The sequence below is a fragment of the Sphingobium sp. BYY-5 genome (assembly GCF_022758885.1).
In the GTDB taxonomy this organism is placed as follows: Bacteria; Pseudomonadota; Alphaproteobacteria; order Sphingomonadales; family Sphingomonadaceae; genus Sphingobium.
Genome location: NZ_JALEBH010000002.1, coordinates 115,343 through 173,013 on the forward strand (window position 1 = coordinate 115,343; position 57,671 = coordinate 173,013).

The following is a 57,671-nucleotide window of genomic DNA, read 5'->3' on the forward strand; positions in this document are numbered from 1 at the left end:
AGTCCGCGGTGCGTGTTCGTTATCATAGCCTCTCCTTAACGATGCTCAAGCGGCCTGATGCCCGTAAAATCGGCATGGATAAGCTCTTCGTGATGCATATCTCATATATTGAGACGTTATCGTATTATTTGAAAATACACTTGTCAACGCTGTCATTTGGACGTAGATGCCCTTTCCACGTCAGCAGAATTGCGACGAGTCTCGATCGAGACGGGAGAGGAATGTTGGGCCATGTCTACTGACTGAAATGGCGCGCGAAGCGCATTGAATCTGACAATCTTGAAAATATCGAAGCCGTTCGCAGTAACTGCGGCGCGGTGCCGTGTCGTCGATGCGACACGATGCCAGAGGGAGGAAATCAATGAAAAAAATTCATGTCTTTGCATTGTTGTTGACGGGATCAGCTCTGTCGTCCGCACAACCGTTGCTGGCGCAAGCGACGTCCCCCAACACGGATGCCGGAAGCGTTGCACAAACCGCCGACCAGGATGGGGAGGGCGCCAGCAACGCCACGGCGGATATCATCGTTACCGGCAGTAACATTCGCGGCGTCGCCCCCACGGGGTCAGCCCTTACGACGGTTTCCCAGGCGGATATCGTTTCCACCGGCGCATCGACAACCACCGAACTGCTTCGTTCGGTTCCGCAACTGGGCAGCTTTGGCGCGACCGGCGGCAACACGGGCGGCAACAGCGCGAACATCGTCGACCAGCCTGCCATTCACGGGATCGGGGTGGGCAATGGCGGTGGCGGCTTGACGCTGGTCCTTGTCGATGGATTGCGCCTGCCAGGCGCCGGCATCAACCAGACAGCGCCAGACCCTAGCGCGATTCCGCCATCAGCGATCGAACGGATCGAGGTGGTGGCGGATGGCGCTTCGTCTACCTATGGTTCGGATGCCATCGCCGGCGTTATCAACTTCATTCTGCGCAAGGATGTGAACGGTGTCGAAACCAACGCAAAGGTCGGTTTCGGTGATGGCTACAGAACGTATAATGCCAGCATTCTAGCGGGAAAACGTTGGGATACCGGTTCCATTCTTTTCGACTATGAATATTCCGAAAACACAGCGGTAAACGGTCGCGAACGCGATTATTGGAAAACGAATAGCCTGTCGACGCTTTGCAACCCGGCCAATGTTACGGTCGGTGGCACGAACTATGCGTTGTCGTCCACTGGTGCGACGGCCGGTGCGACCAACCAGTGCGATGTTAACAAGGCGAATGACCTGTTCCCCGCTCAGCACCGGCATCAGGGGCTGATCTCGCTGCGTCAGGATATTGGCGATAATTTCACCCTTCGGGCTCGCACCATCTACTCGCGGCGCAGTGTGGATTCGCTCCAGGCCATTTCCGGCAACAACGTGTCGAGCGGCGGCCTCAGCGTTACGGTCGATAGCGGTCCATTCTATGACGCTGTCGTCGGCATGGGCGTGCCGGCGGGCTTTCATGCGGTGACCTACAATCCTTCAGGCGACCTGGGCGAAACCGTGCGGAATCGGATTCGCACCGAAACCTGGTCGACAAGCGCCGGACTGGACGCGAACCTGTTTGCGGATTGGAAGGGGTCGATCGATCTCAACTATGGCCGCGAGCGTGACAAGATTTGGCAGCCGGGGATCAATCAGGCTCTGCTGACCACGCTGGTGAGCAGCGGTGAATATAATCCCTATGGTGTAGGGGCTGCGAATGATCCTGCGCTGGTGTCGCAGGTCGGTGACTATCGCACCCATTATTTCGGTGAGCAGACGGTCAAGCAGGCGCTGTTCAAGGCCGATGGCTCCCTGTTCGACTTGCCTGGCGGCGCGGTCAAGGCCGCGGTCGGCACCGATCTTCAGCGTCAGCGCTTCTATTCGACCGTCAGCGTCGGGCCGGAAGGTACTCCGGTGCAGAATGAATCGCTCGGCAAGCGCAGCAGCTATTCCTTCTACGGCGAATTGTTCATTCCGGTTTTCGGATCCGCAAACGCCCGTCCGGGTCTTGAGAAGTTGGATATCTCGGTTTCGGGCCGCTACGACCATTATAACGATGTCGGAGGCACCACCAATCCGAAATTTGGCGTCAACTGGACACCTCTTCACGGTCTCAATCTGCACGGCAGCTACGGCACCTCCTTCCACGCGCCCAGCCTTGCAGACGCAGGGACGGCGATCGACACCCGCGTGATCCGGTTCGCCGACTTCACTGGCGCCGGTTCCTCAGCCTATTCGATCATCCTCGCGGGCGGTAACAAGCTGAAGCCCGAAACGGCCACGACATGGTCGCTGGGTGGCGAGTTCAAACCGGACTTCCTGCCGGGAGCCAGACTGAGCGTAAGCTACTTCAATATCGACTATAAGAACGTCATCACCTTCCCCGGATTCGACGTCGTGACGCAGCCGAACAATCCGATCTATGACGCATACCGCGTCTATAGCCCGTCGGCGGCGCAGGTTCTCGCGGCAACGGCAGGGATGCGGCATGATGGCCTTTCCTATCCGGATGTGACCGCCTTGCCGACCGCCATCTACGATCTGCGACGCCAGAATTTCGCCCGCCAGAAGATCGACGGCATCGATTTCGATCTGTCCTACGGCTTCCAGGAATCCATCGGCCGGTTCGATGTCGGGGTCGCCGGCACATGGCTGTGGAAATTCGATCAGGTCATCAATGGCGATACGGCTGTCATCAGCCGCCTGAACACGAACTATGCCGTGAATCTGAAGATGCGCGGCCATCTCAGCTGGTCGAGCGGTCCCGTCGATGCGGCGCTGTTCGTCAACTATATCAACCATTATCGGAACGAGATCGACAATAGCCGGATCAAGCCGTTCACGACGGTCGATATGCATGTGGGCTGGACATTGCCGCTCACCGGTGTCTTGCACGATACGCAGCTAACGTTGGACGTCTCCAACCTCTTCGACAAAGATCCGCCCTATTTCTACGATGCGGGCAATGGACGATATGGCTATGATTCCTCCGTCGCATCGCCGCTGGGCCGGGTTGTCCAGATCGGCTTGCGCAAGAAATTCTGACCTCAATCATGGGGCGGCGCCATGCGCCGCTCCATGATGTTTCAGAAGATTGCGCCCATGGCGCTCTCTCTCTCAAGTTCCGCTTCACGCTGATCGCCTACTTCGCCCAGATCGATCTTGCTGCACATGAGGGACACTTGATCCATTACAAAAATCCTTATTTTGCAATGGAGTAAAAGTCGGGCGTAGAATCGATTCGCAATTCGGGCTTTTAGCGACGGGTGAAGATTCGGAAGGTGACCGGCCCTCCAGCAGTGGGAATAGACGTTGGCTGAAGTGAAAAATATCGTTCTGACGGGTGCGGCTGGCGCGCTTGGCATATCCATTGCCGAGGAGCTGCAAAATAACGGATGGAACGTCATCGGTATCGATCTGAAGCGCAGTCCAGCTTGCGAAACGCTTCTAATCGATCTGTCAGATCGGGACGCGATCCGCGACGGTTTCAAGGCCATTTCACACAGCTATCCCGAACTCCATGGGCTCGTGAATAATGCGGGCGTTTTCCTTGGCAAGGGATGGGATGACATCACAGATGACGAGGCAAGCGAAACGCTGAACGTCAACCTGCGCGCGCCGTTATTGCTGTCCACCTTGTTCGCCAAGCAGGCTATTGCCAAGGCAATCCCGGCGGCTATCGTCAATGTAGCGTCGGTTGCGGGCCGAGAACCCGGTTATGACATCGTTTATGCCGCCTCCAAGGCAGCCCTCATCCAGATGACACGCGGTCTCGGGCGGCAGCTAGCAGGCAACGGCATAAGGGTGAATGCCGTTGCGCCCGGGGTGATTGAGGGACCAATGGCCGATCGGATTTCCGAACCGGGGCGCACTCTCTACATGCAACGCACACCGATGAAGCGTTTTGCCGAACCGGCCGAAATCGCCAATGTGATAGCGTTCCTCCTGTCCCCGAAGGCAAGTTACCTTACCGGCGCCGTTATCGATGCGAATGGCGGCCTGTTTTGAGGCCGCCAATATTTGGACATCCTTGCGAGAGGATTGGTTGGCAGGCGATGCGGCGATTCGGTTGAAACGCCGCTTCATCCTGTTCAAATCACCAGGCGCAAAGGGATCGTGACGTCGGGGTCAAATATGCCACCTCGATTTTACGCCAGCACAGGCCGTCCATGTGCGGATGGATTTCGTCCGTCCAATCGGTGTTTTGACGCAATTGTTCCTGATAGCGCGACACGCTTGCCTCGTCCTGATGGCATTCGAACCAAACGAAAACAGTCTCCCCCTCACGAACCGGGAGCCTGCGAAAACCGTTCGCGCTTGGCTCCGTGACGAAGGTGGCATCAACCCGTGCGCCGGCCTCCTGAATGACCGGGAGCGTGCGGTCGAGAAAATAACGCGCGAAATCATCTGCTTTCCCGGGCGCCAGTGAGCAGCTATTCGCGATCACGATGCCTCCCGCTTCGGGCCGCTGCATCTCCTGTTCTCTGCGAAGATTGCGGGAAAAGGGCTGGATGGTGCTTGCCGATTTCAGCAGCAGTACATTGTCAGAGTTGAGCATGGTTGCATTTGCATCCGACCCATATTTTCCCCAGACTGGTCCCGAATAAAAGGATTGGAGCGCTTCCGTCCGCGCCTCCATGTCCCGGAAGGAGCGCACCCAGACGAACGCATCGGGATCTTCAAGGTCACGAAATTCGCCCTCGACGCGCATAGCCAGGGCTTCCTGCGGTTCGACAAATTCCCTGTCGAACAGGCGGATCAATGGTTCCCGGCCTCCGGGGCGCAGCCGGTAGCGGCGGAGTTCGAATATCAAGTGGGGTTCCATGTTTTTTCCTAACAGGTCAATCATCCTGTTTTTAACACAGGATGATTGACCTGTTTTGTCAAGAACCTATTATGACCCAAGCTGCATGGGAGCCGCATGATCGGAAACAGAAGAACCAATGACCCCTTGGGCGTGCGTCGCCGGATCGTCGACACCGCCTATGATGCATTCGTCAGGCAGGGCTATGTCGCAACCGGGATGCTGGAGATCCGCGAAAAGGCTTCGGTGTCCGGCGGTGCGATGGCGCATCATTTCCCGGCAAAACGCGAGCTGGGACTGGCGGTCATCCGCGATCGCGTGAGCCATGCCGTTCGGCAGGCATGGATTGAGCCGCTGGACATATGTGCCGACGCACCTGCCGCCATCGATCTGATTTTCGAGAATATCATCAGCGAACTGGCGGACAAGGGCGCGGTTTCCGGCTGTCCGCTCAACAACATGGCGATGGAAGTCTCTGCCCACGATCCGGAAATGCGCGTTGCTCTCGGCGAAATCTTCGCCGCCTGGCACGATGCATTGTCTGCAAAATTTCAGGCGGACCTGACGTCGGGACGCGCGGGCAATATCGACCCAGGTCGTCTTGCGACACTGGTTATCGCCACCTATTCCGGCGCGATGGCGATGGCAAAGGCACGTCAGGATGTTCGGGCGCTCATCGAGTCCCAGACGGAACTCGCGGCGCTTCTGGCACTGAAATATCGCGCAGCGCCTCTTGTCTGATGCGAGGGTGTGCCGGAAATTGCGGCAGCCATATCGAGCGTCAAGTTGATTGCGACAAAGGCCATGAACTGGCGGCTGGATGGCGCGATCCTTCAGGCAAGGGCGTGCATCAGCAGTGACGCCGCAAGGGACAGCATGGTGATGCCGACAATGGCGTCCAGCACGCGCCAGGCCATCGGACGAGCAAATAATGGTACCAGCAGGCGGGCACCATAGCCGAGCGCTGCGAACCAGGTAAAACTGGCGGCAGCAGCGCCTGCGACGAAGAAAGGACGCAGGGCGGCGGGCTGAGCTGATCCTGCGGCGCCCATCAGCAGGACGGTATCCAGATAGACATGGGGGTTGAGAAAGGTGAACCCGGCCGTCGCGGCAATCGCGCTGCCCAGGCTGATGTCGCCATTCGACGCCACTGTCATGGCGTCCGGCGAAGCCATGCGTCGCAGGGCTTTGACACCATAGCATCCCAGGAAGGCGGCCCCGCCGATTGTCAGAAAAATGGTTAACTGCGGGATTGCCGACAGGAAAGCGCCGACCCCGGCAACGCCGGCGGCTATCAACAGCGCATCCGCGCTGCCGCAAAACAGGACCACCGGGCCGACATGCTCGCGTTTGAGGCCCTGCCGGAGCACGAAGAGATTCTGCGCTCCGATCGCCATGATCAGCGCGGCGGACAACAGGAAGCCGGAGAGAAAGGGTGCAAATGCGTTGGTCATGCGACATATGTCGCCGGTCTGGTCGATTAAGTATAACTTGTTCTTCTAATCCAGATGAAGCAATGCTTCATCATGCTCGACTATCCCTCTCTAGCGGCCATTGCAGCCGTGGTTCGCGAGGGCAGCTTCGAGAAGGCCGCCCAGGTCATGGGGATTACGCCGTCTGCCGTTTCGCAGCGAGTCAGGGGATATGAAGAGCGACTGGGGATCGCTCTCGTCATCCGCGGGCAACCATGCACGGCCACCAAACAAGGTCGGGAGCTATGCGCGCATTTCGACAAGGTCCGGCTGCTTGAAGCTGATCTGACGACGATCCCTGCCGGCGTAACCCCGCATGGATTGCGTCCGTCTCTCAGCATAGCCGTCAATGCGGACAGTCTTGCCACATGGTTTCCGCACGCAATGACGGACTTCGCGCAAAAGACGGGCATGTTGGTGGAATTGACACTGGAAGATGAAGGTCACACGGCGGATCGGCTGCGAACGGGCGACGTGCTGGCTGTGGTCACATCCGATCCAACGCCTGTTGCGGGGAGCAAAACCATCGCGCTGGGCGCCCTCGGCTATGTCGCTTGCGCCAGTCCGGCCTTTGTCGAACGCCATTTTCCAACCGGGATCGACGGGAACAGCTTGGCGACGGCGCCCGTGATGCAGTTCAACCGGAAGGATGAGCTCCAGGGACGATGGGCAAAGGCAAGCTGGGGCGTGGAATTGAATGCGCCCACGCATTGGATTCCTTCGACACAGGCTTTTCTTGACCTCGCCTGCGCCGGTCTTGCCTGGGGCCTCCAGCCAGAAACTTTGGCGAAACCGCATATCGATGCGGGCACTTTAATCGAACTAGCCCCGGAGCATTCCATAAAAGTCCCATTATTCTGGACGGTGTCCCGCCTCCACGCGCAGGCATTGCATGTCATGACCGATGCCGTGAAAAAGGCCGCCCAACGACATCTTCAAGCCGCGGCAGTATAAAATACCGTGTGGGCCGATGATGAACGGGGTACAATGGTCGCGACTATTCGAAAAACGCCACCGCGCGCACTTCGATGCTGGAGCGGATCTTGGTGTCCGGCAGGCTGGTGTCGTGGAAGGCGGTGTGGGGACAGCGCCAGGTGACTCCATGGTCGCTGTCCTGGAATTTGAACAACAGCACGTCGTCGGCCGCCATGTTGGAGAAATACCACCAGCGATGGCGCGGGCGGTAGCGAAAGATGGAGGCGGCGATCATCTGGTCCTCGCCTGCCACCGGGGCGGTGAGCGCGTCGCCGGTCGGCAGCTCGTCCACCACGAACAGCGTGTTGGATGTCGCTTCCTCGTCCGACACGGTGCGGCCGTCGCACACGGCCAGCGGCCAGTCCTGCGGGCCGGATGAAAATGTCCGCCAGAAACTGACGCAGACATAGCGTCTATAACCGGGACCATCGGGGAAGGCGGCGGCATAGGCGCGTTCTGCGGCCCTGCGGCCGGTGATTTCATTATAGTCGACATGCGCTTCGCCCGCCGGCGGCTGGATGCCACCTTCGTGGCGATAATTTTCGACCTTCTGTTGCGCGCGGGCGGTCAGGTCGGCGGAGGTGCGGATCATCCAGCCGCCCGCCGACACGCGGGTCGCGCCGGTAAGAGCGCGGATCGCCTCTTCGCATTCACGCAAATAGAGGCGGTCGACCTCTTCCTTGTCGAAGAAATCGGCAATCGCGCTGTGGTGCTTGCCCAGCATGAAGCCGTGCGTGTCGAAGCGGAAATGGTCGCGGATCGGCATAGCATCGCGAACGACCGTGCGATGGTCGCCATAGGTACCGGTGTTGATCTCCACGCCCTGGGACACATAGCGGCGGGTCACGAAATCGCCTTCGTCCAGATAACGGATCAGCGCGGGCGCCTGCCGCGCGCTGTCCTCTATCTCGTCATCGGCTTTCGGCAGGGTGGCCATCAGGCGACCTCTTCGGGCAGGGCGCCGATGACCGACTTGACCTCCAGAAACTCCTCCAGCCCGAACCTGCCGAATTCGCGGCCATTGCCCGACTGCTTATAGCCGCCAAAGGGCATGTCGAAGGCGAGGCCGCCTGCATTGACGAAGACCGCGCCGGCCCGAAGCCGACTGACGAACTTGGCGGCGCGAGCCGGATCTCCCGCCACATAGGCGCCCAGACCATAAGGCGTGTCGTTGGCGATGCGAATGGCGTCCTCATCATCGTCATAGGGCATGAGGACGAGGACGGGGCCGAAAATCTCCTCCTTCGCGATGGTCATGTCGGGCGTGACATTGGCGAAGACCGTGGGGCGCACATAGCTGCCTTCGTTCAGTCCTTCGGGGCGTCCGGTGCCGCCCGTCACAAGGGTGGCGCCTTCGTCGATCCCGGTCTGGATCAGGCCCTGGATGCGATCCCACTGGCGCTGGCTGACGACCGGGCCGATATGGTCGCCCTCGGCCTGCGGGTCGCCGACCTTCTTGGCGGCGAACAGCGCGCCGACCTTTTGCGCGGCCTCGTTATGCTGCGAACGATGAACCAGCATCCTGGTCGGCGCGACGCAGCTCTGGCCGCTGTTGAGCAATACGCCGCCGACGCCACCGGGCAGCGCCACGTCGAGGGGCGTGCCTTCCAGGATGATGTTGGGCGACTTGCCGCCCAGTTCCTGCGTGACGCGCTTGACCGTATCGGCGGCGTTTTTCGCCACCATGATGCCCGCGCGGGTGGAACCGGTGAAGCTGACCATGTCGATGTCGGGATGTTTGGCGAGCGCGGTGCCGACCCCCTCGCCATCGCCCTGCACCAGGTTGAAGACGCCGGCCGGCACGCCGGCCGCGTCCATCACTTCGGCAAAGATGGCGGCGCAGCTTGGCGCTTCCTCCGAGGGTTTCAGGATCATGGTGCAGCCCGCCGCGAGCGCCGGGCCGACCTTCGCGACGATCTGGTTCATCGGCCAGTTCCAAGGCGTGATGAGCGCGACCACGCCCATCGGTTCGCGCACGACGCGGTTGGCGCCGATCTTCTCGCTGAATTCGTAATTTTTGAGCGCCGCCAGCGCCTGGCCCAGATGACCGAGGCCCGATCCCGCCTGCGCGGTCTGGGCGATCGAGATGGGGCAACCCATTTCGGTGGCGATGGCGCGGGCGATGTCGGGGACGCGCTTCTGATATTCGCCGATGATCCGTTCGAGCAGGGCGATGCGTTCTTCCCGGCTGGTCTGGGAGAAAGTTTCGAAGGCAATGCGAGCGGCCTTCACCGCCGCGTCGACATCGGCGGCGCTCCCCAGGATCAGGTCGGCGGCGGTCCGGTCGGTGGCGGGGTTGATGACGGCAATGGTGCGACCGCCCTGGCTGTCGACCCATTGGCCGCCGATATAATGCTGAAGCGTGTTGGGCATGGATATGTCCTTATGCGGGGAGGAGGCCTAGGTCGGCGTCGGTGGCAGGCGTCCCCCATTTGTCGCGTGGCGGCAGGGGGCGGCTGTCCCAGGGCGGGTCAAGCGTGAAGCTGGAGATGCTGCGCCCTTCGGGCAAGTGGCCGTTGCCGCCGCCCTGGCTATAGTCATAATAGAGTGTCATCAGCTCACGATGGCCGTGGTGGCGCTGTGCCACCGGATGCGACAGGCAGGCGTCGCGCCAGCGCAGCAGCCGGGTCAGATGCTGCGGGATCTGATAGGCCTCATAATAGTCGAGGAACCAGAGCCGCTTGAACATCGGTGTGTAGGCGACCTCGGCCCAGCCGAACCGGTCGAACAGATAATCGCCGTCCGGTGCATAATGGCGTAGAAACTCGTCGAGCCGCGTATATTGGGCGTCGACTTCGGCCTTATGCTCGTCACGTTTGGCCGGGTCGCGGTTCAGGATCATGCGGTATCCCGCACCCGTGAACTGGCCGTCGGTCGCGCACAGCATCGCTTCGACCGCATGTTCATAGGGGTCTTGCCGCGCCACTGGCGGATCGGGAAAACGATCCTCGAAGTAACGCATGATGACCATGCTTTCCTTCAGCGTCTCGCCATTTTCCAGTTCCAGCGCGGGCAGCGCCGTCGTGCCGCGCGTCTTGGCGAGCAGCCAGTCGGGGCGCGGCTGCGATATGTCGATCTCATGGTCCGCCATGATGCCATGCAGCCCCTTGAGGTCGAGCAGCAGCTCGATCCGTTCGGAAAAAGGGCAGCCGGGAATATGGTACATCCGCAATTGGCCTGCGGGCGGTTCGTCTTGCCAGCTCATGCGTCAGGCCGCCGTCGCGGCCGGGCGGGGCGGCATCTCGGTCCGGGATTTGGCGAACATCGCCTGCGTGGCGGGGCGGGCATTGATCCGATCGATCCAGGCGACCAGATGCGGCGTCACCTCGCGATTGACGATGTCGGCATATCCGAACTGCATTCCGTTCGCGATCGCGAAATTGCAGATGTCGGCCAGCGTATAGTCTTCCCCCGCCAGCCAGGGGCTTTGCGCCAGCCGCTTTTCGAGGTGGTCGATCGACACGCGGATCTTGCGCATTTCCTCGTCCAGCACCGCCTTGGGGAAGCCCGCGCGCGCGCTGCGCCATTTGGCCTGCTGTTCGGGAATGGGGATATGTTTCAGCTTCTCTTCGAACTCTTCGTCCGACAGTTTGCGCGCCATGGGGCCGATCATCCGTTCCCAGCCGATGGTGGAGACGCACCAGCAGAAATATTCGTCCACCCATTTGGTCCAGACGCGCATTTCGGCGATCTGTACCGGGTCGGTCGGGCGCAGGCGCGGTGCGTCAGGGAAGGCATCCTCCAGATATTCGCAGATCACCGTCGATTCGGTAATGACATGGCCGTCATGATCCAGTGCGGGCACCTGGCCGCGCGGATTGATCGCCTTGAACCAGTCCTCATGATGTTCGAACCGGGTCGGATCGACGAAGCGGGGGGTGAATTCCAGGCCCTTCTCATAGAGCGCCAGCAGGGGTTTCAATGAATTGGCAGCCGGACCGAAGCTGTAGAGCGTCAACATACGCTATCCTCACCTTTCGTTGCGGCGTCTGTGCGCCTTTGTCTGCGGTGGTGCCGGGCGATCCGGCGGGCCGCAAGTCGTCTGTTGATACTATCACTCCTGCTACCCGTTGCGCGGGTCGCTTAACCTGTCACTGTCAATGATAGTGCCGCCACCCGTCTTGCGGCGGCGTCGGGGCTTTGCTTTGGAGAAGGCTGAGAAGAGGGCGCTTTTCGCCCCGCGGGAGAGGATGATGCTGGAACTGCTGACGTCGGAGACGCCCAACGGGTGGAAGGTTTCGATCCTGCTGGAAGAACTGGGCGTGCCCTACAAGGTGACGCCGATCTCGCTGGCCGACCGGGTGCAGAAACAGGATTGGTATGTCGCATTGAACCCCAATGGGCGCATCCCGACGCTGGTGGACCATGATGCGGAAGATTTCGCCATCTTCGAATCCGGCGCGATCCTGCTTTATCTGGCCGAGAAGTTCGGCCGCTTCATCCCGGCCGATCCGAAGGACCGCAGTCGCGTCATCCAATGGGTGATGTGGCAGATGTCGGGCTTGGGGCCGATGATGGGGCAGGCGACGGTCTTCAACCGCTATTTCGACGAAAAACTGCCATCGGTGATCGACCGCTATGTGCGCGAAAGCCAACGCCTGTTCGGGGTGATGGACCAGCGTTTGGAGGCGCATGACTATCTGGTCGGCGATTATTCGATCGCCGATATCGCCTGCTTCCCCTGGGTACGGGGGCATGACTGGGCGGGTGTCGATATGAGCGGTTTCCCCAACCTTCAGCGCTGGTTCGAAAGGATTTCAGCGCGGCCCGCGGTGCAGCGCGGGCTTCTTGTTCCCACGCCGCCAAGTGCTGAGGAAATGGTGGAAAAGACCACCCAACAGGGAAAGAATATTCTTGCGTGAGCGCCTTTCTACAACGGATCGTCCGCATCGAATGGGGGCATTGCGACCCCGCCGGCATCGTCCATGCGCCGCGTTACTTCGATATTTTCGGCGAAAGCACGATGTTGCTGTTCGAACGTGCGGGCCTGCCGAAGAAGCGCGAAATGATGGCAACCATGCCCTTTGCCGGATTTCCGATGGTCGATGTATCGGCGCGGTTCTTCGTCCCCACGGCTTATGGCGACGATGTGCTGGTGGAGGCGGATGCGCCGGTCTTCGGCAATAGTAGCTTTACGGTGGCGCATCGTCTGTCGCTGGAGGGGAAACTGTGCGTCGAATGCACCGAGAAGCGGGTGTGGACCGTGCCGGACGCGAGCCGGCCGGGAGGGTTGCGGGCGGAACGGGTGCCGGATTCGGTGCGGAGACTTTTTACCTGACTTCCGCTCGCTTGGCTTGTTTCGAGAGAAAGGGGGGAAGGGCCGGTCCATTGGAAACCGGCCCTGACTTCATGCGGCCAGGCGAATGTTGAGGCCCGTTACGGCGTCCAGGGCACTGCGGATTGCCGCGTTGCGCTGATCCGGGCCGAAAGCCAGCCCTTCCGCCAAAATGAAATGCGGATCGGTGATGCCGATGAACCCCAGCAGCGCCCGGATATGGCTTTCGGTATGCTCTATCCCGGCCATGGGGCTGTCCTTGCCATAAAGCCCGCCGCGCGTATGGGCTACGATCACATGTTTGCCGCCGACGAGGCCTCGCGGATTGCCGTCCGCATAGTGGAAGGTCTTGTCTGCCACCATTATATGGTCGAACCAGGCCTTGAGCTGGCTGGGCATGGCGAAATTATACATGGGCGCCCCGATGACGATCACGTCCGCCGCCAGAAATTCGTCGAGAACCGCCGCACCTTCGGCGCTGGCGAGCCGGGCGAGGTCGACATGGGGCAGGGGAGCGACGGCAAGATCGCGATAGGCGATGTCGATGGCGGGATCGAGTGCGACGATATGCCGGACGACGGCGCCAGACAGGTCGCGACTGGCGGAACCGTCGCCCTGGATGCTGGAATCGATATGCAGAAGTTTCACGGGGGCTTATCCTCATCAGTTGAAGGCCCCATCTAGCTATGAAGCCGTCGCTGGTTGGCCAAGGACGCATTTTTTTGGAACTTAGTCACATGGATATGACTGCATCCCCCAATTCTCATCGCGAATGTGTCCGCGTTACCGAGATGCTGGGGCGCATCGGTGATCGATGGACCTTGCCGGTTGCGGTTACGCTGATGGAAGGACCGGTGCGTTTCAATCAGATACGCCGCTTGATCGCGGGCATTTCGCAGCAGATGCTGACCCGTACGTTGCGTGGTCTGGAACGGGACGGCCTGGTTGTGCGCACGGTCTATCCGACCGTGCCGCCGCAGGTCGATTATGCGCTGACGCCGCTCGGCCAATCGCTGGCGGAAGAGGCGATGCGGCTGGGAAGCTGGGTACAGCGGCATCTGTCCGTCATCGATGAGAATCGCGCGCTGTTTGACAGCAAGTTGGTCTGAAGGCGGGGTTCGAGGCGCTTCTACGGCATCCGCCAGGCATAGAGGCCATGATGGGCGAGGATGAACAGCGTCTTGCGGTCCGCGCCGCCGAACAGGATCTGGAGCGGGCGTTCGGGTATGTCGATCCGGCCGATCGCCTTGCCGTCCGGCGCATGGACGAAGATCTGGCCGTTGGCGATATAGACGCGGCCCAGCATGTCGGTCGTCGCGCCTTCGCCGCCGCGATCGGCAAAGGCCTTGAGGTCCGTGACGGCTCCGCCCGCGCCGATCAGGCCGCTATAGGTGCGGTTTTCCGACCCGTTGGTCAGATAGATGCGTTCGCCCGGCTTGCCCTGAATGAAACCATAGCTGTCGAGTGAGTCGGAGAAACGCAGACCGCGATGGTCGGCCGGTCCCTGCGCGAACACGCGCGAGGCCGGCAGAACGACGCTGCCGTCGGGCGAGACATATTCCTGCGCCTTGGGCCGCGCCATGTCGCGCGCGAACATCTCGGCCAGAGTGGTGAATTCGTATGTTTTGGGATCGATCTGGTCTTTGAATTCGCCATTATTCCACCAGTTGACCGGCAATATGGTCGAAGCGCCGGCATGGGCGGCGGCCGGCGTGGCGGGGATGAGTATGATCTCGCTTTCCGGTGCACCGGGCTTGACGCTGTAGACCGTGCCGTTGCGTCCATAGGAAGAGAGTACGAGCAGATTGCCGGAGCGGTCGACGGTCAGGTTGACCGGATCGAGCGTGGCGTCGCGGATCATTTCGAGGCGGCGGTCGTCCGACCAGCGCCAGATGCGCTGGAACCGGCGGTCGATGAAATAAAGCCGGCCCTGCGCATCCACCGCGCCGCCGCCGATCGAATGGAAGCCGTCAGCCAGCTTTTCGACCGCGCCGCCCAGGAAGGTGACGGGCGCCACTGGATCGGGCCGGGCCGATATATCCAGCACAGCGAACTCCCGTTCGCGCACGTCCAAACCGTGAGTGACGTCGCGGATGGCGTTCTCGAACGGAAATTTGGTGAGCCGCAGGAAGGTCGCGCAGCCATTTTCGTCGCAGGTGCCAAGCCCGCTTTCGCCATTCACATGGACGTTGCGGAACCGGATATCGTGTGAGTTGTAGAGTGTGACGGCGGCCGGAGCAGGCTCGCGCGTGCGGGTGACGCGATAGCCGTGGAAATTGGCGATCAGGATGTTGCGCGAATCTCGGATTTCCAGCGCAACGGCGTCTCCACTTTCGCCCGCCTCACCCTCGGTCTGGGGTGCGAGAAGTTCCCAGTTGGCGACGCGGTTCAGGCCTATTTCGGTGCGGACATGATGTTCGGCCGATACCTGGATAAGGCGGCCGGGCGTTTCGGTGTCGGAGATCAATATGCCGGGATGGGCAAATGTACTGGGGCTCCAGATATTGGCGAAGGTGCCGCCACCGCCCTGCGTCACCCACAGGCTGGCATATTGACCGGCCCAGCGCCGGGTCGCGTCGGAATCGGCGGTGGCATTATTGTTGTACGGATTGACCCGGCTGCCATCGAACCGGTTCGTACCATGCCCTCCCTGGAATTTGACGTCGTTGACCATGGAGTTGGCGCCGGCCTTCCAAAGCAAGGCGGTCGCGCGCGGGTTTGCGCCGTTGGTGTTGAGCCCCAGGCCTGCGACGATCGCGTCGCCGCCCTGCGCGCTTTCGATCAGCGCCTTGGGCGCGCCCACCCCGTGCCAGGCGGGCGCGCCGTCGGGCAGCACAATCTGCGTCAGGCTGGGGTGCAGTCCCAGCAGCACCGTATCGGCGCGCAGACGCAGCGTGTCGCTGACCTTGTAGAAACCGGCGGGCAGGTAGACGATCCGGTGGTTGTCGATCGCCTTCTGGATCGCGGCGGTGTCGTCCGTGCTGTCATCGCCCCTGGCGCCCAGGGTGCGCACGCTTACCCATTCGGAGACGGGGGGCAGGACGCGGATGGCGGGCGTGGCAGGCGCGGGCAGGCGGGCGATGCTTTCAGCCTGCATGTCGGTCTTATATTCGCCGATCCGGCCGAGGCCCGGCAAAGTCAGGCCATGGGTGAAGGACGCCACCTTATAGGCCGCGCCTTTACCTGCCACCGTCCGGCCGCTCTCGCGGAAGCGGGCGAAGACCGGGGTGTTGGCGGCCACCACATTCTGGAAGCCGACCTGGGTGTAGACATTCTTCTCGTTGGAGATGAGGACGCCGGCCTTCGAGACATTCTCGAACCGCACATCCTGCCCCCAGAGCCAGTCGCCATAGCCCCGGTCGATCTCGATCCCGACCGGGACATTGCGGAAGGCGACGTTGAGCAGGGTCAGCCCTGCCTCATGTTCGCGGATGGCGGCATCGCGTTGCCCTTCGAAGGTCGCGTCGATCAGCGCGAAGGGCCAGGCCGGCGACGTCTTCTCGGCGAGGATGCCATAGCGGCCGCCCCGAAAGTGCAGATCTTCCGCCTCGTTGGCGACATGGTAGAGGCCGGCAAGGCCCGATCCGATGTCGAAATCCACATGGCTGACGAAACTATGCTGGGCGGCATGGAAGCGGATCGCGGTGGCGGCGGGATTGCCGTCCATGATGCGGAAATCGATATTGGCGAGCGCAGAATAGAAGGTGCCGGGATTGGCGTCGGCGATATTCTTGTTGAACGGCACGCTGCCGGGGGGCGGGAAAGCTGCGGGCGGACTGTCCTGGTCCGTCTGGCGCTTGGCTCCGGTGAAGATCAGCATATGGGCGACGCCGCGCTGAAAGCCGGGCGTGTTGGCGCCCAGCAGGATGACGGGGCGCTTCTCGCCGATGCCGAATATCCGCACGCCCGGCCACAGAAAAAGGGTACGGCTGATGCGGTAGGTGCCGGCGGGCAGGAAGACGATGCCGCCGCCGCCCTTTTCCGCCGCCTTGTCGATCGCTTGCTGGATCGTCGCGCTGTCGTCGGCGCGGCCATCGCCCACGCCGGCCACGGTGATGGCGCGTGGCTCATCCGGGGCGGTCGTATAGACGGAGGGTGAGGCGAAGGCAGATTGCGCCGCTGCCAGGCACAGCAACACCGATGCACAGGCTCCACGCAATCCGCGATACATCACTCACTCCGGTAAGAACAAATGTCCCGGCCGCGCAGGCCGGGACGAGTTTGGGGGAGGGTAGGGAAATCTCTAGAAGTTGAAGCGGACACCAGCCCGGTAGATGCGGCCCAGCGTGTCGTAGAGCGCTGGATTGATGTCCAGACCGGTATTGGTCTGCGGCGAGGCTACTGGGTCCTTGTCGAACAGATTGTCGACTTTGCCATAGATGGACAGGCGGTCGTTCAACTTGAACGTTGCGCCCACGTCCACGTAGAAAGCGCCCTTCATCTTGTTCTGGTCGATCGTCGGGTGGTTGCCGGTCGAAACCGGGCAGGACGACTGGCAGACGACATATTGATTGCCGAACGTGCCGTCGCTGAACCAGCGTTCCTGCACCGTCAGGGTCAGGCGACCGCTATCATAGGTCTGCGTGGCCAGCCATTTCCAATCGGGCGTGTTGCCGTTGTTCGCGCCCGCCTGATCGATCGGGTCGACGCCGGCAATCCCCGCACTGACCACGAATTTCTGGATGTGCGTTCCCAGCGCCCGGACGGTGAAGCTGCCCGGCAGGCCCAGCGGCTGCTGCCACTGATAGCTCGCCTCGATGTCGAATCCGCTCGTCTTCCACGACGCCAGGTTGAACGGCTGGACGTTGATGAAGTTGCTGCCCTGCGCGCCATCCAGTTGGAACCCGCCGCAAAAGGCCTGGTTGCCTTCGAAACAGAAACGGACGATCTGGTCTGCGGACAGGGTCGAGACGACGCCGCTCAGCTTGATATTATAATAATCGAACGACAGGCTGAGGCCCGGCAGCCATTCCGGACGTGCCAGGACGATGCCCAATTCGGTGTTCCGCGCGACTTCCGGCCGCAGGTTTGTGTTGCCGATCACGTTCTGGAACGCCTGCACCGCGACGTTGCGGAACGGGTCGTTGAAGTTGGGCAGGGTCGTGACGGTGGGGGCGGCGAAGAGTTCCGACAGGTTAGGCGCGCGAACGTCGCGCGAGGTGACGGCCCGCAAGCGCACGCCGCTCAATGGCGTATCCCAGGTGCCGCCGACCTTCCACGTCCACACCGTGCCCGACGTGCTGTAATGCGTGCCGCGGCCCGCCGCGTTCAGATTGGCGCGACCGATCGAATCGCTGTCGAACACGGGAAGGTCGACTTCAAGATAGCCTTCATAGACTTCATATTTGCCGCGGCCATTTTTGTAATTGCCGGCCGCCCAGTTGCTTCCTTGCGACGCATTGAGCAGCGGGTCGGCGGGATAATCGGGACTGTTCGGGCTGAGATCCGAAACGCCGGCGCCATAGGGATCGGCATTCACCCGGTAGAATTCACGACGATATTCACCGCCAAACGCAATGGAAACCGGCCCGGCCCATAGGTCGAACGGATTGCCGGAAAAGTTGAGGCTCGCGACATCCTGCGTCAGCTTGGTGTGCTGGAACGGACCATTTTCATGCGGCGCGACATAAGCGAGGGCCGATGCCGACGGCGCGAAATTGCCGAAGATATTGATGGGTACGCAGCCATTGGCGCGCGCCACCGGATCGCGGCACACGATGGCGCCGTTGAGCGAGATCGCATCTGTGGCAGCGACATAGCGGTTCTGGAGAACAATATCGCGGACGCGGATGTCCGAAATGGTGATGCCATGTTCATAATAGGCGTCATAATTCCAGTCGGTCCCGCCCAGGTCGAACTTGCCCTTGGCCCCGCCGACGAAGCGATATTGCTTGCGGTCGGTATAGACCTGCGGATCGGGGAAGGAGGCGTTGGACGAACCGAAACCAAAGCTGGTAATCCCCACGTTGGCGCAGCGGTCGCGGACCAGTTGCGGCAGATAGGGGTTCGAACATTGCACCGTCAGGCTGGCGCGGCCATAGCCGGGGCTGGGCTGGTTGTTCGTCTTGACCTGCGCGACATTGACCGTGACATAGACTTCATTGTCTTCGGCAAAGTCGAAGCCGATCCGGCCATAGCCGTTGATGCGCTCCAGCTTGGATTTGAGCGATGCGCCCGATCCCGGCGCGCCTGACAGGTCGCCGCCTTCGCAGAAGCTGTTGCCCGGATAGCAGTTGCTGACGCGGCCATTGCCGAGCGGCTGGCCGTTGGAGCCATATTGGAAATTATAGGGCGTGCCGTCCGGAGCGAAAGCAATGCCCTGCAACGGACCATTGTTGATCAGGCCATAGCGGGCATATTGATAGGGCTGCGCATAGTCGCGATAGTTGAATTGCGGCAGGCCGTTGTTGGTCTGGCCGGTATTCATCAGGGTCGTCGCGCGATACCAGTCGCGGCTGCCGGCCAGGTCCGTGCCGAAATCGCCTGCGCCCACGCCGCCTTCATGGTCATATTCGCCGCTCAGTACGACATGCAGGCGATTGTCGAGGAACGACTTGCCATAGGCCGCCTGGACCAGAGCAGTCTCGTCATCACCATATTTGGTGATGCTGCCCAGGATATTGCCCTTGAACCCTTCGAAATGCGTGTCGGTGATGAAGTTGACGACGCCGCCGACCGCATCGGACCCGTAGGAGGCCGACGCACCGCCGGTCACGACATCGACGCGCTTCACCAGCAGTTGCGGGAACATGCTGATGTCGGGCACGCCGGTCACGTTGGCGCCGACGACGCGCTGGCCGTCGAGCAGGGTCAGGGTGCGGATCGGGCCGAGGCCGCGTAGCGAAAAGGAACTGAGGCCCTGCTGGCCGCTCGACGTGCTGAACGTGCCGGTCGCGGCGCCGGTCGACCCCTGGAGCGACGGCAATTGCGCGATCGTGTTGAAGATGTTGGGCTGCGCATTGTTGGCGATCTGCTCCTCACCGATGACGGTGGTCGGCGTCGGCGCATTGAAGCCGCTGGTGGTGATGCGCGATCCGGTGACGACGATGTCGGCGGCGCGCGGGGCGTTATCGGTAGCGCTGTCCTGCGGCGCGATGCTCTGGGTCGCCGGCGCAGGCTCGCTTTGCGCTTGCGCGACGCCTGCCAGCGCCATGGACGCCATGGCGGCGAGGCTGACGCCGGCCAGGTGCCGGTGGATTGCGATCTGCACGTTCATTCATCCTTCCCCTTTATTTCCGGCCGCCCTCCCGGCGCCGGCGACGCCCGTGGCGAGCGCTCATCTGATGTCTATCCTGAGGGCCGCTGCATCGCACTTACGACATAGGTCGTAGGTGCGGCGGAACGGCGCGTTTCTCAGGGTTTTGCGGCGTAGAGCGCGTGATGCGTCAGGATGAAGAGCGTGCGCTTGTCCGGCCCGCCAAACAGGATCTGCAACGGGCGATCGGGCACGTCGATGCGCCCTGCCTCCTTGCCGTCCGGGCCGTAGATGAATATCTGCCCGTTCGCGACATAGACGCGCCCTTGTCCGTCGACCGCGACGCTCTCCCCGCCGCGATTTGTGAATGGCTTGAGGTTGGTCAGCGTGCCGTCCGCGCCTACCGTGCCGCTATAGGTGACATTCTCCGACCCGTTGGTGACGAAGAGGCGTTCGCCAGGCTTTCCGCCGACCAGCCCATTGGCGTTCAGGCTATCGGACCAGCGCCAGCCGACATGATTGATCGGTCCCTGTTGCCACACGCGGAAGGCGGGCAGCGACACACTGCCGTCGGGCGAGAGATATTCCTTTGCCTTGGGCGTACCGACATCGCGCGCGAACATTTCGGCCAGGGTGGTGAACTCGTAGCTCTTGGGATCGAGCTGGTCCTTGAACTCGCCATTGTTCCACCAGTTGACCGGGAGCAGCGTCTTCGCGGTTCCGCCGTTACGCGCCGGGGTCGGCTGGATCAATGTCATCTGGTCCGGTGGGCCGTCCGGATCGACCGAATAGACGCCCGCTTTCGGACCCAGCGATGACAGCACCAGCAGATGTCCCGACGCATCGATCGCCAGATTGATCGGATCGAGCGCATGGTCGCGCACGATTTCCAGCCCCTTAGCCTCGCTCCAGCGATGGATGCGCTGGAACCGGCGATCGATGAAATAGAGCGCGCCCTTGGCGTCCACCGCTGCGCCGGAAATGGACCAGAAGCCATCCTCCAGCTTCTCGACGCTCGTATTGCTTGGCGAAGCGGGAGCGATGGTCCGGTCCGCCGCGCCGATATCCAGCTTGGCGAATTCGCGTTCCCGCACGAAGCGCTTGCCCGTGACATCCTCGATCGCATTGTCGAACGGATATTTGCTCGCACGCAGGAAGGTGCCGCAGCCTTCATCGTCGCAGGTGGCGTAGCCGCTTTCGGCATTGATGTGGACGTTGCGGAAGCGGATGTCGCTCGAATTGGTCAGCTTCACCGCGCTTTTCTGGGGCGCATAGGTGCGTGTGACGCGATAGCCATGATAGTTGGCGAACAGCAGATTTTTCGAATTGCGGATATCGAGCGAGATGGCGTGCGGACCATCGTCTACTTCCTGTTCGGTTTGGGGGGCGAGGAACTCCCAATTTTGTACATTGTCGAGCACGAACTCGTTGCGGGCGTGATGTTCGACCGACATTTCATAGACATGGCCGGGCGTGCTGGTGTTCGTGACATAGAAGCCCGCCTGGGCGAAGGTGTTGGGGCTCCACACATTGGCGAAGGTGCCGCCCCCCCCGTCCGTCACCCAGATGCTGGGATATTGCGCGTCCATGCGTCCGTCGGTGATCGGGTCGCCGGTATGCGCCGTCAGCGTGCCCAGCATCTTGCCATCGGCAGTAGGCGTGCCGCCGCCACCCATGATCTTGACGTCCTCGACCAGGCTCTTCTCCCCCGACCGCCAGAGCAGTGCGGACGCGCGCGGGTTCACGCGGCCAGTGAAGAGGCCGAGGCCGGAGAGGATGTTGTCGCCGCCTTTAGGACTTTCGAGGATGGGCCGCACCGGTCCCAGCCCGGCATGGCGCGGATTGTCGTCAGGAATGTAGAGCTGCGTGATCGCCGGATGCAGGCCGATCAGCACGCTGTCCGGGCGCAGCGTCAGCCGGTCCGTCACCTTGTAGAAGCCGACCGGGAAATAGAGGATGCGATGGCTGTCGATCGCTTTCTGGATGGCGACGGTGTCGTCCGCCTTCCCGTCGCCCAAAGCGCCCAGCGACCGCACATTGACCCATTCGCGCATCGGCGGAAGGTCGCGGATGGCGGCTTCGCGTGGCGCTGGCATGGCGGGCAGCGGCTGGATGTCCGCCTCGGTCGCATAGTCGCCGGTGTGGCCGAGGTCAGGGATGGCAAGACCATAGGAGAAGGACGCGACCTTATAGGCCTTGCCTTTGCCGGCGACGGTCTTGCCGCTGTCGCGGAAATGGGCGAAAACCGGGCTGTTCACTGCCAGTGCATTGTCGAATCCGACCTGGGTGAAGACATTTTTCTCATTGGAGATGACGACGCCGGCTTTCGACACATTCTCGAAACGGACATCCTTGCCCCACAGGCTGTCGCTGTATCCGCGATCGATCTCGATCCCGACCGGTGTATTGCGGATCGCGACATTGACCAGGGTCAGGTCGACTTCATGTTCGCGGATCGCCGCGTCGCGCTGTCCGTCGAAGCTGGAATCGAGCAAAGTAAACTGCCAGGCGGGCGACGTCTTTTCCGTCACGATGCCATAGCGACCGCCCTGGAAATGGACATTTTCGATGACGTTGCCGGCCTGGTAGACGCCGGCGAACGCCGTTCCCAGGCGGAACTCCATATGGCTGAGAAAGGCATGTTGCGCCATGCGGAAGCGGACGCCCGCCGCCGCCGGATTGCCAGCGCCAATCTCGATATCGACATTGCTCATCGACGAATAGAAGGTGCCCGAATTGGCATCGCGGACGATCTTGTCGCGCGGCACCACGGTTGGTACGGGGACGGGCACCTGGCCGACATTATACTGGTCGCCACCGGCGAAGATGACCATCGTCGACACGCCCTGCTGAAACCCCGGCGTATTGGCGCCGAGCAGGATGACCGGCCGGGTCGGCCCGACGCCATAGACGCGCACCCCCGCAGGCACGATCAGCGAACGGGTGATGCGATAGGTGCCCGACGGCAGGAAGACGAGGCCATGGCCGGTCCTGTCGCGCGCCTGGTCGAGCGCCTGCTGTATCGCGGCGCTGTCGTCGGCGCGGCCATCACCGGTGGCCTTGACCGTAACGGCGTGAGGTTCGTCGGGCGCGACCGGAAAGACGGATGAACCGGCGGCCCAGGCCGGCGTTCCCAGGGCGGTCGCCGCCAACAAAGCCGCGATCATGCTGCGTCCGATCATAGCCCGCCTCTCCCATGCTGTCATATCCTTGCGGCGCATGGCTAGTGGGTGGGACAGGCTTTGGCACTTGCGACAAAGGTCGTAGTTTTCATGCCCCTGCGCGCCCTCCTATATCGAAGCGAGATTATTGCGATGCCCTGGCGCGTCGCCTGTCTGCAAGGGACGCCACGTTGCCGCCATCTGTCGATCCTGCTCCATCATCGGCCCTGTCCGTCATCGTCATGGGCGTGAGCGGTTGCGGCAAGTCGACGCTGGGCGCGCTGCTGGCCGAATCGCTCGACTGCCCGTTTCTGGAAGGGGACAGTTTCCATTCAGCCGAGGCGGTGGAGAAGATGCGCAGTGGTTGCGCGTTGACCGACGCGGATCGCTGGCCCTGGCTCGACCGGCTGGGGCAGGCAAGCGCGACAGCGATCCTGACACATGGCGCAGTGGTCGCCGCCTGTTCGGCGTTGCGCAGAAGCTATCGCGACAGATTACGTACGGCGATCGGTATCCCGGTGCGTTTCATCCTGCTGGAGAACAGCCGCGACCAGTTGCTGGCGCGGCTCCAGAACCGTCCCGGTCATTATATGCCCGCCAGTCTGCTGGACAGCCAGTTGGCGACGCTGGAACGGCCGCTGCCGGACGAACAGGCGATGATCCTGACCACCGACACGCCGCCCAGCCAGTTGCGCGACCGCTCGCTCGCCTGGCTGCGCTGAAATAGGACAGGGCGAAACGCCCTGTTGGGAAACAGGATGCCTTTTCGGGAGCCTGTGGCCATTGGGTCATGGGTGATCCTTACCCACGTCATTGACCATAGGAGGGCGAACCCGCATCCCCTTGGTTCGACTGGTCAGGTGAAACTTGCGATACAGGGCGCAGCGATAGGGGCGCAACACAATGTCGGCCCGGCGGATCACCACCCACGCCTCCTCTTCACTGTCATAGCGCGCCTTCTTGAGGCAGATGCCGAGTTTCGTCCGCATGGGTTCTTTCGACGAGAAGCGGAAAATATCTGGATGCGGGAGGACAAGCCGAACGCACAAGGGATCATAATCATTCAAGCCCGGATCATCCAGCTTGTCCGCATCGGGACAGGGCCAGTGTCCTCAAGGCATCAACCGCCGCCGTCCTTCCCACAAGTGCCAACGCATCGCGAGGGCCGCGCCTTCCGGGTCCTGCGCACGGATCGCATCGACGATCACTTCATGTTCGCGCAGCATGGTCGCGATCACTTCGGCCGGGCGTGATCGGGAAATGTCCACGCCTGCGCGCATGATCTTGTCGACATCGGCATGAAGTGCGTCGAAGGCGATCAGGAAGGCGGGATTGCCGGTCGCCTCGGCAATCCGGCGATGCAGTCCCATATCCTCGGCATGGGCCGGCTCGCTCGACAGCAGCGCCGTGCGCAGCATCTCCATGCCTTCCTCCACATGCGCCATTTCCTGCGCAGTGCGGCGGGTCGCGGCGAGGCGCGCGGCTTCCGCCTCCAGCACGAAGCGCACCTCATAGCTGCCCAATGTCGTCGGCAGTTCGGTGGACGGCATGAAGACGGCTAGCCGTTCGGAGGGCCGGCTCTTGACGAAGGAGCCGGCGCCGCGCCGGGCCTCCGAAATGCCGTCCGACGCCAGTCGCATCAATGCTTCGCGCACGATGGCGCGGGACATGCCGAACATCTCCGCCAGTCGCGCCTCGGACGGCAGGCGTGCACCGACTTCCAGTCCTTCGGACTTGATGATCTCGACGATCGCCGCATAGGCATGGTCGGAAAGCCGCGACTGGCTCATCGGGGTTCCTGTCTGTCGAACGAAGTCATGGCCGATCCCCCTAATGTGGTGGATTTGAAATACGCCACATTATAGCGGCTTGATGGGGAGCGTATTTCAAATCCATAAACCACATTAAAATCCAATATCTGCTAGTGACCTTTATGAATCTGAAGTTCGTTCAACGCCTGCCAAATAAGGTGACGAACTTCAGATTCGGGTCACTAGTTAGAAGATGCTGCTTGCGACAAGCACCAGCAGCAGCCCGACGATGGCGACCACGGTTTCCATGATCGACCATGTCTTGAACGTGCCGGGCATGTCAGTGCCCAGATAGCTCTTCACCAGCCAGAAACCGGGATCATTGACGTGCGAGAAGAAGAGCGATCCCGCGCCGATCGCCAGCACCATCCATTCCGGCTCCACGCCCGATGCGGCGACCAGTCCCTGCATCACACCCGCCGTGGTGATCGTCGCCACGGTCGCGGAACCCGTTGCCAGGCGGATGCAGACTGACACGCCCCAGGCCAGCAGGATCGGGGAGACCGCGCCGCCCTCGGCCAGGCGAACGAGCATGTCGGACAGGCCCGCCGTGACCAGAACCTGTTTGAGCGCACCGCCGGCCCCGATCGCCAATATGATCCCGCCGGCCGGCGTCATCGCTTCGGTCCAGATCGCGTTCTGGATGGTGCGATCGGTGATGCGGCGACCAAACAGCAGTGGCAATGCGACCAGAACGGCAACCAGCAGCGCCACGACGGGATCGCTGACCCAGGCGAGCCAATGGAAATGCGCGGCGACGGTCGGCGGCAGCAGAGCCACGGCCTGTCCCGCGGCGATCAGCACCACCGGCAGCAGCACGGCGGTCAGCGCACGACCGACCGAAGGCGTGGCGACATCCACTTTGACCGGATCGAGCAGCGGGGGGTTGAGCTTGACGCCGGGGGCCGTGAAGCGCGCCAGCAGGGGGCCTGCGATGATCGCGGTGGGGATGCCGACGATCAGGCCGTAGACGAGCGTCAGGCCCAGATTGGCGCCCAGCGCATTGACCGCCAGCAGCGGGCCGGGATGTGGTGGCACCAGGGCGTGGACGACCGACAGGCCGGACAGCGCGGGCAGCATCAGGCGCAGCTTGGCGGTGTCGCCATTCTGGCCGCTGGGAAGGGCCGCCGCCGCCGATGCGACGATCGGCAACAGCAGCACCAGGCCGGTTTCGAAGAAGAGCGGCAGGCCGATGACGATTGCGGTGAAGAGACTGGCCCAGGGCGCGCCGCGCACGCCCGACAGGCGGAGCGCCGCGCGGGCCATGCCGCCTGCGCCGTCGGACAGTTGCAGCATCGCGCCCAACCCCAGGCCGAGCGCGACGACCAGTCCGGTTCCGCCCAATATGGCGCCGGCGCCCTTTTCTACCGCCTTGGCGGTCTCCTCCATCGGCAGACCGGCGAGCAGGCCGACGGTGAAGGCGCCGCAGAGCAGGCCCACAAAGGGATGGAGCCGCCCGCGGATGATGAGGGTGATGGAAAGGGCGATGCCAAGGACAGCCGAGAGGACCAGCCGATAGTCCGCCGGCGTCATCGGGCGCTTGTCCCGCGCAAAATAGGCTTGACTGATACGAGGCCGAACGAAGCCGATCGACGAAATGGTAACGTCATCCTCTCCCCCTTTCTTATTCACGCAAATCCGGCGATTCGAGTGATCGAACCTTAAAATCTGTTAGACAGATTATAGGCAGAATTTCGGGTTAAACTACAATATTTCGCTCATATGTCGAATTTTCCCTTGAATCTGTCTGACTGATTCTCCTATCGTTAGCGCTAACGAATCCCGAAGCGTAGCGAAGCCATCGCGATTGACGCTTTCATGCTGGATCGAATGGGGAGAGGACGGATGCACGTCGCGACGGATCTGCACGATATTCTCGATTATCAGGATCATAGGCTGTCGGAACAACCTCGATTGACGCCGACCCAGATGAAGGTGTTGCGCTGCGTCCATTCCGGACTGCTCAACAAGCAGATTGCCTATGAACTGGGCATGGCCGAAGCTACGGTGAAGGTTCATATGACCGCCCTGATGCGCAAGCTGAACGTTCGCAACCGCACCCAGGCCGCCATCGTCGCTCGCAATCTGGACTGGGTGCGTCCCGCGCTCGGGCGGGTAGTGGACTGAAACGGTACTTCAGGCATTATAGCAAGGGAGGTTCGCATGGCGATCGGTTCCCGTCGTGAAATATTGGGTGGGCTGGGCGCTGGAATAATGCTGGCCGGTGCAGGCGCATGTGCGTCCGCCACGTCGTCTCGGAAGATCGGTTACGCCATCGTTGGCCTGGGCTCTTATGCCACGCGACAGATCATGCCCAATTTCGCCGGGTGCGATCATGCCCGGCTGGTCGCGCTGGTCAGCGGCACGCCGGCCAAGCTCGATCAATATGGCGCGCAATATGGCATCCCGGCGACTCATCGCTACAGCTATGCCGACTATGACCGCATTCGGGATAACCCGGACATCGATGCGGTCTATGTCGTGCTGCCCAACGCTATGCACGCCGAATATAGCATCCGCGCCGCCCAGGCCGGCAAGCATGTGATGTGCGAGAAGCCGATGGCGACGTCGGTTGCGGAATGCGAGGCGATGATCGCCGCCTGCCGGAAGGCGGGGACCAAGCTGATGATCGGCTATCGATCACGCTTCGAACCCTATAACCGATTGGCTATCGAACTGGCGCGCGGCAGCCATGTCGGGCCGACGCGGTTCATCACGGCGGAACATGGCTTTTCGATCCAACCGAACCAGTGGCGCCTGGATCGACCGCTGTCCGGCGGCGGATCGATGATGGACATTGGCATCTACAGCCTGAACGCCGCCCGCTATCTGACGGGGGAGGAGCCGGTCGAGGTCAGTGCGATCGAATCCACCGACCATAGCGATCCGCGCTTCCGTACGGTGGAGGACAGGGTCAGTTTCGTGCTGCGCTTCCCGTCCGGCATCGTCGCCAACTGCATTTCCAGCTATAGTTCGGGGCATAATGGCTATCGCGTCATCGGCACTGAGGGCTGGATCGATATGGAGCCGGCCACGCCCTATGCCGGCCAGGCGATGACGATCCGCAAGGATGGCGTCACGGCACCGCGCACATTGGCCGCGCCGGCCAAGAACCAGTTCGCCGGTCAGCTCGATCATCTGGCGGAATCTATTCTCAACGGCGGCACGCCGATCGTTCCCGGCGAAGAAGGACTGGCGGACCTGCGCGTGATCGAGGCGATCTACCGATCGGCGGCCGAGCGGGTGAAGATCAGGCTTGGTGCCTGAAGCGGCGCTGGCCGGGGGCTTCCGGCTTCCTTACCCTGTCGCCTCACGCTTCTTCCCGACAAAACGGTTCGTCGGACGCGGCAGGCCCAGATTTTCACGGAGCGTCCGTCCCTCATAGGAGGTTCGGAACAGGCCGCGTCGTTGCAGTTCCGGCACGACCTGATCGACGAACCGATCAACCGAACCATGCAGGTCGGGGAACATGATATTGAAACCGTCCGCCGCGCCGGCGCGGAACCAATGTTCGAAATCGTCGGCGATATCCTGTGCGCTGCCGAACAGGATGCGATGACCCCCGGCAACCATCTTGCGTAGCAACTGGCGGACGGTCGGCTTTTCCCGGTGGATGAGGTCGATCACCAGCTGCTGTCGGCTCTTGTGCGTATTGGTGACGGGAATGGCGGCCGGCAGCAGCACCGGTTCGTCCAGCGGCAACTTCCAGAGGTCCACCCCGAGATTGACGAAGCGGGATATCCCCTTGAGCGCCGAGACCGGATCAAGGAGATCCTGGAGCGCTTCATAGCGGGCGCGGGCGTCATCCGCGTCCTTGCCGACATAGACGGATACGCCCGGCAGGATGCGTATGTCGGCGCGCTTGCGACCATATTTGGCGAGACGGGCGGTGATATCGACGTTGAAACCCAGCGCTTCATCGATCGTCTGCGCTGCGGTGAAGATCAGTTCCGCCGTGCGTGCCGCCAGTTCGCGCCCGTCGTTTGAGGAACCGGCCTGCGCGATGACGGGATAGCCCTGAACGGGGCGGGCCGCGTTGAGCGGTCCTTGCACGGCGAAATGCCGGCCCTTGTGGTTCAGAAGGTGCAACTTGTCGGGATCTGACCAGATACCGCTATTCTTGTCTTGTATGAAGGCATCGTCTTCCCAACTGTCCCAGAGGCCGGAGATGACGTCGAAAAATTCCTCGGCCCGTTCATAGCGCTGGGCGTGCAGCACATGATCCTCGCGATTGAAATTCTCGCCCCCGCCAAGCGACGTGACGAGGTTCCAGCCAGCCCGCCCCTCGCTCAAATGATCCAGCGAGGCGAGGCGGCGCGCCAGCGTATAGGGTTCATTATAGGTGGTGTTGGCCGTGCTGATGAGCCCGATCTGGCGCGTCACCACCGCCAGTGCGGGCAGCAGCGTGAGCGGGTCCCACCGCATCCCCTGCGATGTGCGGGCGAGCGAGTCCGCGTCCAGATCGGGCACGGCAACGCTGTCGTTGAGGAAGAGGGCGTCGAACAGCCCTTCCTCCAGCTTTTGCGCGACCCGCGCATAGGGCGCGAAGCTGCGGGAGGCGTTCGCATCCACCTCCGGCAGCCGCCAGCTCGCATTGTGCGAACCATGTCCCGACAGGAAGGCGCCGAGTTTGAGCGTGCCGGAGGGATGGGTCATGCCTGTTTCTCCATCAGAAACTGAAAGACAGGCGGCCATAATAATAGCCGCCATAGAAGCCGAAGGGGGACTGCGCGGGATAGGGGGGGAAGCCGTTGGTGTCCGGCAGCGTATTCTTGTCCGGATAGGTGTCGAAGAAATTGTTCGCGCCGATCGCGACGTTGATGTTCTTCGTCGCCTGGAAGGACAGGTCGATGTCGGCGATCCATTTCGCGCCGTAGAATTGGTCGGTCGCTGCCGTGGTGCCGAGGAAGGCGACCTTGCCGTAGCGGGTTTCGCGCAGGTTGAGTTTCAAATTGCCCAGGGTCAGATCCTGTCCCAGGATCAGCTTGGTACGCGGCAGATTGCGGTCGATATAGCCCTGCGCCTGCCGGTCGAACAGCGTCAGGTTGAGCGCGGCCAGTGCCTGCGGATTGTCGGCGACGCGGGTAATCTTCGTCTTGTTATAATTATAGCCGGCCGTCAGCCGCAGCGATTTGTCCGTCCCCAGCGGCTGGAGATAGTTCAGCACCGCTTCCACGCCGCGCGTGCGGGTGTCGATGGCGTTGGCGAAGTAGCGGACCGAATAATTGGGGTCGAAGCCGTTGGCGACCAGGATCGCGCTGACACCTGCCCCGGTCAGATAGCCGGTCTGGGCGATGCGGTCGTCCAGCTTGATCTGATAGGCGTCGATCGACAGGTTGAGGCGGGTGCCGAGCTTGTAGGTAAAGCCCGCGGAAAGATTGAAGGATTTTTCAGGCGTCAGCGCTTTTGCGCCCAGCGCATCGCCGATCGCCGTGCCCGGCCGCACCGATTTGGCGGTGATGAATGTCTGTACGCCGTTGACGGTGGTATATTGGTTGGACGTCTGGGCAAATGCCGACTGGGCGAGGGCTGGCGCGCGGAAGCCATTGCTCACGGTGCCACGGAAGGCGAAATTATCGGTGAAGTCGAACCGGGTCGTGAACTTGCCGTTCACCGTGTCCCCCGCGCTATCGTCATAATGTTCGGCGCGGCCCGCCAACGCAACGAACCAGCGCGGGATCGGGTTGAGGCCGATGTCGATATAGGCGGCATAGCTGTTGCGGCTGAGCTTCGCCGCATCTTCGGGCGTCAGGACGATCGCGCCTTGAGCGCCGATAGTGGCGTAGCGGCCGGCGAGCGGCGTGCCGGCAGGGTAACGGTAGAAACCATTGGCATAGGATTCCGGATCGCCGGCGATGGTCTGGAACCGTTCATAGCGATGTTCGGCGCCGAAGGAGATTTTGAGCGGTTCGGCAAGGCCGATGTCGATGCCCTTGGAAATATCGACATTATTGGTCCACTGCGCGAATTTCGCCGTGAATGTCCAGAATTCGGTCGGACTGGCATCGCCCAGCGAGGCGTTCAGGCTGTCGGTCGATCCGTTCCGAGTGCGGTTCTCGCCATAGGTGCTCGACAGATCCCAGGTCCAACCGCCACTTTCCCCCTTGATGCCGGCCAGGACCTGAAAATCCTTCTCGTCCAGCGTGTAGTTGGGCGCGTAGCCGTCGGGGAAGATCGACAGCACCGCGTTGGTGGAGTTAGGACGGCGGAAATTCTGGCCGATGGTCGCCTCGCGCGTGGACCATGTGGAGGAGGAATAGAAGGTCGCCCCGGCGGACAACGGCACTTCCGCATTATAGAGCAGGGTCAGCGCGCGCAGATCGGGAAGGCCGCCGGTAAACACCGTTTTGTCGCGATTTTCGCGCGGGTCCGGCTGGCCGTTGGCAAGCGGATAGTAGAAGGCGCCGGTCGCGGGAATGGCGCGCCGCGCGTGATTATTGTCCTTGGCGTTCGCCGCGATGTTGATGAAGCCGCCTTCGCCCAGCCTGAAACCGATATTGCCCCCGGCTTCGACATTGCGGCCGTCCGATACGCCGCGATAGCTGTAACGCTGGCCGGCGTTGAGGCTGAGCGTGCCGCCCTGCGCAGCATCCTTCAGCACGATGTTGATGACGCCCGCGATCGCGTCGGACCCATATTGGGCGGCGGCGCCGTCGCGCAGCACTTCGATCCGCTTGATCGCCGCAGCGGGTATCAGGTCGATGTCGACCGAGTTGGAACCCTGATCGACGCTGCCGGTGGACAGGTTGAGCAGCGAACTATTGTGACGCCGTTTGCCATTCACCAGCACCAGCACATGCGATCCGCCAAGGCCGCGCAGGCCCGCCGGGCGCGCGACACTGTTCCAGGACGAACTGCTCACCGTCAGCGAATTGAAGCTGGGCAGCAGCACGCCCAGCGCGTCGCGCAGCGAACTGTTCGCGCCCAGCGTGGCAAGCTGGCTTTCATCGATGACGTCGATCGGCGCGGGGCTTTCGAAGACGGTGGTGGCGCGGCTGCGATTGCCGATGACCACGATGGTCGACTCCGCATCGGCTTCGGCCGGGGCGGGGCTGTTCTGGGCCTGCGCTGCATGGCCGATGCTGACCGCCGCAAGCATGGCCGATGACAGAAGGCTCCAGCGGAATGTCCCGGATAGCGAAATGCTGGATGTGCGACGGATGACCTTGTTGTTATGCACTGAAATTCCCCGATTTTTGATTGTTATGATATTTGTTTCAGAGGGAGCCGATTCAGATCAGCCCTTTGTCCCACAGGCGCGACAGGTCGTAGCGACCCTTCACCAGCCGAAATTTGAACAGATCGTCAGCGACCTGTTGCAGGTTGGTCATTGCCGTCCGATCCGGCGGCACGATCAGTCCGGGACGGCTCGCCTCCCGCGCCAGTCGCAGGAACAGCGCGGCGGGTTGATTGCTGAGCTGTCCGGACCGGTCGGCCCAGCGATCAGGATTGCGGTATATCCATTGCCAGGTCGCCTGTTCGCGGCGCAGATAGTCCTGGATCGCTATGCGCTTGAGCGGATCGGCGAGCGCTGCGGGATGAGCGGATATGCAGAAATTGCCCGAATAAAGTCCCTTGACCGATCGGACCAGCCATCGCCCGCCGAGCAGGCTTTCGGTCAGTAGGGCGGATATGCCGCTGGAAACCATGGCTTCCACATGCCCGCGGGTGAAGGCGGCATTGGCGTCGTTGATGGGCAGGCCGATTGCCTTGACGTCGTTCAACGTCATGCCATGTGCTTCGAGCAGTTTGAGCAGATAATAATGATTATTGGTGTTGGGCGTATAGGCGATCGTCCGGCCCCGCAGATCATCGAACCGACGGGCGGACGACCCCTTCACCACCAGCACACCGCTATTATTGACGTCGCCTTGATGGGTTGCGATCAGTTTCAGCGATATTCCGGACTGGACGGCGAAGGCCGGCGGAATCTCGCTCATATAGGCATAATCGAGTTCGCCGGCGGCATAGGCGTTGAGCACGAGCGGCCCGCCGGGCAAGTCGATATAGCGGACCTTGTAGGGCGTATCCGCCTGACCGGCCTCCTCCATGAAATTGCCCGCCGTCGTCTTGTAGCGCCATATGTTCAGCGTGACGTCAGAGAGTGCGCCGGCGCCTGGCGCGGCGCGGCAACCCGCAAGCGCCAGAGCGGTCAGGGCGCCCGCGCCGGCCAGCAGTCCGCGTCGCGAAAGGAATGGGGTGGAGCGCATCAATCGAACAGGTCTGGCTCGTCCCGGATCACTTCATCCCAATAGGGCAGGAAGCTGAGCCAGGCCCATGCCTCCCGCTGCTCCGCTGACGGCGGCCGTGCTGGTGGATCGATGATCGGCGTTCCCGCTGCGAGCGCCGCGAGTTGCACCCGCGCGGCGCTTTCATAGGCGATGAACCGCCAGGCGGCACTTTCGACGCTGTTGCCCACCGTCCAATGCCCATGATTGCGCCAGAGGAGGATGTTGCGATCGCCCAGGGCGTGGACGAACTGGCCCGCCACCTCCTCCCGCGCTTCCGCTTCGGATTTTTGCGGAGGGCGATCGGGCGTGAAAAGCACCTGATCGTCATGAAAGACAGCCAGGTCGGCGACAATCGGTTCGACCGGCCTGCCAAAGGCGGACCAGGTCTTGGCGTGGAAACTATGCGCGTGGACGATCCCCACCACCTCGGGCCGTGCGCGCTGGACACCGTGATGATAGGCGATGCCCGACACATTGACCGGTCCGTCGCCCTCGACCACCCGGCCGTTGCCGTCGATGCGCAGCAGATCGGAGACGCAGATATGCGAGAAGGGAACCCCGACCGGATTTACCCAGAAATGGTCCGGATTCTCCGGGTCGCGCGCGCTCAGATGCCCCGCCAGCCCCGGTTCCACGCCATGGCGTGCGAGCAGCCGGAGCGAGGCGGCTAGCTGTTGCTTGCGGTGCAGGCGTTCATCGATGATGGAGAGATGCGACTTGGGGACGGCCGCAAGCGGGCCGTCCCCATCGCGCGGAACCCCATGGATGCGCGGGACAGGGAAGCGAGCGGACGCATAGCTTGGGGAAGAAATCGATCGGGTTGGCATAGGCCGCAAAATAGAAGCCGGATCGACAGTCGGGGAAATGATTAGAACCCGGCATTATATAATAAATTTATATAGTATTTGCAGCGCTTGATCGTGAACGGATTTCGTTCAATCGACCGCTCGCTCCTTGCAGATTTCATAGATTCTGACGTTGCAATCATAAGACAGGGCCGATGAGGTCGGTGATACCCGCCATATCCAAAACAGACAGCGGGAACCTAATGATGAAATCTCTGGGGACATGGTTCTATGCCGGGCTGACGATCACCCTGATCGCGGCGAGTCCGGCCATGGCGGCAGCGGACGTGACCGCTCTCCATGCTGCAGCGCTGCCGCTGGATGCGCATGTCGACATTCCCGATGATTTCAATCCGGCGCGGGCCGACAGAAGCGGTCAGGGGCAGTTCGACCTGGCGCAGGCGGCCACCGGCGGATTGCGGGGCGCGGTGCTGGCCATCTTCGCGCCGCAGGAAGCGGAAACGACTGCAACGCTTGGTCAGGCGCGTGCGATCGCCGATCGCAAATATGCGGCAATCGCGGGTATCGCCAAAGCCTTTCCGGCTCAGGCGGACATCGCGCTGACGCCCGCCGATTATGGCCGCATCACCGCCGCCGGCAAATTCGCCATTGTCGAAGCCATCGTGAACGGCGGCGCTTTTGTAGCGGGGCCGGAGGACATCGATCCCTGGGTCGCACGCGGCGTCCGGGTCTTCGGCTTCGTCCATGCTGGCCATAACCGCCTTGCCGACAGTTCCCGCCCCGCATTGGTACGGGGTGAAGGGGCCACGCGTAATGGCGGCCTGTCCGACGCGGGCAAGGCTGTTCTGGCGCGGCTCAACGCTCTGGGCGTGCTCGTCGATGTGTCACAGCTCAGCGATGCGGCTTTCGCTGACGTGCTTTTGCTCAGCACCGCGCCGGTCATCGCCAGCCATTCGGATTTACGCGCGCTGGTCGACAACAGCCGCAATCTGACCGATGCGCAACTCGATCAACTGAAGGCGAAAGGCGGCGTGATCGCGATCAACGCATTCAGCGCGTATCTCCGTCCACGCGATCCCGCCTTCGCGGCCAAGATTGCCGCGTTACAGGGCGAATATGGCCTGACGGGGGATGCAAAGCCGGTCCTGCCGCCCGAAAAGGCAGCAGAATATGACCGGCGTTATCACGCCTTGCGCGCCACCGAACCGCGCGCGAACGTCAAGGATCTTGTCAACGCCGTCGACTATGCCGTGAAGCGCGTCGGCATCGATCATGTCGCGCTGTCGAGTGACTTCAACCATGGCGGCGGCATCGATGGCTGGCAGGATGAAGGACAGGCGCGCGCTGTCACCAAGGAATTGGCGCAGCACGGCTATGACGAAGCAGCTATAGCCAAGCTGTGGAGCAGCAATTTCCTTCGCGTTTGGGGAGAAGCCCAGGCGATCGCGACACGGCATTAAATAGTTCGCCCAGAGTTTCCATCGGGCCCTCCATCATGGTGTATTTCGCTATCCGCTTGAATGCGAAGCGAAACATATATGTGCCGGATCTACGGGAATCGAGCAGTTTGGGGTTGCCTCCACGGGCTTCTTTTCCCAACGTGCCGGCCTACCCAATATGGAGTGAAGAATTGGAGACAGTCTCGATCGTGCTTTTCTTGCTGCTGGCGGTCGTCGTCAGCGGTGCGCTATCCCGGATGCTGCCGATATCCATCCCGACGCCGCTGGTGCAGATCCTGCTGGGCGGCGTTGTCGGTCTGTCGACATCCTACCGGGTGGAGCTTGATCCCGAACTCTTTCTTTTCCTCTTCCTGCCGCCGCTGCTCTTCCTCGACGGCTGGCGCATTCCCAAGGACGAACTGTTCAAGGACGTGTCGACCGTGGCCGAGCTGGCGCTGGGCCTTGTCCTGATGACCGTCATCGGCATGGGCCTTTTCATCCACTGGATGATCCCGGCCATGCCGCTTGCGGTCGCCTTCGCGCTCGCGGCCGTAGTGTCCCCCACTGATCCGATCGCGGTGTCCGCCATCGCCGCGCGCGTGCCGATCCCCAAGCGCATGATGCATATCCTGGAGGGGGAATCGCTGCTCAACGACGCATCGGGCCTAGTCTGCCTGCGGTTCGCTGTTGCCGCGGCGCTGACCGGAACCTTTTCCGCGAGCGTGGCGGTCCTGAACTTCCTCTGGGTGGCCGGCGCGGGATTGGCGATCGGCGTCGCCGTGACGCTGGCAGCCACCAGGGCGAAAGCGTGGGTCACGAAATATTGGGGAGAAGACACCGGATCGCAGATATTGGTCAGCCTGCTGATCCCCTTCGGTTCCTATCTGCTGGCCGAGCATATCCACGCATCGGGCATATTGGCGGCCGTGAGTGCGGGCGTGACGATGACCTTCGCGGAAATTTCGCGGCAGGCGATGGCGGAAACGCGGATGCGCCGCAATTCGGTGTGGGACATGGTCCAGTTCACCCTCAACGGCATCATCTTCGTGCTGCTGGGCGAGCAATTGCCGGCGATCCTGGCCGGGGCCAAGCAAACCGTCGCCTTGACCGGGCACAGTGCGCCCTGGTGGCTGGGCGTCTATATCGTCGCGATCGTCGCCGGACTGGCCACGCTGCGCTTCCTCTGGGTTTGGGGATCGCTCAAGCTTACCATCCTGCGCAAGCGCGACACGGTAGATGTCATCAAAAGTCCTGAATGGCGCTTGATTGCGGCCATGTCCTTTGCCGGGGTGCGGGGCGCGATCACCCTCGCAGGCGTACTGACCCTGCCGCTGGTTCTGGACAATGGCGCGCCTTTCCCGGCGCGTGACCTTGCCATCTTCCTGGCTGCGGGCGTCATCATCGTCTCGCTGATTATCGCCAGTATTGCGTTGCCGCTGCTGCTCAAGGGACTGACCATGCCGCCCGAACCTTCCCGGCAGGCGGAGGAGGATCAGGCGCGCGTCATCACGGCCGAGGCCGCGATCCAGGCCATAGAACGCCATCAGCACGCCCTGGCCGAAAGCCACGGCGATGCTGCTCGCTATACCCGTGCGGGCGGCCAGATCATGGATATCTATCGCGAACGGATCGAGGGACTGGAGAAGGACCAGGCCGAGGCGGTTCGTGCGCAGGGCCGCTTGGTCAGCGAGTTTCACCTGGTCGGGATCAAGGCGGAACGATCCGCCTTGATGCAACTGGCGCGCGCACGGCGGATCGGCAGTGAAACGGCGCGCAAACTGACGCGCGACCTGGACCTTTCGGAAGCGCGTCATCGACATTGATCGCGCTTACCCGCACCGATTGAACGGATCGCCCCTGCGCGGGGCCAGAATATCGGTTGCAGAAGGCGAAAGCCGCCCTTTCATGAACTAATTTTCACCTTGTGCCCACGTGCCGGTTACATGGTTCGGTCTATTCCATCGGAACGGTCATCGTGCATGACCAAAGAGTGAGAGGCGGCACGTCCCCCTGTCGTGCCGCCTCTCCAAATCGTCGAATGGAACGATGCACAGACCGATTTTCTATGATGCGAGCGGGCGTCGGCGGCGTTTGACGTTGCCCACCCTGTTTTTTGCGCTGATCGCGGTGCTGATCGCGGCGACGGCTTTTGCCGTCACGATCGTCGATGTGCCGGTGCCGCCTGCCGTGCCTCTGCGGATGGAGCGGCCGCAACCTGAAGGCATCGGACAACGGCTCGGGCGCATTGGCGCGTCATTGCGCAAACTGGCGAGCTGGTTGCCGAAGGAAAGCCGCGTGCACGCAACCCGTCCCGTCAACGTCGCCTTCTATGTGCCATGGGATGATGCCGGCAAGGCGTCACTGCGGCAACATATCGGACAGATTGATTGGGTTGCGCCAACGCTCCTCTCTGTCACGGGGCGCGACCATGCCCTGCATGTGACGACGGACCCGGTCTTTGCCTCCATCCTCCACACCGCGCATCACCGTCCACGTGTGATGCCGGTGGTGCAGAATGTCGCGGATGGCGACTGGGATGGCGCCGGAACCGCCGCGCTGTTGCACGACCGTGCCGCGCGGACTCTGTTTCTGAACCGCCTTCTCCCCGCCTTGACGACCCTGCATGGAGCGGGCGTGATATTCGATCTGGAAGCGTTGCCTGCCAGCGCGCATGGCGACTATCTGGCCTTCCTCCGGCAGGCGGCTGCGCTGTTGCATCAGCATCATATGCAAGTGATGCTGACCGTGCCGGTGGAAGACGCCAACTGGAACCTGCGGGCCTATGGGCAGGTGGCCGATCGGTTGTTCCTGATGGACTATGACCAGCATTATGTCGGGCAAAGCGCCGGTCCGATCGCGGCGCAGCCCTGGTTCGTGGCAAGGCTGCGGGCCGCGCTGCGAGAGGTTCCCGCGTCCAAGGCGATCGTCGCGGTCGGCAACTATGCCTATGACTGGACCGAAGGCAGCAGCCCTGCCGACGCGCTCACCATCGAGGATGCCTGGCTTTCCGCCCATTATGCGGGCGCGCCGATCCGGTTCGATGCCGCGAGCGGCAACGCCACTTTCGATTATCAGCAGGATGGAAAGGTTCATCATGTCTGGATGCTCGACGCGGCGAGCGCATGGAACCAGATTCACGCCGTACGGCTATCGGGTGCGGGCGGCGTGGCGCTTTGGCGACTGGGGTCGGAAGACCCTGGTTTCTGGCCCGCTCTCGATGCGCGCAATAAAGTCCCGCCGATCGGGATGACCCGGCTGACCAGCTTCAATTCCGTCGATGTCGAGGGCACGGGCGAGATATTGCGCATCGACGATGTGCCGACCATCGGTCATCGTGCCATCTCCCTGGGTTCGGGCCGGAATCAGGGACTGATCGTCGACGAACATTATGCCAGCCTGCCCACGCCCTATGTGATCCGCCGCACCGGCTATAAGCCGCATCTGGTGGCACTGACCTTCGACGATGGGCCGGACGGAGTGTGGACCCCACCGATCCTGGATATCCTGAAAGCCGCCCATGTGCCGGCGACCTTCTTCGTCATCGGCGAGAATGCCATAATGCATCCGGGTCTGCTGCGGCGGATCATCGCGCAGGGCGGCGAGATCGGCAATCACAGCTATACCCATCCCAATCTGGCGCAGGTGTCGCCACGGGGCGTGTCGCTGGAACTCAACAGCACGCAGCGGCTGGTCGAAGCCTATACGGGCCATGCGATGCGGCTGTTCCGCGCACCCTATTTCGGCGATGCCGAGCCGACCACGGCCGACGAAATCGGGCCTGCGCTGGAGGCGCAGAAGGCTGGCTATGTGAATGTCGGCCTGCATGTCGATCCGGGCGACTGGACGCGGCCGGGCGTGGACGCCATCGTAGAGCGGACAGTCGAGCAGGTGGAAGCAGGCAATGCCGACCGGTCGGCGCAGATCGTGCTGTTGCATGACAGCGGCGGCGACCGGGCGCAGACCGTCGCGGCGCTGCCCCGGATCATCCAGATGCTCAAGGCGAAGGGCTATCACTTCGTTACGGTATCGACGCTCGCGGGGCTGACCCCCGCACAGGTGATGCCGCCGATCCGTGGCGCCGACCTTGTCGCCGTCCGCATTGATGTCGCGATATTCCTGGTCGTCGCGGCGATCGTGACGTCGCTCAAATGGCTGTTCTTCGCCGTCATCCTGTTCGGCATGGGACGGGCGGTCATGCTGGCGGGGCTGGCGCTGGGGAGCCGCTTGAAGTCCAATCGCGTCGATCCGCCGGCCATTCGTCCCGGTGAGTTCGTGTCGGTCATCATCCCGGCCTATAATGAAGCCAAGGTGATCGAGGCGTCGGTCCGGCGCGTGCTCGCCAGTCGCGACGTCACGCTGGAGGTCATCGTCGTCGACGACGGATCGACCGACGCGACCAGCGCGATCGTCACCCAGGCCTTTGCCGACGAACCGCGGGTGCGGTTGCTGACACTGGCCAATGGCGGCAAGGCGGCAGCGCTCAACCGGGCGCTGGAGATTACATCGGCGCCCGTCATCGTCGCGCTGGATGCCGATACGCAGTTCGAGGAGCTGACGATCGCCCGGCTGGCCCGCTGGTTCGACGACCCGCAGATCGGCGCGGTTGCGGGCAATGCGATGGTCGGCAACCGGGTGAACCTTGTCACCCGCTGGCAGGCGGTGGAATATGTCACGGCGCAGAATCTGGAACGCCGCGCTTTGGCCCGGTTCGGCGCGATCACCGTGGTTCCGGGCGCCGTGGGGGCATGGCGGCGGGCAGCGCTGGACGCTGTCGGCGGCTATCCGCTCGACACGCTGGCCGAGGACCAGGATCTGACGATCGCGGTGCAGCGGGCGGGCTGGCGCATCGCCTATGATACAGAGGCTGTGGCCTGGACCGAAGCGCCGGAGAGCTTCCGCGCGCTTTCCCGTCAGCGTTTCCGCTGGGCATATGGGACGTTGCAATGCCTGTGGAAGCACCGGACCATCTGGCGCGACGGCAATCCGGCCGGTCTGGCCTGGGTTGGCTTGCCGCAGGCCTGGCTGTTCCAGATCGGCTTCGCCATGGTTTCGCCCATCATCGACCTGGCACTGGTGGTCAGCATGATCGACACGGCTGTGCGCGTGCATCAACATGGTTGGGCGCAGACGGAAAGCGACGTACTGCGCATGGCGGTCTACTGGCTGGCCTTCACCGCGGTCGACATAGCCTGTGGCGCAGTAGCCTATCGGCTGGAGCCGCGTGAGCGGCGCTATCCGGCGCTGCTGCTGGTGGCGCAACGGATCGTGTACCGGCAGATCATGTATAGTGTCGTCATCCGCGCGGTGAGCACCGCCATCCTGGGGCCATGGGTGGGCTGGGGCAAGCTGGAACGGACGGGGCGTGTGCAGTCGGGTGAGGACTCCGCCAGCACCGCCATCGCGGCCGCGCCCGAAGGCAGTCCAGTCGCATGAAGGCGATCACCCGCACCGGCATCATCCTGACGGGCGTGGTGCTGCTGGCCTTCTGGTATGTCGGCTATATCGGGGGCAGTTTGTTCAGCGTCATGCCCGCCACGGACCAGGCGTCGCCGCATCCGCGTGCGGTGGCGCTCTATCTGTCGGGCGACATGGGGTTCCATGCGGGACTTGGGTCCGAAATGGTGACGCGGTTGAATCGGCACGGCATCAGTGTCGTCACCGAAAACAGCCTGCACTTCTTTCGCACGCGGCGGACGCCGGAACAGACCGGCGCCATGATCGCCGAGGGGCTGCGCCGCGCCATTGCCATTGACCCTGCCGCCCCGCTGTTGCTGCTCGGTCAGTCCTTCGGCGCTGATGTGATCGCGCCGTCATTGCCTTATGTGCCGACGCCGCTGCGCAAGCATATCGCCTTTGTCGGATTGATCGCGCCGGGCGCGACACGGCAATGGCGCGCCTCGCCATCCGAGATATTCTCGATCGGCGAGCCGGAGGAGGATGCGGCCGTGGCCGCGCAGCATCTGAGCTGGGTGCCGCTGCTGTGCATCCAGGGACAAGAGGAGCGCACCAGCCTCTGCCCGTCGCTCCATCAGCGCAATGCGAAACTGGCCGCGCTGCCGGGCGGCTATGCGCTGGGCCATGATGCCGACGCGGCGAGCGCGGTGCTGCTGCGGGCGATCGACACTATTCTCGCCGGACCCGGACAGGGTTAGCGATTCAAGGGCCATGGCAAGGCGTTGCCCTGCAATGGATTTCATGTTCCTTCGGCCAATGTTATGGGGGCAGGGCGATCGGGGTATCGGGCCTGCGCGTCATGGAAAGGGTAGGGTGGTTCATGAGCCACAAGATACTGCTGATTGAGGATGACGCGACGACCGCGGATTATATCGTCAAAGGCCTCGTGGAAGAGGGCTTTGTCGTCGATCGGGCGGAGGATGGCCGCGACGGCCTGTTCATGGCGACGGAACGAACGCATGATGCGATCATCCTCGACCGGATGCTACCCGGCATGGACGGTATGGCCGTGCTGGCCGCGATGCGGGCGGCGTCTATCACCACGCCGGTCATCATATTGTCGGCCCTTGGGGGCGCGGATGATCGTGTCTTGGGTCTCACCGGTGGATCGGACGACTATCTGGCGAAACCCTTCGCCTTCGCCGAACTGCTCGCCCGGCTCCGTATCGTCATCCGGCGGCGTGCGGGTGCGGAGGAGCGGGAAACCAGGCTGAGCTGCCACGACCTGGAGGTCGACCTGCTTTCCCGCAAGGTCAAGCGCGGTGGGCGTTCCATAGAGTTGCAGCCGCGCGAGTTCCGTCTGCTCGACTATCTGCTCCGGCACAAAGGGGAAGTGGTGACGCGGACCATGTTGCTGGAGGGCGTCTGGGATTATCATTTCGACCCCGGCACCAATGTCATCGACGTCCATATCAGCCGGTTGCGGCGCAAGATCGATGAGGAAGGAGAGATGCCGCTGATCCACACGGTCAGAGGCGCGGGCTATCGCCTGAGCGAGCAGGGCTGACGCTTCGTGCGCTGGCGGCATTCGGTCATATGGCGCTTTGCCGCCCTCATTTTCCTGATGCAGATCGCTTGCGTGCTGGTCGCTTTATGGGCGGTGCATCAGTTCACCGGCCGATCGATCAACCACGCCAGCCGGGAGGTGTCGGTCGGCCTGCGCGACGATATCGCCGCAACCTATGCCGCCGCAGGCCTTGCCGCGGCGGGCGCGACCGTTCGCAACCGGATCGTCAATGACCGCAGCGGGGAGTCGGTGATCCTGCTGCTCTCCCCCACCGGGGAGAGGATCGCGGGCAATCTGAATGGCTGGCCGGCGAATGTGGGGGTTTCGGAAGAATGGCATCTCGCCAATCTCCTGCGCAACGACCGGCGTGGGCGGGAGCCGGAGGTGATCGGCCTGGTCAGCACCCGTTTCCCGGATGGCACGCGCTTGCTGACCGGCCATGTGGTTGAGGACGACCTTCGCTTCGGTGGTTTTCTGGAAACGGCGCTGGTGAGCGCCGTGCTGCTGGCGGTGCCACTGGCGGGAGGCGCCGCTTGGCTGTCGGCCGCCATAATCCGCCGCCGATTGCGATCCGTGATCGACACGGCGACGGCGATCGGCACGGGCGACATGGAACGCCGGATCGCGCTGACGGACAGCCGCGACATGTTCGATGCGCTGGGCCGCGCGATCAACGGGATGCTCGACCGGATCACCGGGCTGGTGGGCGAATTGCGGTTGGTCACGGATAGCCTTGCCCATGACCTGCGATCCCCGCTTACACGCTTGCGCGCCGTGATCGAGAATGCGCTGGGCAAGACCCAGGATGAAGGCAGCGTCCTGGCGCTGGAGCGGGTTCTGGAGGAGAGCGACATCCTGCTTCGAATGCTGAACACGGCGCTGACGATCAGCCGCGCGGAGGCCGGGATCGGCCGCGACAGCTTCGCGCAGCTAGATGTCGCGGCGCTGCTGCATGATTTTCAGGACATGTATGGCGCGGTGGCCGAAGAGAAGGGCGTGACGATCATGGTCGACGCCCAGCCGCAGCTTGCCATCCGGGCACATCGGGAACTGATCGGCCAGGTGCTGTCTAATCTGATCGACAATGCGCTGAAATATGGCGGCGCCAACATCCGACTGTCAGCGCATCACGAGCCGGGCATGATCGTGATCGGCGTGGCGGACGATGGACCGGGGATAGCCGAGGAGCGGCGCGCGGAAGCACTCAAGCGGTTCGCGCGGCTGGATGCGTCACGCCATATCACAGGCGCCGGGCTGGGGCTTTCCCTGGCGGCGGCGGTGGCGCGCCTTCATGGTGGCGAACTCATCCTGGGGGATGCGAAACCGGGCCTGCTGGTGACATTGGCTTTGCCGATCGATGGCGCTCGAACGACCTGACGTAGCGGCTAAGCCGTACTGATCGCCTGTTCCTGCCGTGCGACGACGGCGGTGACGGTCAGGTTGGCGCTGGCGCTGGCAACCGTCCGGGTCATGTCGAGCAACCGGTCGAAGGGCAGGACGAAACCCACCACCAGCGCGGTCTGTTCGGGTGAGACGCCAACGGCGGAGAGCACGGCGGCCAGCATGAAGAGCGAGGCTGATGGGATCGGCGCCGTGCCGAAGGCGGCGAGCGATCCGGTCAGCAGCATGATCGCCAGCATCGGCAGGTCGGGATGCACGCCCAGCGCCTGGAGGCTGAAGATGCTGAGCAGCCCCACATACATGGCGGTGCCGTCCTTGCCGATGCTCGCACCGATCGGCAGCACGGTGGATGCGATAGCGGGTTCGATGCGCAGGTCTTCCAACGCGACCCGCAGCGCTACGGGCAGGGTCGCGGCCGAGGAGGCGGTGGAAAAGGCGACGAGCAATGGGTCGATCGCGGCACGGAAGAAACGACGGACCGACAGGCGCGCGACCAGCCGGATAAGCGGGAGGTGGACCAGCAATATCTGCGCGACGACGCCCAGCAGGACGCAGAGCGCTAGCCACCCGATATTGGTGAAGACCGCGACGCCATTGTCCGCCACCGCCTTGGCGATCAGCGCGAGGACACCGAAGGGCGTGATTTCCATGACGATGCGGACGAGGTGGAACAGCACGCGGCTGGCCGATTGCAGCATGGCCGCCATCGGCCGCCCTTCCTCCCCGGCCAGGATGACGCCGAAACCCAGCAGCATGGCGAAGAAGATGATCGCCAGCATGTCCCCTTCGGCCAGCGACTGGACGATGTTGACCGGGACGATGCCGATCAACTGGTCGTGCAGCGACTTGGCCTCGCCCAGCGCATGAGGAATCGCCTTGCCCAGCGCCGCACCGGTGCCGGGTTCGATCAGCAGGCCGAGCGCCATGCCCACCGAAACGGCGCAGGCGGTGGTGATGGCGAAGAGGAGTACCGTGCGCCCGCCGACCGACCCCAACCGGCGCGGATCGGCGAGTGCGGTGACGCCCGAGGCGATGGAGACGAAGACGATCGGAACGACCAGCATCCGGATCAGCCGGACGAAGACTTCGCCGACAAAGGCGATCCAGGGCGCGGCTGCGGGCCAGAAGAGGCCGAGCAGCACACCGGCGATCAGGCCGCCCACAACGCGCTGCCAAAGTGGGATAGCGAACCAGCGACGAAGAAGCCCAGTCATCGATGGTCGCCCCAAGCCATGATTACATCCCGCCCCAGAAGCCCGGTTGCGGCGGCAACAAATGGCCACGATCGCCAGTGACGCCACCGTCGCGGTCGGCCGAGAGCCAGAGCGGCCCGTCGAGATCGACGAAGGCGCTGCCCGCCGCGATAACCCATGCAGGCGCGATCGAGAGCGAGGAGCAGATCATGCAGCCGGTCATGACGCCAAGGCCACGCGCGCGCGCATCTTGCGCCAGGTCCAGCGCGGCGGTGAGGCCGCCGGCCTTGTCGAGCTTGATATTCACCACGCCATAGCCGTCGGGCAGCTTGTCGAGGTCGGCCGCGACATGGACGGATTCGTCGGCGGCGATCGGGATGGCGGAGCGGAAGCCGCTCAACGCTGCATCCTCATGCGCGGGCAGGGGCTGTTCCAGCAGGTCGATGCGCAATTCCGTCATCAGCCCTTGAAGGTCGCTGACCTCTGCGATGGTCCAGCTTTCATTGGGGTCGACGATCACGCGCGGCGCAGGCGCGGCGGTGCGGACGGCGCGAAGCTGACCGGCAGGATCGGTGCGGTCGACCTTCACCTTGATGAGCGGTACATCGGCCAGCGCGGCGGCGGCCAGCCCCATGGCGTCCGGCGTATCGAGGCCGACGGTCATGGCGGTGGCGATCGGGTGCAGCGGCTTGGGGATGCCCATGGCGGTGGCGATGTCGCTGCCAGTCAGCCGCAATTCCAGATCCCATAGCGCGCAATCGACCGCGTTGCGGGCCGCGCCTGCCGGCAGGATGTCCAGCAGACCGCGCCGGCTGATGCCCGCCTCCAGCGCTGCGCGCACTGCCTCGATCTCCGCGATGCTGGTTTCGACGCTCTCGCCGTAGCGGGGATAGGGGACGCACTCGCCCCGGCCGGCAACACCATTTTCAACGATGGTGACGGTGACAACCTCGGCCACGGTCTTGACACCGCGCGAGATGCGGAAGGGAGTGGCGAGGGGAAAGACTTCCCCCAGGGCGGTCAGCGTGCGGCGCATGGGATTCAGGCATTCTCCGTTGCGGTGGCGGCTGTCGCGGCGGGCATTTCCAGCAGCCGGTCGAGGATCGCCTCCACACCCATGCGATAGGGATCGGAACAGGGCAAGCCGAACTCTTCCGCCGTGCGGGTGCAGAGCGCCACGGCTTCCTCTTCATCCATGGCGGAAGTGTTGAGCGCAATGCCCACGACGCGGACGTCGGGATTGGTCAGGCGGGCGGTGCGCACATTCGCGTCCAGACATTCGGTGAGGCCCGGCGGCCTGTAATGGGGCAGGCCGCGCATGGTCTGGCGCATCGGATCGTGGCACAGCACGAGGGCGTCGGGCTGGGCGCCGTGGAGCAGGCCGGTCGACACGCCTGCGAAGGAGGGATGGAAGAGCGACCCTTGCCCCTCGATCAAATCCCAGCCGCCGTCATGGCGATCGGGCGAAATCTGCTCGATCGCGCCGGAGATGAAGTCGGCCACCACGGCGTCCAGCGGCACGCCGTCCCCGGCGATCAGGATGCCGGTCTGACCGGTCGCGCGGAAATCTGCGGGCACGCCACGCGCTGCAAGCGCGCGGGCGAGGCAGAGGGTGGTGTACATCTTGCCGACCGAACAGTCGGTGCCGACCGTCAGCAGCCGCTTGCCCGCGCGACGCTTGCCGTTGCCGACCGGAATGTCGGGGCGGGGATCGCGCACGTCATGCAGCGCGCGGCCCAGGCGCGTGGCGGCCTGCACCAGGCGCGGCTCATCTTTCAAACGCTGGTGCAGGCCCGATGCTATGTCGAGGCCGGCGTCCATCGCCGCCAGCGCATCGCGCACCAGATCCTCGCCCAGCGTGCCGCCGGCATTGGCGATGCCCAGCACCAGCGTCCGCGCGCCAGCCGCATGGGCCGCGGCGAAGTCCATGCGGGGCAGGTTCAGGGTCAGCCCGCAATCGTCATGGCGAAACTCGCCCACGCAAATGTCGGGGCGAAACACCGCCAGGCCGCGCGATGTCTTGATGCCGATCTCGTCATTGCTGTGGCCGAGATAGAGGAGATAGGGCGTGGCGATCATGGACATTTCGAACCTGTGATGATGGGACGTCCGCTTTATCGCCCTGGCCCGGCCAACCCCAATATCCATGCCCACATAGGCTATAGCCTGATGCTATAGGCTCTCAATCACCTCCGACAGCAAGGCCAGAAATTCCGAAGCCGTCTTCGATGGTGGGCGGTTCTGCAGATAGACGGCGTTGATGTCGAAGGTGATGGCGGGCTGGAGCGGTCGGCTGGCAAGGCCCGGCGCGACGGAGGCATGGGCGGTGAAATTATCGACGATCGCCATGCCGACACCGGCGCGGACCAGGGCCGCCGCGATATAATAAGTGCGGGCCGACACCACTTCGTCCAGTTCGACGTCGAGGCGGTTGAGTTCGCTCGACAGGACGCGACCGATCGGGCCGCTCTGGACCGGGCTGATGAACTTGTGGTGGCGCAGTTCCTCCAGGTGGAGGCGGCTGGGAGCATCGGGCATGTCCTCCTCACGATAGAGAACGACCAGTTCGCCCTCGCCGATCACCTGATGGGAAACGGGCGCGGACAGCGGCACTTCGAAGCTGATCGCGATGTCGGTTTCGCGTTCATAAAGTTTGCGTACCATTTCATCATGATGCAGCGTCTGGAGGTCGAACATGATATCCTCATGCCCGCGCAGGAAGCGCGCGACCGCATCGGGGATCGCGCCAAGCCCCAGCGAAGGGAGGGCCGAGACGCGGAGCAAACCGCCTCGCCCGTGCCGCATATTCTGCGCCGCCTGACGCAGCGATCGGACGCGATCCTGAATGTCGGAGACTTCGGCGAAGAGGGTGCGGGCGTCCTGTGTCGGGATGAGGCGGCCCTTGGATCGTTCGAACAGGGACAGGCCGATTGATCGTTCGGCATGGCGCAGCACCTTGGTGACGGCGGGCTGCGACACGTTGAGCGCGCGTGCCGCGGCGCTGACGGTGCCGTGCAGATAGACGGCGTGGAAAATCTCGATCTGGCGCAGGTTCATAGGTGTTGTCCCCTTTGGCTGCGGCCTGTCCTTGCGATCAACGACAGCGGCTCTCATAACCGCTATGACATCCGGTTATAGGTCGCGCAACATGCCGGCTATGGACGGCAGAGACTTATCGGGGCCATGTTGCCGATAAGGCTCACCCTGCAAGGATTCCTTACCCATGCCATGTTCGTCCGCTTTCCGTCGCTTTCGAGCCTTGCTCCTGACGAGCGGGCTGGCTGCCACGGTCGCGAGTGCGACGCCGGTGGAAAAGGTGGATATACTCATCACGGGCGGAACCATCTATGACGGTGGCACGGGCAAGCCCTATGTCGGCGACGTCGCGTTGAAGGGCGACCGGATCATCTATGTGGGGCGCACGGGGCACTTGGCGGCGACCCAGGTTATCGATGCCAAGGGAATGATCGTCGCGCCCGGCTTCATCGATGCGCACACCCATGCGGACAGCTTCATTCGGTCCCCCGACCAGGCAACGCGCGTCAACGCCGCCTGGCTGGACCAGGGGGTCAGTACCGTGATGATCGGCGTTGACGGCTATGGCACGCCCGATGTCGGGGAAGATGCGGCGAAGCTGCAGGCGTCGGGCATCGGCACCAATATCGTGCCTTTCATCGGCTTTGGCACGGTGCGCCAGCGGGTGTTGGGACAGGATGCCCGCGCCCCCCGGCCGGAAGAACTGGACGCAATGAAGGCCATGGTGGCCAAGGGTATGTGCGAGGGTGCGGTGGGCTTTTCCGCCGGGCTTTTCTACGCCCCGCAGAGCTTTGCCAGAACCGATGAAGTGGTCGCCTTGGCGCGGGAGGCCGCGATCCGGGGCGGTTTGTACGACACGCACCAGCGTGACGAGTCGAGCTATACGATTGGCCTGCTGGGATCGGTGAAGGAAGCGATCGACATTGGCAGGCAGGCCGGGATGCCGGTCCATTTCGCGCATTTGAAGGCGCTGGGCGTCGACGTGCAGGGGCAGGCGCCTGTCGTCATTGCCGAGATTGAGGCGGCGCGGAAGGCGGGGCAGGACGTGACCGCCGACCAATACCCTTGGTTGGCGTCGGGATCGAGCCTGGACGCATCGCTGCTGCCCGGCTGGGCAGTCGATGGCGGCGGGGCGGCGCTGGTCAAGCGGCTGGACTATCCGGCGACCCTGAGGCGTATCCGTGACGAGATGCAGAACAATCTGCGTCGCCGTGGCGGGGCGAAGGCGCTGCTGTTGATCGCGGATGGCTTCCCCTGGACCGGCAAGACGCTGGAACAGGTGGCGGCACAATGGCAGATGGACCCGCGCGATGCGGCGTTGCGCATCATCCGCCAGAGCATCGAGACGACGGAGGTGGAGAAAAAGGGCAAGGGCACGGCGGTCGCCTCCTTCAACATGGCGCAGGCCGATGTCGACCTGTTGATGCGGCAGCCCTGGGTGGTGACGTCGTCGGATGGGTCGGACGGTCATCCGCGCATGTTCGCGACCTTTCCCGAAAAATATGTCCAATATGTCCGCGATCGGAAGGTTATCAGCCTCCAGACTTTCATCCGCCAGTCGACAGGCCGGACGGCGGATATCTACAAGCTCGACCATCGCGGCTATCTGAAGTCGGGCTATTATGCCGATGTGGTGGTGATCGACCCCGCCCGTTATGCACCCCGCGCCGACTATGTGCATCCGCGCGAGTTGAGTGTTGGGGTGAACAAATTGTTCGTGAACGGAGCGCTGGCAGTAAGCGACAGCCAGACGACGGGTGCGACCGCCGGTCGGGCGCTGCTGCGTCAGAAGCCGACGGCCTGTCCGTAAAAGTAGCAGTAATAGCCAGATTTTTCACTGATATATAATCGCTGAGCTAATGGAGGCTTATAGTTTACGGCAGCTGCTGGGACATGTGCGAAGCTGCTGCGCTGGATTGGTGCCTGGGCCGCCGGTGGTAATGAGGTTGTCCGTTACTGAGAAGGGCAACTCAACAGTTGAGCGACGAAGAAGGGGCGGTTGCCGTTGCGGAGATGTTTCCATGGATCGTCTTCCTCACAAAGCTTCAGGGAATGTTCGATGCCAAGTCGCCGTGACCTCTTGACTGCTGCTGCCCTCACGTCTGCGTTGGCGTTTGCAGGAGGTGTGCAGGATCGAGCAGATGGTGCCACGCTAGATCTGCCGACAAATCTCAGTTTTGAAGCGCTGCAGCAAAGGCTGGCTGATCTCTACGATGTCGATCGGAGCATCGTGACTTTCGACGCAGCTTATTATGGCGCGATGACGAAGCCGGTGCAGGCCGTCTATGTCGAGAAGACAGGCTGGATGAACCGGCACAATTCCACTTTCTTGCGCAGCGCCGTCGCTGGCGCTCCGCGCGATGCGGAATTGGATAAATCCCGTGATGCAGTTGCGCAGATGATCGGCGCGCAGCCGGAAGAAATCGCGCTGGCAGGGGGCGGAACAGAAGCGCTCTACGCCCTGATCGCCAACTATGGTCTGCTCAATGCCGGCGATGCGGTTCTCTATTGCGACGTCGATTATGATGAAATGCAATATGCGATGGACTATCTGGAAAAGAGCCGGGGCGCCAAGGTTGTACGCTTTTCGCTACCCGAACCTCATACGCGCGCCAATATCCTGGCAGCCTATGAGAAGGTTCTGAAGGAAACGCCGCGGGCCAAGCTGCTCCTGCTGACCCACGTCTCTAATCGCAATGGCCTCATCCCGCCTATCAGGGAAATCATCGCCATGGCGAAGGCCCGGGGCGTGGACGTTATTCTTGATAGTGCGCAGGCCGTCGGCCAGATGCCCTTCGATGTCGAAGATACAGGCGCCGATTTCATCGGTTTCTCCCTCCACAAGTGGCTGGCCGCTCCGTTGGGAACCGGCGCCGTCTATATCCGCAAGGAGCGGCAGAAGGATATTCTGCCTTGGCTGGGAAACCGGATCCATTCGGCTGATGATATTCGCTCTCATATCCCCACCAGTACGGTCGATTTTGCCGCGCGGCTCACAATTCCCACGGCGATCGAGGTGCAGAAGCAGATTGGGATCGAACGCAAGTTTGCGCATTTGCGCGCGCTGCGGGACTACTGGTATTTCCGCGCGGGCGAAGTAAAGGGCGTCGAGTTAATGCTGCCGTCCGAAAAGGATAATTATGGGGCGATCAGCGCGTTCCGCCTCCCGGGCATGAAGACGAATGACGAGGCTAGGAAAGCGCAAGCCATGTTCATCGAGAAATACAAGCTGCTGGTGGTTGCCAAGGCGGGCCTTGCTTCCGGTCCGCTGCTCCGGGCCACCCCTGCGCTCTTCAACAATAGCGGCGAGTTGGATCGACTGGTTTCTGCCATCCAGAAGGAGCGTAATTTCTTCATTTGATGTATTTGCGTCCATCAACATGGTGCGACAGGAAAAAAGGGGGCCTGGAGATCATGGCCTGGGACGTTCCCCGGCAGTCTTGCGACCAAACTCCACGCTCTTGTTGACTTTGGATGCGGGAACCAGATTATTTTTCTGGCCCTTTGGCGAGTTAAATTCTCTCTCTTCCTCCTGAATTGCTCCACACCGTTGCAACCCAAAAGCCCTTCGCTTTTGTTCGGACTTATTTTGATTTCGGTTTCTTATTATTGCTGTTCGCGATCAGCCTGGCGATAAGCGCCTCAAAACGCGGAACGTCGATGGACCGGATCACTTCTGCAGGCTGTTCTCCGAGGCCCGGCTGGTAGCCCGCCCGCCAGGACAGCAGGTCGCCATAGCTGGCGCCGAACTGCGTGTTATAGTCGACATATAATGTCTCCTGCTCCGTCACGAGCGACGGGTCCAGCCACACCGCGGCGGCGATTTCATCCCACATCGGAAAACCGGGTTCCCCGCCCGCGATAAACTTGCCCAGTTCAGGACTCGCTGCCTTGGAAAGGCGATCGATCAGGCCCGTAGTCAACTGCGTCGCCGTGGCCGGATCGGCCGGCACGACGGTAATCTTCTTCCATGGACTGCGCGACACGATGCTCGCCGCCTCCGGATCGAAGCGGATGTTGAATTCCCGCCGGGGGGAATTGACGAACTCCCGCGCGAACTCGGCGGCGGAGCGATTGTCGAGCATCTGATGGGGGTTGAAGCTGCCGCCCATATAGACCAGTTCCTTGGCCAGGCTTGCGAATTGCGGATCGAGCCGCTGCGCCAGGGCCAGGTTTGTCATCGGCCCGCCTTCGATGATGGTGATCTGGCCGGGATATTTATGGACCATTCGGATCATGAAATTCGCGGCTATCTCCGGGGATGGCTTTGTCGTCGGATTGCCCCAGGGCAGGTCCACCGGATCATTCGGGCCATAATAAGCCGGCGTGCTTTGCTGGGTCGGCTCGACCCATTTCTTCATCCAGGCGCCCTTCCACGTCAGCTTGCCGTAGAGCGCTTCCCATCGATTTGTCTGCTCCTCGCTATTGAGGAGAGGATAGGTGGCGCCGGGCACCACGGGCACATCGGTGCGCTTCACCAGTTCCAGACCGCGCAGGGCGGTGGTCGTCGCGCGGTTAACCCACACATTGCCCGATATGGTCGTGACGCCCAGCACATCCACCTTGTCCGATTCCAGCAGCATCATGTGCATCAGGCCGAAGCCATCATCGTCGATGATCAGCTTTTGCCGCTCGCCCTGCGCGTTAACGGGGACGGCAACAAAACCGAGGAAAAAAGGCACGAACAGGAGGAGTTGCATAACCGCGCGGGCGAGGGTTCGTCGGTTCCTGATTTTCAACATTAACCGTCCTTGCCTGGCCCGGGGACCGAGAATGCGTTAAAATACTGGCGCTACCCGACGCCGAGCTTTCCCATGCCGACGCACACGTGACAGCGCTAGCGCAATCATTATCATCCTGCGTTGCAAAAATTCGAACGTGCCCTGACTGAGCCAACCGTCATTCGGCGCGAAGGCGATCGAGCCTTAACGCTGGCTCGAGAGAGTAGCGATTCGCCTCGCCCAGCCAGCCATCGAAATAGACAAGACCACACCGATCGGTCATGTCGGTGACCCTTCCGAAGTAGCAGCTGCGGCAGCGTTCCTTGCCTCATCCGACAGCAGCTTCATGACCGGGAGCGAGCTGTTCACCGATGGCGGACTGGCTCAGATCTAAGCCATCGACGCATTCCTTTCGCGCGGGCTCGCCTTATGGCGAGCCCGCGCCCGGCAGCGGGAAAAGGCGAAATCGCGGAAAACTTCATCGCAATCGCTTTTTTGATCGACGATGTTCGCTTCGGAGAACCGTAGCAGGTTGACCGAATGACTGGGTCGTTCCCTGTCACCTCAATGGTGGCGAGCCCTTCTGCCTCGGGGATGTCGCGAAACATGTTGCCGAGCGGCGCGGCGCCGAAGCGAGCTTGCGGCCGATCATATCCTTGATTGCCAGGGGCTGTTCTTACTGCGCCTGCTTCAACCGAGTGTGTGCCGCGGCTTCCTCAATCACTGCGGCAACAGCCTTGGGGTTGGAGATATATATGGCATGGCTGCCTGCAACCTCGCGAATTGTTGCGCCGGCGCGCTGGGCCATGGCGCGCCGCCCCGGGGGCGGGATGGTCCGGTCGTCGGCGGACACCAGATACCAGCTCGGTCTGGTCTTCCATGCCGGCACGCTGATCGTGCCCCCGAGTGCGTGGACGCCCCAGGACTGCTGCGAGTCTGCCATGATCCTGGTCGGCGAAGCGACCAACGGTGCGGAAGCCGTGGCGGCATTCCATAGTCTTCGCCCGGACATCACGCTCATGGATCTTCAGATGCCGGTGTGCAGCGGCATCGAGGCGATAGCGCAGATCCGGGTACAAGCGCCGAGCGCACGCATTATCGTTCTCACCACCTATGACGGCGACGTGCAGGCATTGCGGGCGCTGACGGCGGGAGCCAGCGGCTATCTGCTCAAGAGTTCGCTGCGCAAGGAACTGCTGGAAACGATCCGTACCGTCCACGCCGGAAGGCGTTACGTGCCGCCCGACGTTGCCCAGCAGATCGCGATTCACGCCGCTGAGGAGCCGCTGACCGATCGCGAGGTCTCCATCCTCGAATTTGTCGCGGCGGGCAAGGCCAACAAGGTCATCGCCTGGGAATTGTCTCTCTCCGAGGACACGGTGAAGGGCCATCTGCGAAGCATATATTCCAAATTTGACGTCAAAGATCGTACCCAGGCCGTGACGGTTAGTTTGCGCAGGGGCATCATCACGCTTTGATTTGCGATCACGCTCGGTGCGACCGGTGCGGCGCTCCCTTACATGGGGAGATTCTATGGCCCCAAATGATCGTTACCTACCAACCTGGCGCCGGCATAATATGAAAAGGGAGTGAAGAATCGCGTGGGTTCTCCACTCCTTGTCATTCCGATGGCCGCTCAATTGGTCTTGAAGCGCACGCCTACCCGGAAGGACCGGCCCAGCAGGTCGCTGAAGGTCGAGTTGGCCGACAGGCCGCTTTCCGGCAGCAGGATCGGGTCTTTGTCGAACAGGTTGGTGATGTTGAAGAAGAGTTGTCCATCGGACCCGCCGACTTTGATCTTCGCGGTGAAGTTGAGGTCGGTGTAGAAAGTGCCGTTGATATGGTTGCTGTCGATCGTCGGATTGGCCGCTGTGCTGGCCGGGCAGGCCGTCGTGCAGACGACATAGGTATTGTTATAGGTGCCCGAACTGACGCCGCGTCCGACCGCCGTGATCGAGTAGTTGGGCGTGTCGAAGGTGGCGGAGAGACGGAAGATCCAGTCGGGCGTGCCGCTGAGCTGGCCGCTATTCTGCCCGACCGAATCGATCGGCACCGACACGCCGTTGTCGATCAGATTTTCCAGATAGTTGGTCGCCGTGCCACGCAGGGTCAGGCTGCTGGAACTATTGTTGAAAATCTGGTCGAGCGGCAGGCGGTAGCTGGCTTCATAATCGATGCCACGCACCTTGATCTTGGCAAAGTTGAACGGACTGGCCGAGACGAAATAATCGCGCACGCCATCCGGATCGGCGACGATGGCGTTGCAGAAGGATTGCAGTCCTTCGGTGCAGCGCTGGGCGATGTCGTCCGCAAAGAATTGACTGATCGCATCCTTTACCTTGGTGCGGAACCAGTCGACCGAGAAGGAGAAGCCCGGCAGGAAACGCGGCTGAAGCACTGCGCCCAGCGTCAGCGTGTCGGCCTTTTCAGGCTTGAGCGCCAGATTGCCGGTGGTGAGTTCGCGGAAGGTCTTGCCGGCAAATTGGCCATAGGCCGAAGCGGTGCTGAAGGTGTTGGAGCGTGACGTGCCCGACTGGAACAGTTCGTTGAGGTTGGGCGCACGAATGTCGCGCGAACGGGTGCCGCGCAGGCGGATGTCCTCGATCGGCTGCCAGGTCAGGCCCGCCTTCCAGGTGGCGACCGTGCCCGATGTCGAATAGTCGGTCACGCGCGCCGCGCCGTTGAACTCTGCGCCCAGGCCCAGCGGGACGACGGTTTCCAGATAGGCTTCCTTGACATTGTAATTGCCAAAGGTGGGCCGGAAATTGCCGACCGACCAGCCGGCCTGATATTCGATGGGGACGTAACCGGATACTTCTTCCTTGCGATATTCGCCGCCGATCGCCACGCTGACATCACCCGCCCAGGTAGCGAAGGGCGTGGTCGACAGGTTGACGCCCGCAACCGTCTGCTTGAACTTCTGGTCGCGATAGGGATCGCCCATCACCCAGTCGACCGCCGCGGGATTGGCGACGCCAACGCCCAGCCGGTTCAGGGGAATGCAGCCATTGCCCGTATCGGTCAGGGTCGATCGGCAGACGATCGTCCCGGCCGCGACGCCCAACTGATTGCCTGCCGGCGCGAACACCGCATCGGTCGCCAGCGCCAGGCGCGACGTGTTCATGATGTCGCGCAGCAACTCATGCGTGTCGGTCTGGCCATATTGTGCATAGGCGTCCCACACCGCCTTGTTGCCGAACATCTGGAACTCGCCGCCCGCACCGATGGTGTAGCGCTGCGTTTCGCGCGTGCTATTATTCTTGCGATAGGGCAGATCGGCGGCGGAGGTGCCGAGCGTGACGTTCGTAACGCCGGTGAGCGCGGTGCGGCCGAGCGCCTGGACCAGATAGGCATTGTCGCCGGTCAGAGTGAAGGTCGCCGCCTGCGGACCGGCGTTGAACAGCGTCTTGTTCCAGTTGTACGACGCTTCGCCATAGACTTCGATCCAGTCGGCCAGTTCATAGCTGAGGCGGCCGAACACGCCGCGGCGGTCATCCGTCGCGTCGAGGCCGATACGGCGCGACGTGTCGTTGATCTGCCAATCGCCGCCCACGGTCTGCGATGCGTCGGTCAGCGACCCGAACTGATATTGTTTGGCGACGCCGCCCTGGTCGAAATAGGTGCCACGCAGCGCCGTCGATCCGCCGGTTTGCGAGCGGATGATGCTGCCCGGCGTAGTGTTCCAGGTGCCCGCGCCGCGCACGACAAGGTTTTGCGGCTGGCCGTTGGTGGCGGTGTAGTTGGGGTTGACGATGGTGCGATAACCCAACTGGTTCCAGTCGCGATCGACCTCGAAAATGCCGTCGCGATGCGCATATTCGCCCGCGAGCAGGATATGGCCGCGCCCACCGGCGAAGCTCTTCCCGATCGCGCCGGAGAAGCTGTAGTTGAAACCGTCGCCCTTGTCGGTGATGCCGGTGTCGGCATCGACCTTGATGCCTTCGAACTTCTTGTCGAGCACATAGTTGACGACGCCCGCCACCGCGTCCGACCCATAGGCGGCCGATGCGCCGCCGGTGACGATCTCGACGCTCTTCACCAGCGATTGGGGGAAGGTGTTGATGTCGACCAGTCCGGTGATGGTCGAGCCGACCGAGCGGCGGCCGTCGAGCAGCACCAGCGTACGCACCTCGCCCAGGTTGCGCAGGTTCATCGTGTTGATGCCGGCCAGGCCCGAACTGATCGCCAGGCGCGAATTGGCCGGGCGGGTGCTGCCCGCCAGCGCCGGGATCTGATTGACGAAGTCGGCGATATTATTGGTCGGCGACTGGTTCTGAATATCCTCGCGCGTCATCACGGTGAGGGGCGTGGGCGACTGGAAGCCGTCGCGCACGATGCGGGTGCCGGTCACGACGATCTGGTCCACTGGCGCAGCTTCGGCGCTTTGCTGGGGGGCGGTCGTTTCCTGTGCCAGCGCCGGTGCGCCCTGGACCAGGGCCAGGGCGGTCATCGCCAGGCCAAGACCGTGTTGACGGCCGAAAGACCGACGCATTCGCCTGAAATCACGCATGTATAAACCCCCTTATCAGAGGGTGGAGCTGCACGCAGTTGCTGCGCGCGCGACGTCAGAGCGCCGATCTGGCCCGACCCTTCCCTTCACCATATGACCGCAAGGCAGGCGTTCTTGCCTTCTGCCGTTCCCCGCCATGCCGTCACCACAACCCCGGCACGCCCCGCTTGACGAGCAGGGAAAGCCGGTTCCATGACGGGAAGGTTACAGGGTGGCCGCCGCTGGTCAATAGATTTGGTATTACTTTGATCGTATAAAGGTATAGCCCAAGGGAATGGCGGGCGGGCCTATGCCGACCGTGACGGCCAGCGGATAGCTTGCAGTTATAGGCGGTGGTCGGCTTACTATAGCCCCGCCTCACCATCCTGCGATAGTCGTTACATTCCAATTTCCTGGACAAGGGAGACTATGTTGATCCAGCGTCGTGCATTCCTTCTGGCCACCGTGGCCGTGCTTGCCCTGCCCGGCGAATTGTTGGCGAAGCCGGTGGTCAAGGGCGGGAAGGGGCAGGCGCTGAAGATCCGCGCGACGGGCGCCAGGGCGCCGATCGAGATTGTCGAGGATGAACTGGGCGTGCCCCATGTCCGCGCGCAGTCGCTGCACGACGCCTATTTCGGCCAGGGCTATCTGGTGGCGCGCGACCGGCTGTTCCAGATCGACATGGAATATCGCCGCGACATGGGCCGGATGGCCGAAGCCTTCGGCCCGC

The 57,671-nt window shown here is 62.4% G+C and carries 45 protein-coding genes and 1 pseudogene (2 of these 46 running past the window's edge); 21 read left to right on the forward strand and 25 right to left on the reverse strand.

What is annotated here, in order from left to right; all coding sequences use genetic code 11:
- Positions 1–26 carry the start of a glycosyl hydrolase gene (locus MOK15_RS16845; protein WP_242932881.1) on the reverse strand. It extends 3,379 nt beyond the left edge of the window, so the window shows 26 of its 3,405 coding nt (coding positions 1–26); it begins with the start codon at positions 24–26; the stop codon falls past the left edge of the window.
- A gap of 335 nt (positions 27–361) precedes the next feature.
- Here MOK15_RS16845 and MOK15_RS21930 point away from each other — a divergent pair, with 335 nt between their 5' ends.
- A complete protein-coding gene (locus MOK15_RS21930) occupies positions 362–3,016 on the forward strand; it encodes a TonB-dependent receptor (RefSeq protein WP_278254314.1) in 2,655 nt (884 codons plus the stop codon).
- 276 nt (positions 3,017–3,292) lie between these two features.
- Positions 3,293–3,979, forward strand: a complete 687-nt coding sequence (locus tag MOK15_RS16865) for an SDR family oxidoreductase (protein ID WP_242933769.1) — start codon at positions 3,293–3,295, stop codon at positions 3,977–3,979.
- Positions 3,980–4,067: 88 nt separating this feature from the next.
- Here the strand turns inward: MOK15_RS16865 and MOK15_RS16870 are convergent, their stop codons facing one another.
- Complete coding sequence (locus MOK15_RS16870) at positions 4,068–4,820, reverse strand: NIPSNAP family protein (protein WP_242932882.1); 753 nt, start codon at positions 4,818–4,820, stop codon at positions 4,068–4,070.
- Positions 4,821–4,928: 108 nt separating this feature from the next.
- Here MOK15_RS16870 and MOK15_RS16875 point away from each other — a divergent pair, with 108 nt between their 5' ends.
- Positions 4,929–5,516, forward strand: a complete 588-nt coding sequence (locus MOK15_RS16875; protein WP_242932883.1) for a TetR/AcrR family transcriptional regulator — start codon at positions 4,929–4,931, stop codon at positions 5,514–5,516.
- 92 nt (positions 5,517–5,608) lie between these two features.
- Here MOK15_RS16875 and MOK15_RS16880 read toward each other — a convergent pair whose 3' ends face one another.
- Positions 5,609–6,190, reverse strand: coding sequence for a LysE/ArgO family amino acid transporter (locus MOK15_RS16880; RefSeq protein WP_242932884.1), 582 nt, complete (start codon positions 6,188–6,190; stop codon positions 5,609–5,611).
- 111 nt (positions 6,191–6,301) lie between these two features.
- Between MOK15_RS16880 and MOK15_RS16885 the strand changes: the two genes are divergently transcribed.
- On the forward strand, positions 6,302–7,201 hold the full coding sequence (locus tag MOK15_RS16885) for a LysR family transcriptional regulator ArgP (protein WP_242932885.1): 900 nt from the start codon (positions 6,302–6,304) through the stop codon (positions 7,199–7,201).
- 43 nt (positions 7,202–7,244) lie between these two features.
- On the opposite strand, the gene MOK15_RS16890 is transcribed toward MOK15_RS16885, so the two are convergent.
- From MOK15_RS16890 to MOK15_RS16905, 4 genes are read right to left on the reverse strand one after another with little or no spacing between them, the layout of a single operon-like run.
- Positions 7,245–8,159 carry a CmcJ/NvfI family oxidoreductase gene (locus MOK15_RS16890; protein WP_242932886.1) on the reverse strand — a complete coding sequence of 305 codons (915 nt, stop codon included), beginning with the start codon at positions 8,157–8,159 and terminating at the stop codon, positions 7,245–7,247.
- The gene (locus tag MOK15_RS16895) at positions 8,159–9,595 is read right to left on the reverse strand and encodes an aldehyde dehydrogenase family protein (RefSeq protein ID WP_242932887.1); all 1,437 of its coding nucleotides are present in this window, start codon (positions 9,593–9,595) and stop codon (positions 8,159–8,161) included. Before MOK15_RS16895 ends, MOK15_RS16890 begins: the two co-directional genes overlap by 1 nt.
- A 10-nt stretch (positions 9,596–9,605) precedes the next feature.
- Positions 9,606–10,427: a glutathione S-transferase family protein gene (locus tag MOK15_RS16900; protein WP_242932888.1), complete on the reverse strand. Its 822-nt coding sequence runs from the start codon at positions 10,425–10,427 to the stop codon at positions 9,606–9,608.
- Positions 10,428–10,430: 3 nt separating this feature from the next.
- Entirely contained in the window at positions 10,431–11,183 is a 753-nt protein-coding gene (locus MOK15_RS16905) for a glutathione S-transferase family protein (protein WP_242932889.1), read from the reverse strand.
- 229 nt (positions 11,184–11,412) lie between these two features.
- On the opposite strand from MOK15_RS16905, the gene MOK15_RS16910 reads away from it, so the two are divergent.
- Complete coding sequence (locus MOK15_RS16910) at positions 11,413–12,084, forward strand: glutathione S-transferase N-terminal domain-containing protein (protein WP_242932890.1); 672 nt, start codon at positions 11,413–11,415, stop codon at positions 12,082–12,084.
- Positions 12,081–12,500, forward strand: coding sequence for an acyl-CoA thioesterase (locus MOK15_RS16915; RefSeq protein WP_242932891.1), 420 nt, complete (start codon positions 12,081–12,083; stop codon positions 12,498–12,500). Before MOK15_RS16910 ends, MOK15_RS16915 begins: the two co-directional genes overlap by 4 nt.
- Positions 12,501–12,569: 69 nt before the next feature.
- Here MOK15_RS16915 and MOK15_RS16920 read toward each other — a convergent pair whose 3' ends face one another.
- Positions 12,570–13,145, reverse strand: a complete 576-nt coding sequence (locus MOK15_RS16920) for an NAD(P)H-dependent oxidoreductase (RefSeq protein WP_242932892.1) — start codon at positions 13,143–13,145, stop codon at positions 12,570–12,572.
- Between the two features lie 89 nt (positions 13,146–13,234).
- On the opposite strand from MOK15_RS16920, the gene MOK15_RS16925 reads away from it, so the two are divergent.
- Positions 13,235–13,606 (forward strand): helix-turn-helix domain-containing protein, encoded by a 372-nt coding sequence (locus tag MOK15_RS16925; RefSeq protein ID WP_242932893.1) that lies wholly within the window; start codon positions 13,235–13,237, stop codon positions 13,604–13,606.
- A gap of 20 nt (positions 13,607–13,626) precedes the next feature.
- Here MOK15_RS16925 and MOK15_RS16930 read toward each other — a convergent pair whose 3' ends face one another.
- The 3 genes from MOK15_RS16930 to MOK15_RS16940 all read right to left on the reverse strand — a co-directional run bounded on the left by MOK15_RS16930 (position 13,627) and on the right by MOK15_RS16940 (position 22,874).
- Positions 13,627–16,668 (reverse strand): glycosyl hydrolase family 28-related protein, encoded by a 3,042-nt coding sequence (locus MOK15_RS16930; RefSeq protein WP_242932894.1) that lies wholly within the window; start codon positions 16,666–16,668, stop codon positions 13,627–13,629.
- Between the two features lie 72 nt (positions 16,669–16,740).
- On the reverse strand, positions 16,741–19,713 hold the full coding sequence (locus tag MOK15_RS16935) for a TonB-dependent receptor (protein WP_242932895.1): 2,973 nt from the start codon (positions 19,711–19,713) through the stop codon (positions 16,741–16,743).
- Between the two features lie 137 nt (positions 19,714–19,850).
- Complete coding sequence (locus tag MOK15_RS16940) at positions 19,851–22,874, reverse strand: glycosyl hydrolase family 28-related protein (protein WP_242932896.1); 3,024 nt, start codon at positions 22,872–22,874, stop codon at positions 19,851–19,853.
- Between the two features lie 221 nt (positions 22,875–23,095).
- Between MOK15_RS16940 and MOK15_RS16945 the strand changes: the two genes are divergently transcribed.
- Positions 23,096–23,575: a gluconokinase gene (locus tag MOK15_RS16945; RefSeq protein WP_242933770.1), complete on the forward strand. Its 480-nt coding sequence runs from the start codon at positions 23,096–23,098 to the stop codon at positions 23,573–23,575.
- 66 nt (positions 23,576–23,641) lie between these two features.
- Here MOK15_RS16945 and MOK15_RS16950 read toward each other — a convergent pair whose 3' ends face one another.
- The 3 genes from MOK15_RS16950 to MOK15_RS16960 form a co-directional block, all read right to left on the reverse strand.
- On the reverse strand, positions 23,642–23,842 hold the full coding sequence (locus MOK15_RS16950) for a hypothetical protein (RefSeq protein ID WP_242932897.1): 201 nt from the start codon (positions 23,840–23,842) through the stop codon (positions 23,642–23,644).
- Between the two features lie 123 nt (positions 23,843–23,965).
- On the reverse strand, positions 23,966–24,643 hold the full coding sequence (locus tag MOK15_RS16955; RefSeq protein WP_242932898.1) for an FCD domain-containing protein: 678 nt from the start codon (positions 24,641–24,643) through the stop codon (positions 23,966–23,968).
- Positions 24,644–24,850: 207 nt separating this feature from the next.
- Positions 24,851–26,197, reverse strand: a complete 1,347-nt coding sequence (locus MOK15_RS16960) for a gluconate:H+ symporter (RefSeq protein ID WP_242933771.1) — start codon at positions 26,195–26,197, stop codon at positions 24,851–24,853.
- A 312-nt stretch (positions 26,198–26,509) separates the two neighbouring features.
- Here MOK15_RS16960 and MOK15_RS16965 point away from each other — a divergent pair, with 312 nt between their 5' ends.
- Together MOK15_RS16965 and MOK15_RS16970 are read left to right on the forward strand one after the other, a co-directional pair.
- Positions 26,510–26,791, forward strand: coding sequence for a response regulator transcription factor (locus MOK15_RS16965; protein ID WP_242932899.1), 282 nt, complete (start codon positions 26,510–26,512; stop codon positions 26,789–26,791).
- 36 nt (positions 26,792–26,827) lie between these two features.
- Positions 26,828–27,931 (forward strand): Gfo/Idh/MocA family oxidoreductase, encoded by a 1,104-nt coding sequence (locus MOK15_RS16970; RefSeq protein ID WP_242932900.1) that lies wholly within the window; start codon positions 26,828–26,830, stop codon positions 27,929–27,931.
- A 30-nt stretch (positions 27,932–27,961) separates the two neighbouring features.
- Here the strand turns inward: MOK15_RS16970 and MOK15_RS16975 are convergent, their stop codons facing one another.
- The 4 genes from MOK15_RS16975 to MOK15_RS16990 are packed head-to-tail and all read right to left on the reverse strand — an operon-like array spanning position 27,962 to position 33,722.
- Positions 27,962–29,320 (reverse strand): LLM class flavin-dependent oxidoreductase, encoded by a 1,359-nt coding sequence (locus MOK15_RS16975; protein ID WP_242932901.1) that lies wholly within the window; start codon positions 29,318–29,320, stop codon positions 27,962–27,964.
- Positions 29,321–29,333: 13 nt separating this feature from the next.
- A complete protein-coding gene (locus tag MOK15_RS16980; RefSeq protein WP_242932902.1) occupies positions 29,334–31,844 on the reverse strand; it encodes a TonB-dependent receptor in 2,511 nt (836 codons plus the stop codon).
- A gap of 52 nt (positions 31,845–31,896) precedes the next feature.
- Positions 31,897–32,874 carry an ABC transporter substrate-binding protein gene (locus MOK15_RS16985; RefSeq protein WP_242932903.1) on the reverse strand — a complete coding sequence of 326 codons (978 nt, stop codon included), beginning with the start codon at positions 32,872–32,874 and terminating at the stop codon, positions 31,897–31,899.
- Entirely contained in the window at positions 32,874–33,722 is an 849-nt protein-coding gene (locus tag MOK15_RS16990; protein WP_242932904.1) for a class II aldolase/adducin family protein, read from the reverse strand. The genes MOK15_RS16985 and MOK15_RS16990 overlap by 1 nt, the downstream gene beginning before the upstream one ends.
- A gap of 221 nt (positions 33,723–33,943) precedes the next feature.
- Here MOK15_RS16990 and MOK15_RS16995 point away from each other — a divergent pair, with 221 nt between their 5' ends.
- From MOK15_RS16995 to MOK15_RS17020, 6 genes are all read left to right on the forward strand, one after another.
- Entirely contained in the window at positions 33,944–35,161 is a 1,218-nt protein-coding gene (locus MOK15_RS16995) for a membrane dipeptidase (RefSeq protein ID WP_242932905.1), read from the forward strand.
- A gap of 170 nt (positions 35,162–35,331) precedes the next feature.
- On the forward strand, positions 35,332–36,963 hold the full coding sequence (locus MOK15_RS17000) for a Na+/H+ antiporter (protein WP_242932906.1): 1,632 nt from the start codon (positions 35,332–35,334) through the stop codon (positions 36,961–36,963).
- Positions 36,964–37,186: 223 nt separating this feature from the next.
- Positions 37,187–40,573 carry a glycosyltransferase gene (locus MOK15_RS17005; RefSeq protein ID WP_242932907.1) on the forward strand — a complete coding sequence of 1,129 codons (3,387 nt, stop codon included), beginning with the start codon at positions 37,187–37,189 and terminating at the stop codon, positions 40,571–40,573.
- Positions 40,570–41,292: a virulence factor gene (locus tag MOK15_RS17010; protein ID WP_242932908.1), complete on the forward strand. Its 723-nt coding sequence runs from the start codon at positions 40,570–40,572 to the stop codon at positions 41,290–41,292. The genes MOK15_RS17005 and MOK15_RS17010 overlap by 4 nt, the downstream gene beginning before the upstream one ends.
- Before the next feature lie 122 nt (positions 41,293–41,414).
- Positions 41,415–42,101: a response regulator transcription factor gene (locus MOK15_RS17015; RefSeq protein WP_242932909.1), complete on the forward strand. Its 687-nt coding sequence runs from the start codon at positions 41,415–41,417 to the stop codon at positions 42,099–42,101.
- Positions 42,102–42,158: 57 nt separating this feature from the next.
- Positions 42,159–43,478, forward strand: a complete 1,320-nt coding sequence (locus MOK15_RS17020) for a HAMP domain-containing sensor histidine kinase (RefSeq protein WP_242932910.1) — start codon at positions 42,159–42,161, stop codon at positions 43,476–43,478.
- A gap of 8 nt (positions 43,479–43,486) precedes the next feature.
- On the opposite strand, the gene MOK15_RS17025 is transcribed toward MOK15_RS17020, so the two are convergent.
- The 4 genes from MOK15_RS17025 to MOK15_RS17040 form a co-directional block, all read right to left on the reverse strand.
- Positions 43,487–44,716, reverse strand: a complete 1,230-nt coding sequence (locus tag MOK15_RS17025; protein WP_242932911.1) for a dicarboxylate/amino acid:cation symporter — start codon at positions 44,714–44,716, stop codon at positions 43,487–43,489.
- Positions 44,717–44,738: 22 nt separating this feature from the next.
- Positions 44,739–45,731, reverse strand: coding sequence for an N-acetyl-D-Glu racemase DgcA (gene dgcA, locus MOK15_RS17030; protein ID WP_242932912.1), 993 nt, complete (start codon positions 45,729–45,731; stop codon positions 44,739–44,741).
- Positions 45,732–45,736: 5 nt separating this feature from the next.
- Positions 45,737–46,774 carry an N-acetyltransferase DgcN gene (gene dgcN, locus MOK15_RS17035; RefSeq protein WP_242932913.1) on the reverse strand — a complete coding sequence of 346 codons (1,038 nt, stop codon included), beginning with the start codon at positions 46,772–46,774 and terminating at the stop codon, positions 45,737–45,739.
- Between the two features lie 93 nt (positions 46,775–46,867).
- Positions 46,868–47,752, reverse strand: coding sequence for a LysR family transcriptional regulator (locus MOK15_RS17040; protein ID WP_242932914.1), 885 nt, complete (start codon positions 47,750–47,752; stop codon positions 46,868–46,870).
- A 166-nt stretch (positions 47,753–47,918) separates the two neighbouring features.
- Between MOK15_RS17040 and MOK15_RS17045 the strand changes: the two genes are divergently transcribed.
- Positions 47,919–49,541 carry an amidohydrolase family protein gene (locus MOK15_RS17045; protein ID WP_242932915.1) on the forward strand — a complete coding sequence of 541 codons (1,623 nt, stop codon included), beginning with the start codon at positions 47,919–47,921 and terminating at the stop codon, positions 49,539–49,541.
- Between the two features lie 249 nt (positions 49,542–49,790).
- Positions 49,791–51,092, forward strand: a complete 1,302-nt coding sequence (locus MOK15_RS17050) for an aminotransferase class V-fold PLP-dependent enzyme (RefSeq protein ID WP_242932916.1) — start codon at positions 49,791–49,793, stop codon at positions 51,090–51,092.
- Positions 51,093–51,315: 223 nt separating this feature from the next.
- Here the strand turns inward: MOK15_RS17050 and MOK15_RS17055 are convergent, their stop codons facing one another.
- Complete coding sequence (locus MOK15_RS17055) at positions 51,316–52,413, reverse strand: nucleoside hydrolase (RefSeq protein WP_242932917.1); 1,098 nt, start codon at positions 52,411–52,413, stop codon at positions 51,316–51,318.
- Positions 52,414–52,708: 295 nt separating this feature from the next.
- Here MOK15_RS17055 and MOK15_RS17060 point away from each other — a divergent pair.
- Positions 52,709–52,846, forward strand: a pseudogene (locus MOK15_RS17060) (SDR family oxidoreductase); the annotation flags it as partial.
- Between the two features lie 282 nt (positions 52,847–53,128).
- Here MOK15_RS17060 and MOK15_RS17065 read toward each other — a convergent pair.
- Entirely contained in the window at positions 53,129–53,395 is a 267-nt protein-coding gene (locus MOK15_RS17065; protein ID WP_242932918.1) for an alpha/beta fold hydrolase, read from the reverse strand.
- Here MOK15_RS17065 and MOK15_RS17070 point away from each other — a divergent pair.
- Positions 53,394–53,930 carry a response regulator transcription factor gene (locus MOK15_RS17070; protein ID WP_242932919.1) on the forward strand — a complete coding sequence of 179 codons (537 nt, stop codon included), beginning with the start codon at positions 53,394–53,396 and terminating at the stop codon, positions 53,928–53,930. The two genes, MOK15_RS17065 and MOK15_RS17070, sit on opposite strands and share 2 nt — an antisense overlap.
- Positions 53,931–54,088: 158 nt before the next feature.
- Here the strand turns inward: MOK15_RS17070 and MOK15_RS17075 are convergent, their stop codons facing one another.
- Complete coding sequence (locus tag MOK15_RS17075) at positions 54,089–56,962, reverse strand: TonB-dependent receptor (RefSeq protein WP_242932920.1); 2,874 nt, start codon at positions 56,960–56,962, stop codon at positions 54,089–54,091.
- A gap of 408 nt (positions 56,963–57,370) precedes the next feature.
- Here MOK15_RS17075 and MOK15_RS17080 point away from each other — a divergent pair, with 408 nt between their 5' ends.
- On the forward strand, positions 57,371–57,671 hold the 5' end (the start) of the coding sequence (locus MOK15_RS17080; RefSeq protein WP_242932921.1) for a penicillin acylase family protein. It continues 2,090 nt past the right edge of the window; the window shows 301 of its 2,391 coding nt (coding positions 1–301); it begins with the start codon at positions 57,371–57,373; its stop codon lies off the right edge, out of view.

Bases quoted from the DNA above. Each gene is read 5' to 3' on its own strand.
- MOK15_RS21930 (WP_278254314.1), top strand. From the start codon at position 362: ATGAAAAAAATTCATGTCTTTGCATTGTTGTTGACGGGATCAGCTCTG.
- MOK15_RS16870 (WP_242932882.1), bottom strand. From the start codon at position 4,820: ATGATTGACCTGTTAGGAAAAAACATGGAACCCCACTTGATATTCGAA.
- MOK15_RS16885 (WP_242932885.1), top strand. From the start codon at position 6,302: ATGCTCGACTATCCCTCTCTAGCGGCCATTGCAGCCGTGGTTCGCGAG.
- MOK15_RS16890 (WP_242932886.1), bottom strand. From the start codon at position 8,159: ATGGCCACCCTGCCGAAAGCCGATGACGAGATAGAGGACAGCGCGCGG.
- MOK15_RS16895 (WP_242932887.1), bottom strand. From the start codon at position 9,595: ATGCCCAACACGCTTCAGCATTATATCGGCGGCCAATGGGTCGACAGC.
- MOK15_RS16900 (WP_242932888.1), bottom strand. From the start codon at position 10,427: ATGAGCTGGCAAGACGAACCGCCCGCAGGCCAATTGCGGATGTACCAT.
- MOK15_RS16905 (WP_242932889.1), bottom strand. From the start codon at position 11,183: ATGTTGACGCTCTACAGCTTCGGTCCGGCTGCCAATTCATTGAAACCC.
- MOK15_RS16910 (WP_242932890.1), top strand. From the start codon at position 11,413: ATGATGCTGGAACTGCTGACGTCGGAGACGCCCAACGGGTGGAAGGTT.
- MOK15_RS16925 (WP_242932893.1), top strand. From the start codon at position 13,235: ATGGATATGACTGCATCCCCCAATTCTCATCGCGAATGTGTCCGCGTT.
- MOK15_RS16930 (WP_242932894.1), bottom strand. From the start codon at position 16,668: ATGTATCGCGGATTGCGTGGAGCCTGTGCATCGGTGTTGCTGTGCCTG.
- MOK15_RS16935 (WP_242932895.1), bottom strand. From the start codon at position 19,713: ATGAACGTGCAGATCGCAATCCACCGGCACCTGGCCGGCGTCAGCCTC.
- MOK15_RS16940 (WP_242932896.1), bottom strand. From the start codon at position 22,874: ATGATCGGACGCAGCATGATCGCGGCTTTGTTGGCGGCGACCGCCCTG.
- MOK15_RS16945 (WP_242933770.1), top strand. From the start codon at position 23,096: ATGGGCGTGAGCGGTTGCGGCAAGTCGACGCTGGGCGCGCTGCTGGCC.
- MOK15_RS16950 (WP_242932897.1), bottom strand. From the start codon at position 23,842: ATGCGGACGAAACTCGGCATCTGCCTCAAGAAGGCGCGCTATGACAGT.
- MOK15_RS16955 (WP_242932898.1), bottom strand. From the start codon at position 24,643: ATGAGCCAGTCGCGGCTTTCCGACCATGCCTATGCGGCGATCGTCGAG.
- MOK15_RS16960 (WP_242933771.1), bottom strand. From the start codon at position 26,197: ATGACGCCGGCGGACTATCGGCTGGTCCTCTCGGCTGTCCTTGGCATC.
- MOK15_RS16965 (WP_242932899.1), top strand. From the start codon at position 26,510: ATGCACGTCGCGACGGATCTGCACGATATTCTCGATTATCAGGATCAT.
- MOK15_RS16970 (WP_242932900.1), top strand. From the start codon at position 26,828: ATGGCGATCGGTTCCCGTCGTGAAATATTGGGTGGGCTGGGCGCTGGA.
- MOK15_RS16975 (WP_242932901.1), bottom strand. From the start codon at position 29,320: ATGACCCATCCCTCCGGCACGCTCAAACTCGGCGCCTTCCTGTCGGGA.
- MOK15_RS16985 (WP_242932903.1), bottom strand. From the start codon at position 32,874: ATGCGCTCCACCCCATTCCTTTCGCGACGCGGACTGCTGGCCGGCGCG.
- MOK15_RS16990 (WP_242932904.1), bottom strand. From the start codon at position 33,722: ATGCCAACCCGATCGATTTCTTCCCCAAGCTATGCGTCCGCTCGCTTC.
- MOK15_RS16995 (WP_242932905.1), top strand. From the start codon at position 33,944: ATGATGAAATCTCTGGGGACATGGTTCTATGCCGGGCTGACGATCACC.
- MOK15_RS17005 (WP_242932907.1), top strand. From the start codon at position 37,187: ATGCACAGACCGATTTTCTATGATGCGAGCGGGCGTCGGCGGCGTTTG.
- MOK15_RS17010 (WP_242932908.1), top strand. From the start codon at position 40,570: ATGAAGGCGATCACCCGCACCGGCATCATCCTGACGGGCGTGGTGCTG.
- MOK15_RS17015 (WP_242932909.1), top strand. From the start codon at position 41,415: ATGAGCCACAAGATACTGCTGATTGAGGATGACGCGACGACCGCGGAT.
- MOK15_RS17020 (WP_242932910.1), top strand. From the start codon at position 42,159: ATGCAGATCGCTTGCGTGCTGGTCGCTTTATGGGCGGTGCATCAGTTC.
- MOK15_RS17025 (WP_242932911.1), bottom strand. From the start codon at position 44,716: ATGACTGGGCTTCTTCGTCGCTGGTTCGCTATCCCACTTTGGCAGCGC.
- dgcA (WP_242932912.1), bottom strand. From the start codon at position 45,731: ATGCGCCGCACGCTGACCGCCCTGGGGGAAGTCTTTCCCCTCGCCACT.
- dgcN (WP_242932913.1), bottom strand. From the start codon at position 46,774: ATGATCGCCACGCCCTATCTCCTCTATCTCGGCCACAGCAATGACGAG.
- MOK15_RS17040 (WP_242932914.1), bottom strand. From the start codon at position 47,752: ATGAACCTGCGCCAGATCGAGATTTTCCACGCCGTCTATCTGCACGGC.
- MOK15_RS17045 (WP_242932915.1), top strand. From the start codon at position 47,919: ATGCCATGTTCGTCCGCTTTCCGTCGCTTTCGAGCCTTGCTCCTGACG.
- MOK15_RS17050 (WP_242932916.1), top strand. From the start codon at position 49,791: ATGCCAAGTCGCCGTGACCTCTTGACTGCTGCTGCCCTCACGTCTGCG.
- MOK15_RS17070 (WP_242932919.1), top strand. From the start codon at position 53,394: ATGATCCTGGTCGGCGAAGCGACCAACGGTGCGGAAGCCGTGGCGGCA.
- MOK15_RS17065 (WP_242932918.1), bottom strand. From the start codon at position 53,395: ATGGCAGACTCGCAGCAGTCCTGGGGCGTCCACGCACTCGGGGGCACG.
- MOK15_RS17075 (WP_242932920.1), bottom strand. From the start codon at position 56,962: ATGCGTGATTTCAGGCGAATGCGTCGGTCTTTCGGCCGTCAACACGGT.